45 protein-coding genes and 1 riboswitch are annotated in these 50,987 nt (G+C 46.7%); of the genes, 24 read left to right on the top strand and 21 right to left on the bottom strand.

Features of this window, described 5'->3' with window-relative positions; all coding sequences use genetic code 11:
* On the top strand, nucleotides 1-4,822 hold a 4,822-nt coding region (locus QUA54_RS21590), incomplete at its 5' end, for a CHAT domain-containing protein (protein WP_333416234.1).
* A gap of 404 nt (nucleotides 4,823-5,226) precedes the next feature.
* Here QUA54_RS21590 and QUA54_RS21585 read toward each other — a convergent pair.
* The 4 genes from QUA54_RS21585 to QUA54_RS21570 all read right to left on the bottom strand — a co-directional run bounded on the left by QUA54_RS21585 (nucleotide 5,227) and on the right by QUA54_RS21570 (nucleotide 10,447).
* A complete protein-coding gene (locus QUA54_RS21585) occupies nucleotides 5,227-5,643 on the bottom strand; it encodes a hypothetical protein (RefSeq protein ID WP_172188260.1) in 417 nt (138 codons plus the stop codon).
* 358 nt (nucleotides 5,644-6,001) lie between these two features.
* On the bottom strand, nucleotides 6,002-8,152 hold the full coding sequence (ligA, locus tag QUA54_RS21580) for an NAD-dependent DNA ligase LigA (protein WP_333416233.1): 2,151 nt from the start codon (nucleotides 8,150-8,152) through the stop codon (nucleotides 6,002-6,004).
* Nucleotides 8,153-8,264: 112 nt separating this feature from the next.
* Nucleotides 8,265-9,329 carry a vWA domain-containing protein gene (locus QUA54_RS21575; protein WP_172188264.1) on the bottom strand — a complete coding sequence of 355 codons (1,065 nt, stop codon included), beginning with the start codon at nucleotides 9,327-9,329 and terminating at the stop codon, nucleotides 8,265-8,267.
* A 137-nt stretch (nucleotides 9,330-9,466) separates the two neighbouring features.
* Nucleotides 9,467-10,447, bottom strand: coding sequence for an Npun_R2479 family HD domain-containing metalloprotein (locus QUA54_RS21570; protein ID WP_172188266.1), 981 nt, complete (start codon nucleotides 10,445-10,447; stop codon nucleotides 9,467-9,469).
* 286 nt (nucleotides 10,448-10,733) lie between these two features.
* Between QUA54_RS21570 and QUA54_RS21565 the strand changes: the two genes are divergently transcribed.
* On the top strand, nucleotides 10,734-12,479 hold the full coding sequence (locus QUA54_RS21565; RefSeq protein ID WP_333416232.1) for an alpha/beta hydrolase: 1,746 nt from the start codon (nucleotides 10,734-10,736) through the stop codon (nucleotides 12,477-12,479).
* A 205-nt stretch (nucleotides 12,480-12,684) separates the two neighbouring features.
* On the top strand, nucleotides 12,685-13,767 hold the full coding sequence (gene psbA / locus QUA54_RS21560; RefSeq protein WP_333416231.1) for a photosystem II q(b) protein: 1,083 nt from the start codon (nucleotides 12,685-12,687) through the stop codon (nucleotides 13,765-13,767).
* Between the two features lie 92 nt (nucleotides 13,768-13,859).
* Here the strand turns inward: psbA and uca are convergent, their stop codons facing one another.
* From uca to QUA54_RS21525, 7 genes are all read right to left on the bottom strand, one after another.
* The gene (gene uca, locus QUA54_RS21555) at nucleotides 13,860-17,477 is read right to left on the bottom strand and encodes an urea carboxylase (RefSeq protein WP_333416230.1); all 3,618 of its coding nucleotides are present in this window, start codon (nucleotides 17,475-17,477) and stop codon (nucleotides 13,860-13,862) included.
* Between the two features lie 188 nt (nucleotides 17,478-17,665).
* Nucleotides 17,666-18,307 carry an urea amidolyase associated protein UAAP2 gene (locus QUA54_RS21550; RefSeq protein ID WP_333416229.1) on the bottom strand — a complete coding sequence of 214 codons (642 nt, stop codon included), beginning with the start codon at nucleotides 18,305-18,307 and terminating at the stop codon, nucleotides 17,666-17,668.
* Nucleotides 18,308-18,384: 77 nt separating this feature from the next.
* The gene (locus tag QUA54_RS21545) at nucleotides 18,385-19,116 is read right to left on the bottom strand and encodes an urea amidolyase associated protein UAAP1 (protein WP_333416228.1); all 732 of its coding nucleotides are present in this window, start codon (nucleotides 19,114-19,116) and stop codon (nucleotides 18,385-18,387) included.
* Nucleotides 19,117-19,142: 26 nt separating this feature from the next.
* Nucleotides 19,143-19,343, bottom strand: coding sequence for a hypothetical protein (locus QUA54_RS21540; RefSeq protein WP_333416227.1), 201 nt, complete (start codon nucleotides 19,341-19,343; stop codon nucleotides 19,143-19,145).
* Between the two features lie 66 nt (nucleotides 19,344-19,409).
* The gene (locus tag QUA54_RS21535; RefSeq protein ID WP_333416226.1) at nucleotides 19,410-20,186 is read right to left on the bottom strand and encodes an ABC transporter ATP-binding protein; all 777 of its coding nucleotides are present in this window, start codon (nucleotides 20,184-20,186) and stop codon (nucleotides 19,410-19,412) included.
* Nucleotides 20,187-20,353: 167 nt separating this feature from the next.
* On the bottom strand, nucleotides 20,354-21,205 hold the full coding sequence (locus QUA54_RS21530) for an ABC transporter permease (protein ID WP_333416225.1): 852 nt from the start codon (nucleotides 21,203-21,205) through the stop codon (nucleotides 20,354-20,356).
* 116 nt (nucleotides 21,206-21,321) lie between these two features.
* Entirely contained in the window at nucleotides 21,322-22,389 is a 1,068-nt protein-coding gene (locus tag QUA54_RS21525; protein ID WP_333416224.1) for an ABC transporter substrate-binding protein, read from the bottom strand.
* A gap of 142 nt (nucleotides 22,390-22,531) precedes the next feature.
* A riboswitch (guanidine-I (ykkC/yxkD leader) is annotated at nucleotides 22,532-22,686 on the bottom strand.
* A gap of 531 nt (nucleotides 22,687-23,217) precedes the next feature.
* On the opposite strand from QUA54_RS21525, the gene atzF reads away from it, so the two are divergent.
* Together atzF and QUA54_RS21515 are read left to right on the top strand one after the other, a co-directional pair.
* Nucleotides 23,218-25,032, top strand: a complete 1,815-nt coding sequence (gene atzF / locus QUA54_RS21520; RefSeq protein WP_333416223.1) for an allophanate hydrolase — start codon at nucleotides 23,218-23,220, stop codon at nucleotides 25,030-25,032.
* A gap of 40 nt (nucleotides 25,033-25,072) precedes the next feature.
* Nucleotides 25,073-25,819, top strand: a complete 747-nt coding sequence (locus QUA54_RS21515) for a calcium-binding protein (RefSeq protein ID WP_333416222.1) — start codon at nucleotides 25,073-25,075, stop codon at nucleotides 25,817-25,819.
* 168 nt (nucleotides 25,820-25,987) lie between these two features.
* Here QUA54_RS21515 and QUA54_RS21510 read toward each other — a convergent pair whose 3' ends face one another.
* Nucleotides 25,988-26,170 carry a hypothetical protein gene (locus QUA54_RS21510; RefSeq protein WP_333199420.1) on the bottom strand — a complete coding sequence of 61 codons (183 nt, stop codon included), beginning with the start codon at nucleotides 26,168-26,170 and terminating at the stop codon, nucleotides 25,988-25,990.
* On the opposite strand from QUA54_RS21510, the gene truB reads away from it, so the two are divergent.
* The 4 genes from truB (at nucleotide 26,127) to QUA54_RS21490 (ending at nucleotide 30,102) form a co-directional block, all read left to right on the top strand.
* Nucleotides 26,127-27,068, top strand: coding sequence for a tRNA pseudouridine(55) synthase TruB (truB, locus tag QUA54_RS21505; protein WP_333416221.1), 942 nt, complete (start codon nucleotides 26,127-26,129; stop codon nucleotides 27,066-27,068). The genes QUA54_RS21510 and truB overlap by 44 nt on opposite strands.
* A 147-nt stretch (nucleotides 27,069-27,215) precedes the next feature.
* A complete protein-coding gene (gene yidD, locus QUA54_RS21500) occupies nucleotides 27,216-27,446 on the top strand; it encodes a membrane protein insertion efficiency factor YidD (RefSeq protein ID WP_172190019.1) in 231 nt (76 codons plus the stop codon).
* A gap of 216 nt (nucleotides 27,447-27,662) precedes the next feature.
* Entirely contained in the window at nucleotides 27,663-28,877 is a 1,215-nt protein-coding gene (locus QUA54_RS21495; RefSeq protein ID WP_333416220.1) for a response regulator, read from the top strand.
* Between the two features lie 238 nt (nucleotides 28,878-29,115).
* Nucleotides 29,116-30,102 carry a glycosyltransferase gene (locus tag QUA54_RS21490; protein ID WP_333416219.1) on the top strand — a complete coding sequence of 329 codons (987 nt, stop codon included), beginning with the start codon at nucleotides 29,116-29,118 and terminating at the stop codon, nucleotides 30,100-30,102.
* A gap of 133 nt (nucleotides 30,103-30,235) precedes the next feature.
* Here QUA54_RS21490 and QUA54_RS21485 read toward each other — a convergent pair whose 3' ends face one another.
* The 3 genes from QUA54_RS21485 to QUA54_RS21475 form a co-directional block, all read right to left on the bottom strand.
* Nucleotides 30,236-30,382, bottom strand: coding sequence for a hypothetical protein (locus QUA54_RS21485; protein ID WP_333416218.1), 147 nt, complete (start codon nucleotides 30,380-30,382; stop codon nucleotides 30,236-30,238).
* 102 nt (nucleotides 30,383-30,484) lie between these two features.
* Complete coding sequence (locus QUA54_RS21480; RefSeq protein ID WP_172190011.1) at nucleotides 30,485-30,814, bottom strand: HesB/IscA family protein; 330 nt, start codon at nucleotides 30,812-30,814, stop codon at nucleotides 30,485-30,487.
* A 148-nt stretch (nucleotides 30,815-30,962) separates the two neighbouring features.
* Entirely contained in the window at nucleotides 30,963-31,382 is a 420-nt protein-coding gene (locus QUA54_RS21475) for a phosphomannose isomerase type II C-terminal cupin domain (RefSeq protein ID WP_172190009.1), read from the bottom strand.
* A gap of 523 nt (nucleotides 31,383-31,905) precedes the next feature.
* Between QUA54_RS21475 and gltB the strand changes: the two genes are divergently transcribed.
* The 4 genes from gltB to QUA54_RS21455 all read left to right on the top strand — a co-directional run bounded on the left by gltB (nucleotide 31,906) and on the right by QUA54_RS21455 (nucleotide 37,854).
* Nucleotides 31,906-36,492 (top strand): glutamate synthase large subunit, encoded by a 4,587-nt coding sequence (gltB, locus tag QUA54_RS21470; protein WP_333416217.1) that lies wholly within the window; start codon nucleotides 31,906-31,908, stop codon nucleotides 36,490-36,492.
* 134 nt (nucleotides 36,493-36,626) lie between these two features.
* Nucleotides 36,627-36,926, top strand: coding sequence for a type II toxin-antitoxin system HigB family toxin (locus tag QUA54_RS21465; RefSeq protein WP_333193388.1), 300 nt, complete (start codon nucleotides 36,627-36,629; stop codon nucleotides 36,924-36,926).
* Nucleotides 36,910-37,314: a transcriptional regulator gene (locus QUA54_RS21460; protein WP_333416216.1), complete on the top strand. Its 405-nt coding sequence runs from the start codon at nucleotides 36,910-36,912 to the stop codon at nucleotides 37,312-37,314. Before QUA54_RS21465 ends, QUA54_RS21460 begins: the two co-directional genes overlap by 17 nt.
* Nucleotides 37,315-37,488: 174 nt before the next feature.
* A complete protein-coding gene (locus tag QUA54_RS21455) occupies nucleotides 37,489-37,854 on the top strand; it encodes a hypothetical protein (protein WP_333416215.1) in 366 nt (121 codons plus the stop codon).
* A 214-nt stretch (nucleotides 37,855-38,068) separates the two neighbouring features.
* Here the strand turns inward: QUA54_RS21455 and QUA54_RS21450 are convergent, their stop codons facing one another.
* Nucleotides 38,069-39,070: a hypothetical protein gene (locus tag QUA54_RS21450; RefSeq protein WP_333416214.1), complete on the bottom strand. Its 1,002-nt coding sequence runs from the start codon at nucleotides 39,068-39,070 to the stop codon at nucleotides 38,069-38,071.
* Between the two features lie 232 nt (nucleotides 39,071-39,302).
* On the opposite strand from QUA54_RS21450, the gene QUA54_RS21445 reads away from it, so the two are divergent.
* Both QUA54_RS21445 and QUA54_RS21440 read left to right on the top strand, forming a co-directional pair.
* Nucleotides 39,303-39,719, top strand: a complete 417-nt coding sequence (locus QUA54_RS21445; protein ID WP_333416213.1) for a XisH family protein — start codon at nucleotides 39,303-39,305, stop codon at nucleotides 39,717-39,719.
* Nucleotides 39,707-40,048, top strand: a complete 342-nt coding sequence (locus QUA54_RS21440) for a XisI protein (RefSeq protein WP_333416212.1) — start codon at nucleotides 39,707-39,709, stop codon at nucleotides 40,046-40,048. The genes QUA54_RS21445 and QUA54_RS21440 overlap by 13 nt, the downstream gene beginning before the upstream one ends.
* A gap of 25 nt (nucleotides 40,049-40,073) precedes the next feature.
* Here QUA54_RS21440 and QUA54_RS21435 read toward each other — a convergent pair whose 3' ends face one another.
* Complete coding sequence (locus QUA54_RS21435) at nucleotides 40,074-40,844, bottom strand: class II glutamine amidotransferase (protein WP_333416211.1); 771 nt, start codon at nucleotides 40,842-40,844, stop codon at nucleotides 40,074-40,076.
* Between the two features lie 188 nt (nucleotides 40,845-41,032).
* Here QUA54_RS21435 and QUA54_RS21430 point away from each other — a divergent pair, with 188 nt between their 5' ends.
* The 6 genes from QUA54_RS21430 to QUA54_RS21405 all read left to right on the top strand — a co-directional run bounded on the left by QUA54_RS21430 (nucleotide 41,033) and on the right by QUA54_RS21405 (nucleotide 44,923).
* Nucleotides 41,033-41,197: a hypothetical protein gene (locus QUA54_RS21430; protein WP_333416210.1), complete on the top strand. Its 165-nt coding sequence runs from the start codon at nucleotides 41,033-41,035 to the stop codon at nucleotides 41,195-41,197.
* Nucleotides 41,198-41,368: 171 nt separating this feature from the next.
* A complete protein-coding gene (locus QUA54_RS21425) occupies nucleotides 41,369-41,584 on the top strand; it encodes an ATP-binding protein (RefSeq protein ID WP_333303497.1) in 216 nt (71 codons plus the stop codon).
* 78 nt (nucleotides 41,585-41,662) lie between these two features.
* Nucleotides 41,663-43,582: an iron uptake porin gene (locus tag QUA54_RS21420; protein ID WP_333416209.1), complete on the top strand. Its 1,920-nt coding sequence runs from the start codon at nucleotides 41,663-41,665 to the stop codon at nucleotides 43,580-43,582.
* 394 nt (nucleotides 43,583-43,976) lie between these two features.
* On the top strand, nucleotides 43,977-44,306 hold the full coding sequence (locus tag QUA54_RS21415; RefSeq protein WP_333188757.1) for a hypothetical protein: 330 nt from the start codon (nucleotides 43,977-43,979) through the stop codon (nucleotides 44,304-44,306).
* A gap of 112 nt (nucleotides 44,307-44,418) precedes the next feature.
* Complete coding sequence (locus QUA54_RS21410; protein ID WP_333416208.1) at nucleotides 44,419-44,685, top strand: hypothetical protein; 267 nt, start codon at nucleotides 44,419-44,421, stop codon at nucleotides 44,683-44,685.
* Nucleotides 44,675-44,923, top strand: coding sequence for an ATP-binding protein (locus QUA54_RS21405; RefSeq protein WP_333416250.1), 249 nt, complete (start codon nucleotides 44,675-44,677; stop codon nucleotides 44,921-44,923). Before QUA54_RS21410 ends, QUA54_RS21405 begins: the two co-directional genes overlap by 11 nt.
* A gap of 35 nt (nucleotides 44,924-44,958) precedes the next feature.
* Here the strand turns inward: QUA54_RS21405 and QUA54_RS21400 are convergent, their stop codons facing one another.
* The 4 genes from QUA54_RS21400 to QUA54_RS21385 all read right to left on the bottom strand — a co-directional run bounded on the left by QUA54_RS21400 (nucleotide 44,959) and on the right by QUA54_RS21385 (nucleotide 49,486).
* A complete protein-coding gene (locus QUA54_RS21400) occupies nucleotides 44,959-45,846 on the bottom strand; it encodes a thermonuclease family protein (RefSeq protein ID WP_333416207.1) in 888 nt (295 codons plus the stop codon).
* Between the two features lie 96 nt (nucleotides 45,847-45,942).
* Nucleotides 45,943-46,545, bottom strand: a complete 603-nt coding sequence (locus QUA54_RS21395; protein ID WP_333416206.1) for an ACP phosphodiesterase — start codon at nucleotides 46,543-46,545, stop codon at nucleotides 45,943-45,945.
* A gap of 75 nt (nucleotides 46,546-46,620) precedes the next feature.
* Nucleotides 46,621-48,591 carry an acetate--CoA ligase gene (acs, locus tag QUA54_RS21390; RefSeq protein ID WP_333416205.1) on the bottom strand — a complete coding sequence of 657 codons (1,971 nt, stop codon included), beginning with the start codon at nucleotides 48,589-48,591 and terminating at the stop codon, nucleotides 46,621-46,623.
* Between the two features lie 144 nt (nucleotides 48,592-48,735).
* Nucleotides 48,736-49,486, bottom strand: a protein-coding gene (locus QUA54_RS21385) for an IS1 family transposase (protein ID WP_333416204.1) whose coding sequence is annotated in 2 segments (ribosomal slippage) — nucleotides 48,736-48,912 and nucleotides 48,914-49,486 — 750 coding nt in all. Because the reading frame shifts where the segments join, the coding sequence is not laid out codon by codon here.
* 123 nt (nucleotides 49,487-49,609) lie between these two features.
* On the opposite strand from QUA54_RS21385, the gene QUA54_RS21380 reads away from it, so the two are divergent.
* The 3 genes from QUA54_RS21380 to QUA54_RS21370 all read left to right on the top strand — a co-directional run bounded on the left by QUA54_RS21380 (nucleotide 49,610) and on the right by QUA54_RS21370 (nucleotide 50,775).
* Nucleotides 49,610-49,909 carry a hypothetical protein gene (locus QUA54_RS21380; RefSeq protein WP_333416203.1) on the top strand — a complete coding sequence of 100 codons (300 nt, stop codon included), beginning with the start codon at nucleotides 49,610-49,612 and terminating at the stop codon, nucleotides 49,907-49,909.
* A gap of 216 nt (nucleotides 49,910-50,125) precedes the next feature.
* Nucleotides 50,126-50,479, top strand: a complete 354-nt coding sequence (locus QUA54_RS21375) for a hypothetical protein (RefSeq protein ID WP_333416202.1) — start codon at nucleotides 50,126-50,128, stop codon at nucleotides 50,477-50,479.
* 20 nt (nucleotides 50,480-50,499) lie between these two features.
* Nucleotides 50,500-50,775, top strand: coding sequence for a hypothetical protein (locus tag QUA54_RS21370; protein ID WP_333416201.1), 276 nt, complete (start codon nucleotides 50,500-50,502; stop codon nucleotides 50,773-50,775).
* Nucleotides 50,776-50,987: the final 212 nt, after the last annotated feature.

The following is a 50,987-nucleotide window of genomic DNA, read 5'->3' as shown; positions in this document are numbered from 1 at the left end:
GACAATTGCCAACAATCCGATTCTTTCAGGTGACAGCATTACTTTAGACAATACTGTAGATGGTAGCAGCGATTTGACGGCGAAGGCGGTTAGCGGTAATGTGACATTCAACGGTGCAGTTGGTGCTGCAAGTACGATCGGCAATTTAACAGCTAACTCTACAGGCACAACTGCATTTAATCAAACAGTCAATGCCGCGAGTTTGACTACAGATATTGGCGGCACAACTCAACTTAATGGCAATGTGACAACCACTGGCGCTCAAACCTACGGAGATGCAGTGACAATTGCTAACAATCCGATTCTCTCCGGCAGCGATATTACTTTCAACGATACTGTTAAGGGCAGCAGCGATTTGACGGCGAAGGCGATTAGCGGTAATGTGACATTTAATGGTGCAGTTGGTGCTGCAAGTGCGATCGGCAATTTAACAGCTAACTCTACAGGCACAACTGCATTTAATCAAACAGTCAATGCCGCGAGTTTGACTACAGATATTGGCGGCACAACTCAACTTAATGGCAATGTGACAACCACTGGCGCTCAAACCTACGGAGATGCAGTGACAATTGCCAACAATCCGATTCTTTCAGGTGACAGCATTACTTTCAATAATACAGTTAACGGCAGCAGCGATTTGACTGTGAAGGCGGCTAGCAGTAATATTACCTTCACAAGTGCGATCGGCGAAACAACTCCTCTCACTAATTTAACTGCCAACAGCAAGATTTCTTTAGGTGGCAATGTCACTACAACCGGCAGTCAAACTTATGCAGATGCTGTCACTGTTGCCAAAAACTCGTTTCTTTCAGGCAGCGACATTACTTTCAACAAGACAGTTGACGTAGCTGGCAATCTGGGTATTGCGGCTGATAATGTTAATCTCAAAGGAACTGTAACAACCACCAATGACGGGACGCTCACAATTGCCAATAAGGTAAATCTGAATATTGAGAAAAACCTGAATTTAGACGGTGCATTTATTCAAAATGGCGGGGGAACTGTTGCGGTTAGCGGAAATATCACTACAACTAATGATAACATTAGTTTTAGCGGTCCGGTGACATTAAAAGCTCCTGTAAATTTTACACTAGGAGATGCAACTATTGCTTTCGGTTCGAGTTTATCGGCAGGTAGTAACCCGCTGACTTTAACTGCAGGTGAAATTGATTTTTCTGGGAATGTTTCGGGTAGTGGCCCGCTAACGCTGCAACCGGCAACAGCCGGACAAAATATTGTTGTTGGCGGAACTGATAACAATACTAGCGCTTTAGATTTGACGGCATCGGAACTTAATTTGATTCAAAATGGATTTAGCTCGATCGCGATCGGGCGATCGGATAGCAGCGCCAATATTAGTATTCCCTCTAATCTCACATTTTTAGATCCCGTAAATATTCAAACGGGAACAGGTGCGATCGCAGTTAATGGAACTGTCACCGGACTTGACAACAGCAGTGTTGCTCTCCAAGGTTCAACAATTAATTTGAACTATGGCATCAATACAACTAACAATATAGATTTGACTGGCAACGTTCAACTGGGAAACCAGGTCGATCTCAAAAGCAGCGTTGGTAGCATTAATATAAAAGGGGCGATCGATGGCGGTCGTTGGTTGGGCTTAGATGCCGCGAATGGTAATGTGCTGCTGCAAGGAAATATTGGAGAAACAACGCCATTATCTGTTTTGAACGTTACTGCATCGAATGCGGAATTTATCGGCAATGTTAAAAGCAATTCTGGTTTTAATGTTACGGCTTTCACTACTAAATTAGGCGGGAATGTTACGACTAATAACGGCAACATTAATATTAGCAATGCTCTGGTTTTGACAAAGGATGCGGTATTTAGTACCGCAGGGGGAAATATTGCTTTGGGTGCGATCGACAGTATTGATGGAACCCGCAACTTAACACTAGCCTCCGGTAGCGGCAGCATCACTTTCAACGGTGCGGTGGGGGCCACCAGCAAGTTAGGAAATCTTGCGATCGACAATGCTGGCAATGTGACAGGAAACTCAACAATTAACGCGCAACAATTGACAGCACCAAACACGGAAAAAGTCAATTTATCGGGAGATGTCACCGCAGGCAAAGTCGATATTACTGCCAAGGGCGACATAAGCGTTAAAAATATTACTACTAATGGCGGAGAAATTCTATTTACAAGCGGTAACAATTTCACAGCAGGCAATTTGAATACATCGGCAAACAGTGGCGGTAACATAACTGTTAAGGCGATAACTTCAATTACGGCGGGACAAATTAACTCTAGCGGTATAGTCGGAAATGCCGGCAATGTGTTCTTAGATCCGATCGGCGATATTCAAGTAGAGTTTATCAATGCCCAAGGCGGTACTGGCGGTACCGGCGGCGATGTCACAGCAATAACAGGCAATTTTTTCCGCGCTACGGGTGCTTTTTCAACACCTTTTTCGCCGACGGGATTTGCTAGCATTTCTACTGCTGGCGGCACAGGTAGCGGAAATATCGCAATTACACACGCTGGGGGAGATGGAGGGACGCCGATTCAACCGTTTGTGGTGGGGGATGCTGCTAGCAACGGTACGGCGGGTGCAATTACAACAGGACAATCTACCATTACATCGCAGTCGTTTCCGCGTTCTAATAGTGTTGGTAATATTGCGTTTTCGACTGATGACGGCATTGATCCGACGCCAACGCCAACTCCGACTCCAGTAGTAACTCCGACTCCGACTCCGAGTGTCACTCCGACTCCAGTAGTAACTCCGACTCCGACTCCGAGTGTCACTCCGACTCCAGTAGTAACTCCGACTCCGACTCCGAGTGTCACTCCCACTCCAGTAGTAACTCCGACTCCGACTCCGAGTATCACTCCGACTCCGACTCCGAGTATCACTCCGACTCCAGTAGTCACTCCAACTCCGACTCCGAGTGTCATTCCGACTCCATTAGTCACTCCGACTCCGACTCCATTAGTCACTCCGACTCCGACTCCATTAGTCACTCCGACTCCATTAGTCACTCCGACTCCGACTCCGAGTGTCACTCCAACTCCAGTAGTAACTCCGACTCCGACTCCGAGTGTCACTCCCACTCCGCTGGTAACTCCGACTCCGACTCCAAGTGTCACTCCGACTCCAGTAGTAACTCCGACTCCGACTCCAAGTGTCACTCCCACTCCAGTAGTAACTCCGACTCCGACTCCGAGTGTCACTCCGACTCCAGTAGTAACTCCGACTCCGACTCCGAGTGAAACTCCCACTCCGATCGCCAGGGAGCCAATAGAGTTAGTATCAGAATTAACTGCGATCGCTCCTACGGAAATACAAGAGCCCGCACCTGTGACAGCAGCAGCATCCCCCACAGCCGACGATACACCCACACCGCAAGGAGAATCTTCAACCCCTGATTCAGAAGACTTTCAACGCCGCAAAATTCCACCGGTAGACAATCCCGATGCAGCAGCCGATCGAGTTTTAACTATCGATCGAAGTATCACCAGTAAATTACCCCCCGGCATCGTAGAACCACCCTCACCAGGATCAAAACAACCGCAAACAGTCAACCCTACTTCTAATTTAGTTCTGGGATATGTTCCGTCTCCCGATCGACTTTTTGAAGGTAACGACATACAGGAAACACTCTGGGGAATCGAAGAAATCAGGAATCAAGAATTTGGAGAATACCTGGGGGTAAAAGCCAACCTCCCAGACCAAAAAATCATGATTGCGACCTTCCAACAAACTTTAAAAAATATCGAACAGCAAACCGGTAAGCGGTCTGGTATTATCTACATAGTCTCGCGAGAAGATCGACTGGAACTAATTTTAGTTCCTCCCGTGGGGCGGCCGATTCACTACAGCGTTCCCGAAGCCAACAGAGCTGCTCTTTTCCCCACAGTCAAGGAGTTCCGCGATGAAATCACAAATCCCGCAAAACGCGCTACTAGCACTTATCTAGCCGCCGCGCAGCAACTATATAAATGGGCGATTGCACCCCTAGAAAAAGACTTACAAAACTTAGGAATTCAGACGTTATTACTGTCAGTCGATCCGGGATTGCGGAGCCTGCCCTTTGCCGCTTTGCACGACGGTAAAGGCTTCTTAATTGAAAAATACAGTTTTAGTCTAATTCCTAGTTTCAGCTTGACTAATAGCGATTATAGAGCAGTTAGAGACGCCACAGTGCTAGCAATGGGGCGGTCAGAATTTGTTGACCAACAGCCCTTGCCCAGTGTGCCGATCGAATTGCAGGCGATTTCGGCTCAGTGGCACGGGCCATCTTTCCTCAATTCCAGTTTCACTATAGATAATCTCAACTCGGAACACGCCAAGGGAGGATTTCGCATCGTTCACCTAGCAACTCACGCTGAATTCAAACCGGGAAAACCGAGCAATTCATACATTCAACTGTGGAATTCCCAATTGCAGCTCGATCGCATGGAGAGTTTGAATTGGCGCAATCCGCAAGTAGACTTGTTAGTTTTAAGTGCTTGTAGAACTGCTTTGGGCGATGGGGAAGCAGAGTTAGGTTTTGGAGGTTTAGCAGTAAAATCCGGCGCAAAATCTGCTTTAGGGAGTTTGTGGTATGTTGACGATGGAGCCACTTTGGGGCTGATGAGCGAATTTTACCACCAGTTGCGAGGAGCCACAACTAAGGCAGAAACTCTGCAACTTGCTCAACAGGCGATGATTGCTCGTAAAGTTAGGAGCGAAAACGGGCAGTTAGTGACAACAGCGGGCAACTTGAATTTACCGACTAACATACAACAACAAAACCAAGATTTTTCTCATCCTTACTACTGGAGCAGTTTCACCCTAATCGGAAGTCCTTGGTAAGCTGCCATTTTTATTTTTCACTCTCCGCTTCTTAGGGACGAAAGTTTCTACAGTAGGGGCAATGCGCGCTTGAGGCGGTTGCGGGGTTCCCCCCTGAATCTCCCCAATTTCAACCGCCGATCGCTCCGGGGGGTTTGCAACTCTATTTCTGTTTCATCACCACCAAAGTAATATCATCAAAAACCTTCGGATCGCCAATATACTGCCGCGCATCATCTATCACAGATTACCTAATGGCAATAGCAGGTAAGTCTACTTACCTGCTAATTTACAACAAGAAAAACAAGAGTTTTCCGCTCTTTATTGCTGGACTATTTTCACGGTGAGAGTTTTTTTGTAACTCCCATATTTTAAGTAGCAAATCTGTTCCTTCAACAATCATCTCTAACCCGCAGATACTCTATCTAGGATCTAGGGCTGTTTTGTCTCGGATTTGGTGCTGCAGTTCCGTAATTGACTCGACAGCCGATATTGAACAAACTCGAACTGCACTCAAGAGGGACAATCTGCTGGTCGAGGAGGGCGCTGCAACTGACATACTCGTCGTTATTAGTATCTCTTACCATACATTCGATCGCGTTAGCTCCAGATCGCGCCGACCAACTCTTCATACCTATCACTGCAATCATATGCTGCCAGTAGAATGCAAATAGCGACACTGCAAACAGTACAGCAACTCCTAATCCTACTTTCAATTTCCAACTATTTAGGACGTTTCCCAAACTATTTTTCACGTTTTCCACCCCAGAAATTGAGCTTTCGGTAGTTGTTTCTGGAGTTGGCAAGTTTGTTTGTGTTTGTTCTGCTGGTATTTCAGACATAATGTATCTCCTCTGATTGCTGGGACTTGGCTAATCTGGCAGTTGCGATCGCTATTGCAAAGTTTATCAAATTTTAGCAAAACTAGCCTGTACCGACAACCGATCCCCGCGGCAGGGCTAGCCAAGTAGGTAGATTGACGAAGTACGATCCTCTTCGAGGGCTTCGCTAACGCGATTTCTATTCCTTTTGACGTATTGCGCAATTCGCGATCTGCTATTTTGCACCTAGGGTAATAGAATTGTTGGGGATTTTCTTTGAAAACGGCTGAAATGAATCAGCGCTTTTTTTGCGAACCGCAGAGAGCGCAGAGGGCGAACAGAAAAAGAAAAGAGAGATATATTAACTTTCACCAATTATTTATGGTGTCGATAGCAGTTCTAATAACTCAGCTTCCGAAAGTAGTTCTATCCCCAAAGATTGAGCCTTTTCCAACTTAGAACCCGCATCTTCTCCCACAACCACATAATCTGTTTTAGCACTCACAGAACTTGTGACTTTACCTCCTGCTTTTTGAATCAAATCTTTAGCTTCATCTCGTTTCAAAGTGGGCAAAGTTCCCGTCAGCACAAAAGTTTTGCCTGCAAGTTGTAAATTTGTGCTGGCTAAATTTTGATTTTTCACTTCTGACTGCAATTGCAAGCCCGCAGTTTTCAACCGTGCAATTAAACTTTGATTGGCCGGCACTTGAAACCACTGATAAACAGATTGAGCAATTTCTGGCCCAATACCGTAAACGCCTTCAATAGCTGCGGCTGATGCAGAGGCCAAATCGGTCACATTGGTAAATCTTTCTGTCAGCAATTGAGCATTGACGCTGCCGACGTGGCGAATTCCTAAAGCATACAATACCCGCGACCAAGGTTGAGTTTTGGAATTGGCGATCGCACTTACCAACTTTTCTGCTAACTTCTTACCCATGCGTTCCAAACTCATCAATCTTTCCGCAGTCAAATCGTACAAATCCGCAGCAGAATGCACCAGATTGCTATCAACCATCTGCTGCACCAACTTTTCCCCAACACCGTTAATATCGAGAGCATCTCGGCTGCAAAAATGTATCAGCGAACCCCTCAAAATCGCCGGACAAGATGTATTGATGCAGCGAGTAACGGCCTCCCCCTTTTCCCGAACCACAGGCTGCCGGCATTCGGGACAGCAACTAGGTATTTGGAAAAGTTGAGCATTTTGGGGCCGAAGTTCCGGTAAAACTCGCACAACTTCTGGTATAATTTCCCCAGCTTTTCTGACAATTACAGTATCGCCAATGTGCAGGTTCAGATCGGAAAGTCGATCGCTGTTGTGCAGCGAAGCCCGCGAAACCGTCGTCCCCGCCAACTGCACCGGTTTGAGTTCCGCTACAGGCGTCAGAGCCCCGGTTCTCCCTACTTGCACGGTGACAGCTTCTACTATTGTAGGCACTTCGGCCGCGGGATACTTAAGTGCGATCGCCCAGCGCGGAAACCTCTGAGTAAAACCCAATTGTCGTTGCAGCAAAACCGAATTAATCTTAACAACAACCCCATCCGTCATGTAAGGCAAATTTCGCCGTTCAGTATCCCAATATTCGTAATACTCCCGAACCTCATCCAAAGAATAGCAAATTTTGCGATTGGGATTCACCTTAAACCCCATTCTTCGCAACAATTCCAACGAATCCCACTGCGTCTTCTCCTCGTTACCCTCATCTAAATGCAGAGTATAAGCAAAGAAATCCAACCTGCGCTTATCCACAATTTTAGAATCCAACTGCCGCAGCGTACCCGCCGCAGCATTGCGAGGATTAGCAAACAATTGTTCCCCTGCTTTTTCCCGTTCGCGATTAATTTCTTCAAACACAGCTAAAGACAAAAAAGCCTCTCCCCGCACTTCCACAAAAGGCGGCGGATTATCTAAATTGAGCTTTAAAGGAATCGAACGAATAGTTTTGACATTTTGAGTAATTTCCTCTCCCGCAATGCCGTCTCCGCGCGTCGCACCGCGAACTAACACCCCATTTTCATAGGTTAACGCTAAAGCAGAACCGTCAATTTTTAACTCGCAAACATAGGAAACCCCCCCCAACCCCCCCTTAGCAAGGGGGGGAGTAATTTCCCTATTTTCCTGATTGCTAATGGAAGATGTTATTCCCTCTTGTCCCCCCCCTTGATAAGGGGGGGTTAGGGGGGGTGCATTTCCTTCTTGACCGGGGCTTAAGGGAGGTGCTACCCTTTGCCAGCGTTCCTGCCATTTAGCAAATTCCTCAAAATTAAAAGCATTTTCCAAACTGTAGAGAGGAATATTGTGCTTGACGCTAAAAAATTGAGTAGCAGGCTGTTCTCCCACCCGCTGAGTCGGACTTTCCGCAGTAATTAATTCCGGATAATCTGATTCTAAGTCTTGCAACTGGCGATAAAGTCGATCGTACACTTCATCTGGCATAATCGGCGCATCTAGAACATAATAAGCATAGCTAGCTTCCTGTAGCTGCTGCCTCAACTGTTGAATTTGCTGCTGGATTTCGGGTTGCATATTAATTTGAAAGTGTAGTTTTTAACCGCAGACCATAACACAAACACAGATAATAGAGATTTTACCCCGATCTGCATCGATCTGCGGTTGTAGTTTGGACATTTAAGATTGATTAACGATCCCAATCTTCAACTTCATAAAGGAAACGAGTTCCCCCCATCAGCTTGCGATTTGCCGAGGTACTTTGCACAAAAACCGCATACTTTTCTAGATTGCTCGGTTTGATGCGAACTGTCTCGCCCATTGGCAAACCCAACATTTCTCGCGCCGCTTCTCCTTCAAACAAATCCCCTGTCGAACGATCCATCAGCACAATTTCTTTCTTACCTTGGATAGTTTCGGTTTTAGTAAATTCATAAAACCCGCGCCCGGTTTTAAAAGTCAAACCATTCTCCAGAACAAAAGCTTTAATTGAAATCTCGCTGTCAACGTCTAGAATCTGAAATCTCCCCGGTTTGACGGCTCGCAATTCTGCTGATTCGTAAACAGCAACGCCTTCCCGCTTGAGCATGGTATCAAACATCTTGTTCAATCCGCGACTCATGCGACCTTCACTGACAACTTCTTGTTCGTAAGCTTGTAGTTGTTCGTTAGATGACTGTTGGTAACAAACGGCTAAAAAGAAATCTGTGATGTATGAAAATTGGTCAAGATTGAGGTGAAAACCGCCCGACTTTTCGGCTATTTCTTTGTAGAATAAAGTGGCGTGGTTACGGTTGAGAGCTTGGATGCCGTAAACGGTAATTCCCATCTGTGCTAACTTATCTACTTCCTGACGCCAGTTAAGTTTTTGAGGAGTTTGAGCGGGTGCGTGCGGGATGTCGTCGCCAATTAGTACCAATGTTTTGGAATTAGTTGGAGTCCAAGAAAGTGACTGAGCTTCGTGCAACACTAATTCATAACATTCTGGAGCATCGCCACCGCCAGTTGGCTCTACATTTTCCACAAAATTGCAAATTGTGCCGACATCGCCTGACAAATCGAGGTGTTTAGTTACGTAAGTGCTGTCAGCGTCGCAATAGTCGCCGTGAGCAATAATGCCAATGCGAATGCCAGGAATTTCATCGAGCAGTCTCGTTACCGTCTCTTTAATTTTCCGACGAACTTGCGTCAAGCAAGGGTACATACTGCCAGTTGTATCAAAGCTAAAAACGACTTCAATATTGTTGGTTGCCATGACCTAACTCTCCTTAACAAACACCGATTTCTTAGCTCTATTATAGCTCCAAAAAAGACGAGTCAGCAATTAGGTTTTAAAAAAATCTCCTAATTCTGGCTCGCTTGATTTACTTCAGCATAAGGCTGGTTAAATCATCACAGATTCAAGTCGGGAAACTCGGTAAATTTCTTGTTTTCCCCGGACATGGCAGCTTGAAGATTCTCACCATCTTTTTCGCTGTTCAAATTGCCATTAGCGCGGGATTTGATAAATTCTTGAGCGTTCGGCTTGGTGAAAGCGAGCGGTTCAGCGTGTTCTACCTGAAAGACGTTGGCGTAGAGGTTGGCAATAATCTGTTTGCCTCCCTGGGTCAATTCCAAGTAGTTCAAAGCTGCTGGAATGTATGGAAAAACACCATTCCAATAAAACTTGGCGTAATTTTGCCGCAAATCTCCCGGAGATTTGTAGCCCAAGATTTTATTAGTGCCGACTTCCTCAAATTCGTAGAACAGAGCACTTATTTTTCGCAGGTAATTGGGATCGCTCAACTGACCGATCAAATCGGCGGCCCTAGCGAGTCCAGAGTAATTGTTTCTGTCTTGATGAGTTTCGCTAGCAGGTACTGGGAAGCGCGTCAATTCAATATTGCGCTTGATTTGTTCGGCATCAATTAATGTGTGGCCGCCGAAGCGTTCGTCAATTACAAGTTTTCCTCGATCGACATGATAAGGAGTTAAACTGGCAGAAGTGGCACCTATTGGCACAGAAACCATGCCCCCGTCAATACCCGTAGCGTAGAGTCCCACAGCTTCTTGGTCTTGGCGGCAAACACCTTTCACGTAGCCGATATCGTGGCACAGCAGCGAGATCAGGTAGTGCAGCCAATCTTCCGGCGACACTCCCCCTTCGCGAATATGTTTGCCGCGGAGAATCTCTTGTCCCACCAAAGCCACGAGCATTGTGTGTTCCACATTGTGGTATAGAGCATCGCAGTTAGCGATATTTTCCAGAGCCATAGTCCCTGCCCAGGCGATAATTTCAGGGTAGTCAGGCTTGTACTTGCCGTAGGTTCGACGGTAGCCGGCCTGCAGCTCTTGAACAAAAGCGTCAATCAGGATAGCAGTTGCATTGAACATAATAAATTCTCTCACTCAGGCTGTATTTACAAACTCGATCGAAAATATCTTGCATAGCTGAAAAAATAATCAATGGGCATTCCAGCAGGTTTGACCCCTCGGCGTTGAATTGTAAATTTCAGCTAGTCTTGTCAGGTTAGAAAATTGCTGTTTTGGCTATGCTTCCCACGATAACCTAATTTCCGAAGCATCCGAACCAACAGAGTGATTTTCCGGCATTAAATACTGACGAAACAATTTACATCGTTTCACCGACTAATTATTAGAAGTCCTAGGTTTGAAACTTATGAACTGTCTGTTTTCGAGTCTCTCCACTGCTGCCCTTCGCACTCGGCGGTCGATCGCCCAAAAATACCTAGGATGGTTTGCATTCACGGCTGTTTGCACCGCCGCACCGGCAATGGGTGCCGAGAGAATTTACATAACTTACGGGCCGCTAGAAGAATCAGTTTCCATCGAATCCCTGGCACTCTTCGCCAAAGAAGGCATAATAGACTCAAACTTGGACGGCTTGGCTCAGTACGCCGACAAAGCACAGCTAGCTGAGATTCGCAGCGCCCTGCAAGCGAAATCTGAAATCAGCCACGTGACGATCGCCCAATTCCTTTACACGCCTCAAGGAGAAGTGCTGCTGAAGCGCTTGGGCCGAGTAATTCAAACCAAAGCTCGGCAGCCCGGATTTTATGCCATGCGAGCCGCCCTGATTTTAGCAGCCTCAGATCCAGAAGGCCTGACAATTCTCAACGTGCTGCGGAAATTCCCCACTTACGGCATCAGGATTGACATAGCCCGTGGCTTGGCTATCGGGAACGTGCTGACATCCCTGATCAACCGTTCCAATCAGACGATCGCCGGAGTCGCCCAGTTGTCCGAAGCACAAGCAGCCTCTGAACCCGCCATACCGCCCGCCGAAATGCTGCAGCCCCAGCTACCGGGCCCCTATACTTGGAAAAAATCATCGGTAACTGTGACGAGTCCAAATCGCGCTCGCACCTTTGATATGGACATTTACCTGCCGCAGGGCAGCCAGCAACCGGCCCCAGTAGTAGTAATTTCCCACGGTTTAGGTTCCGATCGCACTTCCTTCCAGTATCTAGCCAAACACTTAGCTTCCTACGGCTTTGCCGTCGCCGTCCCCGAACACCCCGGCAGCAACGCCCAACAAATCCAAGACTTAGTAACAGGCAGAGCTAGAGAAGTATCAGAACCAGCAGAATTTGTCAACCGCCCCCTCGACATCAAAGACCTTCTGGATTATTTAACCAAACTTTCTACAACCGATCCGACTTACCAAGGGCAGCTCGACTTGCAGCGAGTGGGCGTCATCGGCCAGTCTTTCGGCGGCTATACGGCTTTAGCATTAGCTGGGGCGGGGATTAATTTTGCACAGCTAGACCAAGATTGCCAGCTCGAAAACGAGACTTGGAACCTCTCCCTGCTGTTGCAGTGCCGCGCCCGCAGCCTAGAGCGCAGCCAGTACAATTTCGGCGACCCGCGCATCAAAGCTGCGATCGCCATCAACCCGATCGTCAGCAGCATTCTCGGCGAAACAAACCTCAGCAAAATCCAAATCCCAGTCATGGTAATCGCAGGCAGCGCCGATACCGTCGCCCCCGCTTTGCTGGAACAAATTCAACCGTTCACTTGGCTGACATCGCCCAACAAATATCTGGTACTGATGAACAACGGGACTCACTTCTCAACGATCGAGGATTCCCCTCAAAGCATATTTATACCACCAGCACAGGTCATCGGGCCCGAACCAGCTTTAGCCCGCCGCTACCTCAGCGGACTCAGCCTAGCTTTCATGGAAAGCTATTTGAACAACAAATCCAATTTCCGCCCGTATTTGGAGCCATCCTACGCTTTAAGCATCTCCCGAGACACTCTGGGACTGAGAATTTTGCGATCGCTCACCCCGCAGCAACTCCAGCAGTTCAGCAGTGCTCCACCTCCTCGCAGGCCGGTCTCTCCACCTACCCTCGCTCCTGTTACTCTACCTTCTCCACCTCCCATAGCTCCCGTTCGTTAGGGTTGAGGTGCGCCGAAGAGCAGGCTGGCATATCTTTTCGCGCGGGGGCGATCGCCTTTTTCGCCCCTGTCTCTGTTTTCATCAGCTTTCCTAATCGCAGTCATCAGTTAAACTGTCGCTCAACCCCTTTACAAACCTTAACAACACCGTTAATAATAGAAACATCATCCGAACATTGACAACCAAATAAAGCAATCATAAAACCATGACCACAACCTTACAGCAGCGCGAAAGCGCCAACCTGTGGGACCAGTTTTGCAACTGGGTCACCAGCACCGAAAACCGCATTTATGTAGGTTGGTTCGGCGTCTTGATGATTCCCACCTTGCTGGGCGCCACCATCTGCTACATCATCGCCTTCATCGCTGCCCCTCCAGTGGACATCGACGGCATCCGCGAACCAGTAGCAGGTTCCTTGATGTACGGCAACAACATCATCACAGGTGCAGTTGTTCCTTCATCCAACGCCATCGGCTTGCACTTCTACCCCATCTGGGAAGCAGCTTCCCTCGATGAGTGGTTGTACAACGGCGGCCCCTACCAATTGGTAGTTTTCCACTTCCTCATCGGCATTTTCTGCTACATGGGTCGTGAATGGGAACTGTCTTACCGCTTAGGTATGCGTCCTTGGATCTGCGTCGCTTACTCTGCACCAGTAGCAGCAGCAACCGCAGTATTCTTGATCTACCCCATCGGACAAGGTTCGTTCTCTGACGGTATGCCCTTGGGTATCTCCGGCACCTTCAACTTCATGATCGTGTTCCAAGCCGAGCACAACATCCTGATGCACCCCTTCCACATGTTGGGAGTAGCTGGTGTCTTCGGTGGTAGCTTGTTCTCTGCAATGCACGGTTCTCTCGTTACTTCTTCCTTGGTTCGCGAAACAACCGAAACCGAATCCTTGAACTACGGTTACAAATTCGGTCAAGAAGAAGAAACCTACAACATCGTCGCAGCCCATGGCTACTTCGGTCGTTTGATTTTCCAATACGCTTCCTTCAACAACAGCCGTTCCTTGCACTTCTTGTTAGGTGCATGGCCAGTAGTCGGCATCTGGTTTACCGCTTTGGGTATCTCCACGATGGCTTTCAACTTGAACGGTTTCAACTTCAACCAATCGATTATCGACTCTCAAGGTCGTGTCATCAATACTTGGGCTGATGTCATCAACCGCGCTAACTTGGGTATGGAAGTAATGCACGAGCGCAACGCTCACAACTTCCCTCTCGACTTGGCTGCTAGTGAGACAACTCCCGTAGCAATGGTTGCTCCTTCTATCAACGGCTAAGTTTTAGTCCTCGATAACAAAAAGCGCTCCTAGAAATAGGGGCGCTTTTTGTTTGGGGAAAAATATTTTTACTGCGGGGATTTGAAGTATCTTTAATGGGGTTGAACAGCCGCTAGAATTTGTCCGGCTGTCACCGTTTGCCCCTTTTCACAAAACAACTCGGCAACAGTCCCCGCAACATCAGCAGTAATAGCAATTTCCATTTTCATCGCTTCCAAAATTAACAGGCGATCGCCCTCTGCAACCGCATCTCCAACATTAACCAGCACCTGCCAAACATTGGCCGAAACGTGAGCGACAACTGCCTCACAACCGATCGGCAAAGTAACCTCCGCCGCTGTTTCAGAAGCCACATCCGCCGAGGATTCTGCTGCAGATTCAGCTTCAAATTCCCCGGATGCGGCCCAGCGATCGCGCTCTGCATTAAATGCGGCCTGCTGCTGCGCTTTAAATTCAGCCGCACTGTTAGCAATGGAATGCAAAAACTCATTGTATTCTCTCAAATTAAAAGTGATTTCCTCAACCTTTAATTTAAACTTCCCTTCGATAAATGCTTCCCGACAGCGGTGCAATTCCTCATGGGAAACCGGATAAAATCGGATTTGGTCAAAAAACCGTAAAAGCCAAGGTTTACCAGACTGGAAATCCGCCGTTTGTTTGAACCGATTCCACATTTGCACCGTGCGACCGACAAATTGATAACCTCCGGGCCCTTCCATGCCGTAAACGCACAAATACGCGCCGCCAATGCCAACTGCATTTTCAGGAGTCCAAGTGCGGGCGGGATTGTATTTAGTAGTAACCAAACGGTGGCGCGGATCGAGGGGAGTTGCAACGGGCGCGCCTAAATAAACGTCTCCCAAACCCATCACTAAATAGCTAGCATTAAATACAATTTCTCTGACTTGTTCGATGCTTTCAAGCCCGTTTATGCGGCGAATAAACTCAATATTGCTGGGACACCAAGGTGCATCCGATCGCACAGACTGCATATATTTTTCAATTGCCAACAGCGTCGATTCATCTTCCCAAGATAAAGGCAAGTGCACAATTCGCGCCGGCACTTCCAAATCCTCGATCGCCGGAAGTTCCGCCTCCGCCGCAATCAGCGCCTGCATTAGCTGCTGTTGCGAAATCTGGCGGCCCTCAAAGTGAATTTGGAGCGATCGCATTCCCGGCACTAATTCGATAACACCAGGCAACGGATTTGCTTTCAAATGTTCCATCAATGCGTGCGCCAGAAAACGCAAATTTAAATCCAGCACCAACGGGCCGTATTCAACTAGAATATATTTATCCCCAGCTTGACGGTAAGTAACAGCAACCTGTCCCGGAGATTCGGGAATTTGGTGCAAAATTGGAGAAGCGGGAACGGCGGGCAATTCCTCCGCATTTTCCCCAAAAACAGGCAAACTAAAAGTAGCAATTTGCAGATTTTGTGCTAATTCCCGCTGCAAAGCTTCAGCAAAACTCAAACAGTGAAAGCGAATGCTGTCCCCCGGTTTTAGTTGCCCGATTTTCCACAATTCCGACTGCACAATAGTAGCAGGACAGACAAAACCTCCCAAACTCGGGCCGTCAAGACCGAGAATTACAGGCATATCGCCCGTAAAATCGATCGTGCCGATCGCATAAGCATTATCGTGAATGTTAGACGGGTGCAAACCCGCTTCCCCGCCGTCTTGACGCGCCCAGGTGGGCTTCGGGCCGATCAGCCGAATGCCCGTCCGCGTCGAGTTGTAATGCACTTGCCATTCTGTGGAGAAAAACATTTCGATGTCTGACTCAGTAAAGAAATCCGGCGCGCCGTGAGGCCCGTACAAAACGCCGATTTCCCAATTATTGCTGTAGGTGGGAATTAGTTCCGGAGGCAAAGATAATTCCGCTTCCAGAGTTGCAGTTTGGTTGAGTTTTAACACATCTCCCGGACGCAGCGTGCGGCCCGCGTGTCCGCCAAATTTGCCCAGTACAAAAGTTGATTTGCTGCCCAAATAATCGGGGACATTAAAGCCGTGTTTGACTGCTAAATAAGTGCGGTAGCCGCCGCCTTGAATGGCTTTTAACTTGAGAATGCTGCCAGCTTTTACGGGAATTGCCGTCCAAAACGGCACCGATTCGCCGTTTAGCGTTCCCTTCATAGTTGCACCAGTCAAACTAATAACTGTATCGGCATTAAACCGCAGAGTAGGGCCTGTCGCTGTGAATTCCAATCCTGCTGTTGATTCGGGATTTCCTACTAAACGATTTGCCGATCGAAATGCCAGATGATCCATCGGCCCAGAAGGCGGCACGCCAACATCCCAATAGCCAATCCGCCCCGGATAATCTTGAATGCTGCTGTAGGTTCCCCCATCCAATACATCGATCGTTAAAGGTGCGTATTCAAAAGAGTTTAAAAAGCGCGTACTCAGTTCGCCCCGGCTGAATCGGGAATCGTCCAAAATCTGGCGGAGGTAATCTAAATTAGTTTCAATTCCCGCTATTTCACTGGCATCTAAAGCAGCTTTGAGTTGAGCGATCGCCTGGGTTCGATTATCCCCGCAAACGATTACTTTGGCTAGCAGCGGATCGTAAAAAGGAGTAACCTCCGTGCCGGTTTCTATCCAACTGTCGCAGCGGACGTTTTCGGGAAACGCAACTTGATTCAGCAACCCGGAACTCGGCTGAAAATTCTTGCCGGCATCTTCGGCATAAATTCGCACCTCAATGGAGTGTCCCTGCGGCCGATAGCGGTACTCTTCCAGGGGGAACAAATCTCCAGAAGCCTGTTTAACCATCCACTCAACGAGGTCGATATTGTTGACAGCTTCAGTAACGCCGTGTTCAACTTGCAAGCGCGTGTTGACTTCCAAAAAATAAAACTGTTTCGCATCGACATCAAATACAAATTCAACAGTACCGGCTGACTGGTAATTTACGGCTTTTCCCAACCGGACTGCTGCACCGTACAACTGATTTCGCTGTTCGTCGCTAATAGCAGGGGCGGGGGTTTCTTCAATTACTTTTTGATTGCGCCGCTGCACCGAACAATCTCGCTCGCCCAAGGCTATGACATTTCCTTTGCCATCTCCAAAGATTTGGACTTCAATGTGTCTGGCTGTTTGAATGTATTTCTCTAAAAAAACGCCGCTTTGTTTAAAATTGCTTTGACTCAAACGCTGTACTTTTTCAAATGCTTCTGCCAAATCTCGATCGCCAAAACAAGCCTGCAAACCGATGCCGCCGCCGCCTGCGGTACTTTTCAGCATCACCGGATAGCCGATCGCCCCAGCCGCTTTTTCCGCATCCTCTAAACTTGCTAAAAGTTCGCTTCCGGGAGTTAGCGGCACTTGATTTGCAGCGGCTATTTCCCGCGCGGTATGCTTCAATCCGAAGCAGCGCAACTGACTCGGAGTCGGGCCGATAAATGCAATATTTTCGCTTGCACAAGCTTCGGCAAATTCAGCATTTTCGCTCAAAAAGCCGTAACCCGGATGGATAGCTTGAGCTTTAGTTTGGCGCGCAACTTCGAGAATGCGATCGAACCGCAAATAACTCTCGGCTGCGGCGGCTGCACCGATACAAACGGCTTCGCTGGCGGCGAAAACGTGCTTGGCGCGGGCGTCGGCTTCAGAATATACTGCTACCGAAGCAATTCCGAGGCGATCGAGCGTGCGGATAATTCGGCAGGCAATTTCACCGCGATTTGCAATCAAAACTTTGTCAAACATTTAGGTAATTTGTAATTTGTAATTTGTAATTGATAACTGGTAATTGGTAATTCTTAATGGGTATCTCTTTACACCTTGTACTATCCTGAAGAACAGGCAAGATGCCTGTTCCACCAAGAGTGAATTTTCTTGTGGGGTGAGCTTCTAGCCCGCCCTAAAAAGATTGCGGAGGCAGTACCCACGCTATTTTACACCGCATCCCAAACAATCAACTGAATCGGCGTAGGATTGTAAGCATTGCAAGGATTGTTCATTTGCGGGCAGTTAGAAATAGCAACCAGCGCGTTCATTTCGGCTCGCAAATCAACTGTACTTCCCGGATCGGAGATGCCGTCAACAATTTCAAGCGTGCCATCTTCGCTAACCGGAACATTCATAAAGAAGTTGATATTGCTGACTAAATCTCGCTTACCCAAACCGTGGGGAAGAATTGCGGCGAGGAAATTTTCAACACAGGCGTGCTGGTATTTTTTATCGAGTCCAAACCGCACCGAATTGCTCTCGCAGCTACAGGCGCCGCCGGAGGTATCGTGCCGCCCGCAGGAGTCAGCAATTATGGTCATCAGGACTCGCCCTTCGTTGGAAATGAGTTGGCTGTTGGTAGTGACAAAGATGTTGCCTTGATTGACGATCGTATCGGGGGCGCTGTAGCGTTCGGACGGGTCATCGGCATTGTAAACCAAAAAGTCTACTGCTTGATTTCCGCCTAAATCTACAATGCGGAGAATCTGTCCTTTTTTGATGACACGAGACCAGGGATGTCTGGCGGGTAAAACTTCGTTGTAAATTGCTGTTTCTGGAGCGAGGATTTGTTGGGTAGTTGCAGTCATGATTCACTTTTTGTGAGGGAAGTGCAGAATTTTTCACCGCAGATTGCTGCGGATAAGATTGAGTTGTGGAATCGGGTCTATTGCACGAACAAAGCATCGGTGTTGATGAAGCCGCGCACTGCTTCCGGGTTGGCGGTGCGGCACAAGTCGTCTGGTGCGGGTGCGGGGGTTTTCACAATCTGAATTTGGATGGGTTTTGGATCGTAAGTTGAACCCGGATGCAGGATGTGGGGGCAGTTAGAGATAATGGTCAATACGTTCATTTCGGCTCGCAAATCGATAAAACTCCCCGGTTTTTCGCAGCCTTCGCGAAACTCCATCGTGCCGTCTGGTTTGACGGCAATGCGAGTAAATAAGTTGAGGTTGGGCATGATATCTTTTTTGCCTAAACCCCACCGAGTTAGGGCTTTGAGGAAGTTGTCGCGGGAGTTTTTCCAGTCTCCTTCGCCGTATTTTTTGGCATTGCTAATGGCGTTGCTGCATCCTGCTAGCAAATCGTGACAGCCGGAGGTGTCTTGGGTGATAGAAAATAGGATGCGTCCCATGTCTGTGTAGATCACCATGCCTTGTTTGAGAAAGGCGTTGAATTGAATTTTGGCGGTGTCTGCTGCGTTGAAACGTTCGATCGCATTGTCGGCGTTGTAGCACAGCATGGAAACGCCGCGAGAGCCTTCTAAATCGGTGATTCGCAGGGTGTTTCCCCGCTTGATGACCCCCGACCAGTAAGCGCCGCCCGGTACGGTTTCTTGCATTAATACGAGGTCGGAATTGAGTTGAGATTTTGTGTCGATCGATGATAGTTGCACCATGAGTTCCTCCTGATGTATTTGGGTAGTTAGCAAAACAAAACAATAGTATTTTGTAGCTGCAAAACGCGCACTTTCCGAATGTAAAATTTATCTCCACTGATATCTTGAACCATTCTCAAGAACGGGCATCTTGCCCGTTCCACAAAACTCAACTTTATTGTGGAACGGGCTGGAGAACCCGTTCCTAAATAGGTAATTGACAATGGTGCAAGATGTTGAGTTTCCACTTACTTAGGTTTGTAGTTGAACTCTTGGCGCAGGCCCAAAATGTGCAACTACAAACCTATTTTTATTTAAGCAGCCATTGCAACTGCTTCCTGTCCGTGTTTCCGCATCAAATCCATGAGTTCGTCGCGATAATCGTGGAATTTGGCGTGCCGTTTAACGCTGGGAGTGCGATCGGGCAAATTAATCGACATTTCCTTTCTCACTGTACCGGGACGAGCACCCAAAGCATAAATTCGATTGGAAAGAAACACCGCTTCTTCGACATCGTGGGTAATCATAAAGATTGTAATCTGAGTGCGGCGCCACAAATCGAGCATGAATTCGTGCATCGATTCTTTAGTGTGGATATCCAAGGCGCCGAAAGGTTCATCCATTAATAACACTTTAGGTTCAGAAGCGAGGGCGCGGGCGATCGCCACCCGCTGTTTCATCCCGCCCGACAATTCCTTCGGCAGCGACGAAGCAAACTGCGTCAATCCTACCACACTCAAATAATAGCTCGCTTGTTCGCGCCGCTCCTTCTTGGCAACGCCTTGAAGTTTGAGGCCAAACTCGGCATTTTCCTGCACGTTCATCCAAGGATAAAGAGTGTAATGCTGAAATACCATACCTCGATCGGGCCCAGGCGAAATAACTTCCTTGCCGTCAATTTTCACTTCTCCGGTTGTCGGCTTGTCCAATCCCGCAATCTGCCTCAAAAGAGTAGATTTGCCCGAACCGGATGCGCCTACCGCGCAGATAAATTCGCCTTGCTTGATGCTCATATTGATGTCCTTGAGGACAACTAATTTACCGTTTTTCGTTTCAAAGTTTTTGTGCAGATTGTTGATTTCCAGAAACATGAGTTTATCCTCTGTATTGTAAGTAAAAATTTGATTTTTTGATACCCAAAATCGGTAAATTTTAGGACTAAAAACGATATCTCGCCTGGGTTTTAATCTTAGTTTACACCACTGCCTTCTTCCCCCTTCCTTCTTCCTTCTTCCTTCCCCCTTCCTTCAACATCTGCTTACTGTTTCTGACTTGACCATTTACAAGAAACCCGCAGCACATATTGAAAAAGCAAGTCAAAAGTCAGTCCGATCGCCCCAATGACAATCAGCCCCACAAAAATTTCATCGGTTCGGAGAAATCGACCTGCGACGCTGATCCGGCGGCCCAAGCCTTCGGTGGCAGCAATCAATTCCGAGACGATTACCAATTGCCAAGCCGCAGCTAAGTTGATGCGGCTAGCATCAAGAATTCCCGGCAAAACGTGGGGAAAAATAACTTGAGTGAGAATTTCCCAGCGATTGCCGCCCAACATATAAGTAGCTTCGATCAAGTCTTTTGGAACAAACTTGACTGTATCCATCACCATCAGCGAATTGAAGAAAAAGACACCGATAAATATCAGGGTAATTTTGGGCTCTTCGCCGATTCCCAAGTAAAGAATTAGCAGGGGAATGAATGCTGGTGCGGGCATATATCGCATCAAGCCGAACATGGGTTCTAGCAAGGCGCGAATGCTGGGAAAACTGCCCATCAGCACGCCAATTGGTATGGAAAAAAGCAAGGCGAACAGAAAGCCCACTCCCACCCGCCACAAACTCGCTACCGTGTCTTTCAAAAGTTCGCGAGTGTTCCACAGCCGGCCAAATGCCTCTACAACTTTGCCGGGTGAAGGCAAAAATTTGGGGTCTACGTTGGCGAAGGTTGTTACTAGCCACCACAGCAGCAGCGGCAGTGCGATCGATGTTACCGTTAACCCAATATTCAGGGGTTGTGGTATCTCTTCCGCAATCCGCCAGAAAACGGTGGGATTTAGGCTTTTTTGCTTGAGTTGAGATGGGAGGGCTCCGGGATCGGGATTTGGTGGCATGATTTAATTGCAGAAGGGTTTATCGAGGAATTTGATTAGTTTTTGGTAATTTAAAAAAGCAATATTTGTGAGAGTTTATTGTGTCTGTAATTTATGAAATTTTGGTTTTTTGCCTTCTAGCTTCTACCTTCAGAATAAGCTTTGATAAAGCGATCGTCAAATAATTTGCTGATATCTGGTTGGGTTTTGGCTAAATTTACATCTACGAGAAATTTGGTCATTTCTGCCGCCGCAAACTGCAATGATGTCATGTCGTTTCCCGGTTGAAAGGCTTTCAAGTTTTCCTCGACCGTAAATATCTTAGTGCCGTTTTCATATTCTTTGTATTCCTCTACGCTGACTCCGGCGCGGTTTGCTAAAATTTGGTAAGATTTCTCTTTATTTGATTTTATGTATTCCAATGTGGCAAACCATGAATTGACCAGGGATTGCACTCGATCGGGGTGTTCGCCGATAAACTTTCGCGTGAATACCAAATGATCGGAAATCGCCCCCGGAAAGTCTTTTGAACTAAACAGTTCCTTGCTGTTCGAGCGTTTTAATGCCTGCGTGGTAAACGGCGCAAATACTGCCACCGCATCGACTTGTCCTCCGACGAAAGCCGCCGCAGCTTTGCCAGTTTCTAGGGGTACAAATTGAATATCTCGCACTGATAAACCTGCTTTCCTCAGCCCTAACAGTAATAGAAAGTGATCGACTGTACCTTCTTCTGCTGCCACTTTTTTACCTTTCAAATCTGCAACGGAATTGATGCCTTCGGCGACAATAACTTTGTCATTACCCGTCGAATTGTCGTTAACTAAAACAATTACTTGATCTGCACCGCCTGATATAGAGTTTACTGTATCGCCGAGGGTTTGGCTGTTAGCATCTATCTGTCCTGCTGTGAGGGTGCCGATCGATTCTAAGTAGCCGTCAAACCATTTTAAGTCTACACCAACATTGTTGGCTTCAAATATCTTTTGTTCTTTGGAAATTTGCCAAGGAAACCAGCCGGGCCACGCGCTGAATCCGAGGCGAACTGCGTCAGCACTTACTGAAGAGGCTGCTTCTGTTTCGGTCGTGGTTTTGATATAAATTGCCGGGTTGACGCAGCCGATCGCGAAAAACAAGGTAATGAAAAATATGGCGCAGTAGGATAGGGGCGATCGCATTATTTTTGGGGAGCAATATCGGATATTCATAGCATATTCTGGTTGCTGGTTAAAAGTGAATATGTCGATCGAGCTTTTGCACCTTCGTTGGCTTCCTTAGCTCCCGCAAACCCTTGATATACAAGGATAAAGCCCGAGAGCTAACGAACCGAGTCTTGCTGACCGATCGCGTTTCTCCCGGGCTTTTATCCCGCCGTGTAACTGGCTAGTGTTCCCCTCAAATTAATAAAATATTGGGATGACCAGTCTGCTTCTCTCGGACCAGCACTTGAACTGTCTAAGCTGAGTTAGAAACTGATTCAAATCGGAACCCTAGAAGCTATTAAATTTTTTTGTTTTTGTCTGTATAAGTCCTGTTTGCAACCCAAGGAGTTATTCGAGACTGTTCGTAACAGCAATGCACTTAGCTTTGTGAAAGGTAAGCATACTGTAGGGTGCAATCCTACTAGATTGATACGTTTCAAACGGTAACAGCAAATTTGATAATAAAATGTGTAAAATGTTACAAAAAATGGTTTTTCTCTAATTTGTCAAATTAAGGTTTTTAGAAGATTAAACCGGGCGGTTGGAAATCGCGAAGTTTACGGACACACAGATTCAACCCGCAAGGCCAGGGTTGAAGATTTTTTGAGAAATACTTCGATCGCCCTAGACTGGATGCGGAGGCGATCGACAATGCGGTAAACTAACATTCTATTTGTAATAACGATCGCCAAACGCAGCCTGTGAAGTCATTTCTTCAATCTAAAATCGCAAATCGCAAATCGCAAATCGAACGATCGCCAAACACAGCCTGTGAAGTCAACTCTTCAATCTAAAATCTAAAATCTAAAATCTAAAATCGATTGACGGTGAATCATGGAAAAATTTAACTACAGCAACAGTCTAGACATTCATTCGCTGCTCGATCGCTACCGCACCGGCTCGCTCGCGCCCGCAGATGCGATCGCGAGCGTGTACGATCGGATCGAACGCTATGCAGATCCGGCGGTATGGATTTATTTAGCACCGCTGGCGGAAACCCTCGAACGCGCCAAAGCCTTGCAAAACCTAGACCCGCAGCAGTTGCCGCTCTACGGAATACCTTTTGCGATCAAAGATAATCTCGATTGGGCGGGCGTTCCCACTACAGCGGGATGTCCGCAGTTTGCTCGCACTCCAGCGCGATCGTCCGCAGTCGTAGAGCGCCTGTGCGCGGCAGGTGCGATCGCGATCGGCAAAACTAACATGGATCAATTTGCCACGGGATTGGTGGGAACCCGCACGCCTTATGGAGTTTGCCGCAATCCGTTCGATCGGCGCTACATCCCAGGAGGATCGAGTTCCGGTTCCGCCGCAGCAGTCTCGGCCGGATTGGTAAGTTTTGCTCTGGGTAGCGATACCGCAGGATCGGGGCGGGTTCCCGCTGCTTTTACCAACATAGTCGGGCTGAAGCCAAGTTGCGGGCTGGTAAGCACTCGCGGCCTGCTGCCGGCAGTGCGATCGCTCGATTGCGTTTCAGTGTTCGCTCTCACCTGTGCGGATGCGGCCTCGGTGCTGCAAGTAGCCAGCGGTTTTGACGCTGAGGATGCGTTTTCTCGCCGCCCTGAAACGAAAGTTTTGCCGGATTTATCCAGGTTACGGGTGGGAGTTCCCGGAGACGGCGAACTGGAATTTTTCGGGAATGCAGAAGCCGAACAGCGCTACCGGGAGGCGATCGCGCGCTTGCAATCATTGGGCTGCACGATCGCACCTATTGACTTCAAACCCTTTGCGGAGGCTGCCGAACTGCTCTACGGCGGGCCTTGGGTAGCAGAAAGGTTGGCGGCGATCGGCGATTTCCTCGACGCGCACCCAGATGCGATCGATCCGATAGTGTACGAAATTATCAGCGGCGGCAAACGCTACGATGCCGTCTCAGCCTACCGCGCGTCGTATCGATTGGCCGAACTCCGCCAGCAAGCAGAAATTCAGTGGCAGTCAATGGATGTGTTGGCGGTACCGACGACAGGCACGATTTATACTGTCGCAGAAGTTGCAGCCGAGCCGATCGCGCTCAACACCAATCTCGGGCGCTACACGAACTTTGCAAATTTGCTCGATTTGTGCGCGATCGCAGTTCCCAGCGGGTTTCAAAGCAGCGGATTGCCCGCAGGATTGACACTGATGGCTCCTGCGTGGCACGATTTATCGCTCTGCCGCCTGGGAGCTGCTTTCCACGCCAGCTTGGGGGGAACTTTGGGCGCAACCGACCTACCGCTGCCAACCCTCCCGGAACCCGCCATCGCAGCCGAATCTTCCTCAGAAGAACAAGTCAAAATAGCCGTGGTTGGCGCTCATTTGATGGGTGAGCCGCTGAATTATCAACTAATCGAGGGGGGAGGCATTTTGGTTCGCGCCTGCCGTACCAGCCCGATTTACAGGCTGTACGCTTTGACGGGTACTGCGATTCCCAAGCCGGGATTGGTGCGCCAGAACGAGGGCGGTAGTGCGATCGAGGTGGAAGTTTGGGAGTTGTCGATCGCGGCTTTCGGCCGATTTGTCACTAAAATTCCCCCGCCCCTGGGAATTGGTACGCTGGTGTTGGAGGACGGCTCTATGGTGCAGGGCTTTTTGTGCGAATCTTATGCTGTGGCGGATGCGATCGATATTTCCGATCTGGGGGGTTGGCGAGCTTATAGCTTCCGGTTTTAAGCTAAGTTAGAATGGCAAATTTCTACCCATCTTCAGAATCATGCCATCAGCAGGACTATCTCAACCAATTCCCAGAGTCACAACCCCAACCCCCACCACCGGTACGAGTCCCGGAGGGGCAGCTAGCGGCAGGAGTGGCACCAGCGGCCCCGACTCCCTCAGAGGTACTGGGGGCGCTGACTTGATATTTGGTTTGGGTGGCCCTGACACCATTTTCGGCTTAGGGGGAAACGATTCCCTCTACGGCGGCGACGGCGATGACTCAATTCTGGGCGACGCTGGCAATGACATACTGTTCGGCGGTGCCGGCCGCGACAGCGTTTTGGGCGGCGTGGGCGACGAGACTTTCTACGGTGGCAAAGGTTCTGACTCGGTAAGCGGCGAGGACGGCAATGATTTGCTGTTTGGCAACCAAGACAACGATATTTTGTTGGGCGGCGCGGGTAATGACACGTTTTTTGGGGGTGCCGGCGATGACTCGCTGGTTGGTGGCATCGGCGATGACTGTTTATCGGGCGATCGCGGCAATGATACTTTAACTGGCGGCGCCGGAAACGATACTTTTGCGATCGGGCGTTTGACAGAGGGGGACGTGATTACAGATTTTACTAATGGTACCGATCAAATTCGCTTGACTGCCGGCCTCACCTTTAGCCAACTCACCATTTCCGCTGGGGCAGGAACTTCGCCGAGTACAATTATTCAGCTTACAAGCACCAAGCAAACTCTGGCTACTTTATTCGGAGTTGCCCGCGCTTCTATCAGTCAGGCCGACTTTATTCTTTAATTGGGAAGAGGTAATTGGGAATTGGGAATTGATCATTGGGCTGGGGGGGACTTTTTAGTTTTAAGTTTTTAATGTTGAACTTTTTAACTAAAAACCACTTTCCCTTGTGAGTAACGTTAGCTTTATCGAGCAAAAAGAAAGCAATTTTAAAACTTTTAATATTCTTTTTTATTGCTTGTTTCTATCAGTTAAATTCCATACATTGCCCGTTGCATTCTTCCTTCTTCCTTCTTCCTTCTTCCTTCTTCCTTCTTCCCTGTTCCTTCTTCTTTCTTCCTTCTTCCTTCTTCCTTCTTCCTTCTTCCTAATGACTACTGACGGTTTTCTCAATCTCAACAAACCTGCGGGCATGACATCTCACGACTGCGTGGGGCGAGTGCGCCGGCTATTGAAACTCAAGCGAGTTGGACACGGAGGAACCCTCGATCCTGCTGTGACTGGCGTTTTACCGATCGCCCTGGGCAAAGCAACCAGACTGCTGCAATTTCTCCAACACAATAAAGCTTACCGAGGCACGATTCGGTTTGGCTTAACTACTGCTACTGACGATTTAGAAGGAGAAGTTATCCATTCTCGACCGGTGCCAGAGTTGAGTTTGGAAAAAGTGCAAGCTGCACTGCCAAAGTTTATAGGAAAAATTGAGCAGTTTCCACCGAGTTTTAGTGCTGTTCAGGTGGGAGGAAAACGCCTTTATGAGTTAGCAAGAAAAGGCGAAACTGTGGAGGTTGCTGCTAGGAATGTTGAGGTTTTTCGCCTGGAAATTTTGGATTGGCGATCGGGGGATTTTCCTGAATTGGATTTGTCGATCGCCTGCGGGGCCGGTACTTACGTTCGGGCGATCGCGCGGGATTTGGGCGCTGTGTTGAATGCAGGCGGTACTTTAGCCCGTTTGACTCGCACTGAAAGTAGCGGTTTTTCGATCGACCAAAGTCTAAGTTTTGAAGAATTAGAACTGCAATTGCAGGAGGATAAATTCTGCCCGATTTTGCCATCGGCGGTTTTAGGACATTTAGGCGCGATCGTTCTTTCCCCTGAATATACCACACGCTGGTTTCAAGGACAACGCCTCCCAATTCCCGAAACGCCGATCGGGGGAGATGAGGAAACTAGCAACAATCCCCTCCACAACCCAATACTCCAACCTCCCTATCCCTTGCAGGTTTACGATCGAGACGGTAAATTCTTAGGTATCGGTCAAGTAGCGAACTCAGAGACAAGTACCATATTATCTCCTCAAATTGTGCTTTAGTTATCTAAAAAAAATGAAAATAGGTATAATTGGTACTGGAAAAGTTGGCGGAATTCTAGCTGCTGGGAATGCCCTCGATTCACCTAGTTTACAGCGGTACAGAACGAGATTTTGCTATTAATCTAATCAATCGCTGAGGTAAAAATTGTGAAAATATTGCTGATCGGATTAATCCGAGGCTACAAAATGGGGATTTCTCCTTACCTACCTAACGCTTGTAGATTTCAACCGAGTTGTTCGCAATACGCGATCGAAGCAATAGAAAGATTTGGGGCGGGCCGCGGCGGCTCGATGGCGGTTAAGCGGATTTTGCGCTGTCATCCTTTTCATCCAGGGGGTTACGATCCAGTACCTCCGAAAGATAGCGAGGGGAATTAGTTATTAGTCAGAAGCAGTATTTTTTTTGTTAGTTAATAGTGCAAATAGGCGTTGCATCTTCATAGCTAAAACTCCTGAGGGGAATCACTCCCTGAGGGGGGTAAATTGGCAGGATTAGTTGTTTTTATTGACCCAAATTCAGTAATATTACTGTTATATTTCACAACTGAGCAGCGATATAATGGTACAAACAGAGTACAGGGGATGCGAGTTGATATGTCTGCTACCGCAATCGGATACAAAATGTTGTCCCATACTCTGGCTGTACTCAGCCAGAAACAAGCAACGGGGAAATTGTTGTTAGAACAAGGGGAACAACAGTGGCAACTTTACTTTTTTCAGGGTTGTTTGGTTTATGCCACAGGAGGAACACACAGATCGAGGCGCTGGTACAGGGCGATCGGGCAACACTGTCGAAACTTTCAAGTGGATCTCAGAGACCTCGATGCTGGAGAACTCTGGGAATATCAACTGCTTCAGCGAGGGGTAGCAGCCAGCGAAATGAGTTTAGAACAAGCTAGGGCGATCGTCCACACCAGCCTTTCCGAAGTGTTTTTTGCTCTGATGGGTCAATCGGGTTTGCGCCGCGAGTGGCGTCCGTCCCAAAAATATTTTTCTACAATTACCTCTTCTTTACTGCTGTCTTTGACGGAAGTAGAGAAGATTATGTGCTCTACACAACAAATTTGGCAGAAGTGGAAAGAAATGGGTTTGTGGCTGGTAGATCCAGAACAAGCACCGCTTTTAAAAGCGTCGGCCCAGTTGCAGGAAAATCGATTTAGTTCTAATTCTTTGATCGCTTTGGCTAACGTATTTAACGGCGAGAATACTCTTTGGGATATTGCATTTAAGAAAAAGCAGTGCGTGACAGTGGCAACTCGCGCTTTAATTAATTACATGAAGCAAGGTTTAGTAAATTTCCGAACAGTACCAGACTTGCCGTCACCTATAGAACAGTGGCGCCTTGCCGCGGCGATCGCCCAACCGGGTCGCCCTTTGATTGCCTGTGTCGATGACAGTCCGACAGTATGCGAATTTTTAGAGCAAATTTTATTGCCGGAGGGGTATCGAGTCCTAAAAATTCAAGACCCGATGCAGGGAGTGGGCATTCTGGCCAAACACAAGCCTGCTTTAATTTTTATGGACGTGGTGATGCCCAAGACAAGCGGCTTTGCTTTGTGCAATTTTTTGCGGAAGACACCGGCTTTTCGGGAAACTCCGATCGTGTTTTTGACCGGTAAAGACAGTATAATTGACCGCACGCGAGCGAAATTTACAGGTGCTTCCGATTTTTTGAGCAAGCCGGCCGATCCAGAACAGGTTTTGCAAATAGCTGACAAGTATTTGAAGGTAAAAGGCGATCGCCACCCTTTAGCAATTCGCCGCCCTGATATATTGAACTCGCACCAATTTACCTTGGCAAATTCTTGAACCCAAATTATACTCACAAAGCATCGCTTATTGGCTGCGTCAGCCTTCGGGGCATCCTACTAAAATATAAAATTTAAAATGGTATAATCCATCAATACTTCGGACAGTTTTTGATTGCAAACCGTAGAATAAGGGTTTCAAGGCTCCAAGGCAATTGAGCTACCAACGAAAAATCGAAGGTTTCAGACTACGAACTAAAACAGTCCGGACTATTGCTCCATCAAACTAGATATTAATTATGAGCGACCGAAACCCACAGGTAAGCGTGGTGATTCCGGCTTACAACTGCGCTGCTTACGTCGGCCAAGCAGTAGATAGCGTGCTGCACCAAACAATTGCTGACTGGGAAATTATTGTAGTAGACGACGGCTCCCGAGACGACACCAATTTAGTTTTAGATAAATATGGCGATCGAATTCGCTACATTTACCAACAAAATCAAGGAGTTTCGATGGCCCGAAATCGCGGCATCGAACTAGCGCGAGGAGAATTCATCGCATTTCTAGATGCAGATGACTACTTTTTTCCCGACAAATTAGCCGCACAAATGGCTGTATTTGCAGCGAAACCACATCTAGGAATAGTCCACAGCGGCTGGCGTCTAGTCAACAGTAAAGGCGAACCGCTAAAAGATGTCAAGCCCTGGCAAAACGTCCCTAAATTAGACTTAGAAATGTGGCTCAGATGGAAACCAGTATTACCCAGCGCGATGGTATTTCGCCGGCATTGGTTAGAGCGCGCCGGGGGATTTGACCCTCGATTTCCCCCGGCAGAAGATACAGATTTAGTGCTGCGTTTAGCCTTAATGGGATGCGAAGCAGAGTGGCTGCAGCAAGTAACTGTTTGCTACCGCCAGCACGAACAAAGCGCCATGTACAAAGGTTTACCCCAGGCTAAATCCCTCGCTGCAGTCATGGAAAATTTTTTTTCTCGCCCCGAATTGCCGGATAAAATACGTTTGTTGGAAAAGCAAATCAAGTACAGTACCTTAGTTTGGATTGCTTGGTATTTGCACCGCACCGGTCATTCTGTTGAGATGGTAGAGTTTTTGCAGCGTTCTTGGAATTATACGCCTTATTTGCCTGTGGAAACAGTAATTAATTGGGTGGAATGTTTCGCCGAATTTTCGCAGGATGCGGGCAATGAATTGGATGCAGATTTATTAGCTCAATCTCCCGAGTGGCAGCAGTTAATGCAGTGGACTATTCTCGGTACGCCAGCTTGATTAAAAGCTTTAAAACAGGACTTTAGTCCTCAATACAAACCAGCTTTTGGTGAGGTCTGTTCGCGAATTAAATAGGATTGCTATATCACCCGCTTCAGTTTCGCTGCCATAGCCGCGATAGTTCTTGGATAATTTATTGATGCTTATTGACGGCTTCTTCTGCTGTAAACTCGTACCCATGTTTTGCTCCCACCCGCACCCAGGCGTTTCCTTCTGCTTCCAGCATTCTTAACTCATCGAGTTGTGTAAGTGCTCTGCCTTCAATGGTGTATATCTCCATTGCCGTCAATTCCTAATTCTGAACTGGCGTCGATATTGATAGTCTCGGCTTATTTGAAGGTTTTTTGGACTTTTTCTAAGTCTTTGAGTGCGATCGTATTGATTATTCCTTGGCCGAAAAGGAGTTCCCGCAGCTACAGCTTTGGGCGGCATTGGGATTGTGAAATCGAAAACCTCCGCCCATCAAGTCTTCTGAATAATCCAAGGTGAGGTCATTGAGATATTTTAAGTGCTGGGGGTCGATCGCAACGGAAATTCCCTCCGACTCGCATACAGCGTCTTCTGGGGCTGGCGCATCGTCAAATGCCATTGTATAAGACAAACCCGAGCAGCCGCTCGATTCCACGCCCACACGAAATAAAGCATTGGGGTTCGGATGCTTCGACTTGAGGCGCGTTACTTCTGTTGCTGCTGTTTTGCTCAGATGAATCATTATGAGTAATTGGTAATTGGTAATTGGTAATAATTTGGGAGTAGTGTTGAGTTTTGAGAAATTTAGAGTGCGCCTAGCCCTGCACCTTACCCGGAGAATGTAGGGTGCGCCACAGCGCACCTTACCGCTATATCTTTAGCAACTTGAGTTACTTAGCCTTTTCATTACGAGCATAATCGTCTTGAAAGCGGATAATATCATCTTCTCCGAGATATTCGCCATTCTGCACCTCAATTAAAATCAGGGGGATAACTCCCGGATTTTCCAGGCGGTGAGAAGTGCACTGAGGAACGTAGGTAGACTGATTGGTAAACAGAACAATTTCTGTTTCGCCGCAAGTAACTTTTGCAGTACCAGAAACCACGATCCAGTGTTCGCTCCGGTGGTGGTGCATTTGCAGGCTGAGGCGGTGTCCGGACTTAACTTCGATCCGCTTAATTTTATATCCTGGGCCTTCTTCTAAAGTTGTAAATGAACCCCAAGGCCGCAATTCTGTAGCGGCTATTCCGTTGGGTGCAGCAGGTGCGTGCAGAGTAGATACTTGAGAAATTTCTTGAATCTGTACCATGATTTTCACTCCTTGAGGATTGCTTGTTGAATCCTGTGGTAAACAACGTTGGATTGTGATATTAGCTAATTTATCCTTAAAACCGAAGTCCGATCGCGCGAACCGGTTAGCGGACTGTAGAGTTTTGCACTTTTGTATGCTCTGCCCGATCGACCCACCTTGACCACCATAGCAAAATCATCACAGCAGTTGTAACCCCGTATTTGCGATCGCCCAAATCTACATCAAATCTTCATTCTCAAAGGCCTGTGCTTTAAAGAAGCTTAACGGGGGAAGAGGAGAGGGGGGAGTGGGAGACGGGAAGAGAGGGAGAGAGGGGGACAGGGAGGGACAGGGAGAGAATTTTTCTTCTGACTAATGACTAATGACTCATGGCTAATGAATCATGACTGCTGAGATATAACAATTTTCTTAAGCTTAAAAGTTACAAGCAGACATAATTAGAAAATACAGATTAGGTACAATAAAAAGCTCGGTACTCTGCCGATCGCAATTTTTTCGTCACTTTTAGGAAAACATCAAAATGAACAGCAACGAACTGCCAGCAAAACAAGGCCTATACGATCCGCAGTTCGAGCACGACGCTTGCGGAGTCGGATTTATCGTACACATGAAGGGTAACAAATCCCACGAAATTGTCGAGCAGGCACTGACAATCCTCTTGAACCTCGACCACCGGGGCGCGTGCGGCTGCGAACCCAACACCGGAGACGGGGCGGGCATTTTGATGCAGGTGCCCCACAAGTTTCTCAAGAAAGTAACCGCGGCCCTAAACATCGAACTTCCAGAAGCCGGCGAGTACGGCGTTGGCGCGATTTACTCGTCGCCAAATCGAACTGAACGGGAAAACGGTCAACGCATTTTTGAGGAAATCGCGGCAGAAGAAGGCCAGGAAGTGCTCGGCTGGCGAGATGTTCCCACGGACAACTCGTCCCTCGGCGAAACCGCCAAATCTAGCGAACCCTTCATGCAGCAAGTGTTCCTGCGGCGCGCCGCCGGTATCGACGAGGCGGCCTTCGAGCGGAAACTGTACGTCATCCGCAAGCGCGCTCACAATGCCATCCGCAGGACTAACACAGACCCCTACTGGTACAATTCCACTCTCTCGTGCCGGACGATCGTCTACAAGGGTATGTTAATGCCCGTGCAAGTGGGGGATTACTATCCCGAACTGCACGACCCCGATATGGAAAGCGCTCTAGCCCTGGTTCACTCGCGTTTCAGCACGAATACTTTTCCGAGCTGGGAACGATCGCACCCTTACCGCTACATCGCCCACAACGGCGAAATTAACACGATGCGCGGCAACATTAACTGGATGCACGCGCGGCAATCGCTGTTCGAGTCGGAACTGTTCGGAGACGATTTGAAGAAAATCCCGAATTTAATCAACATCGAAGGCAGCGACTCGACGATTTTTGACAATGCTTTGGAATTGCTGAATTTGGCCGGGCGTTCTTTGCCGCACGCTGTAATGATGATGATTCCCGAACCTTGGACAGCCCACGAGTCGATGAGTGACGAGAAAAAGGCTTTCTACGAATACCATTCTTGCTTGATGGAACCTTGGGACGGCCCAGCTTCGATCGCCTTTACTGACGGTACTTCGATCGGGGCAGTGCTCGATCGCAACGGTTTGCGCCCTTCCCGCTACTGCGTTACCAAAGACGACTTGGTAATTATGGCATCGGAAGCCGGAGTTTTGCCGATCGCCCCAGAACGAATTGTCTCAAAAGGCCGCTTGCAACCGGGGCGGATGTTCCTGGTAAATACAGCAGAAGGCCGCATCGTTTCTGACGAAGAAATCAAACATCAAATCGCCTCCGAACACCCGTACCGCCAGTGGATCGACCAGCACATGGTCGAAATCGCCAAACTGAAAGATGCGCCGGCATTGCCAGAATCCCACCCCGAAACATTGATCCAGCGCCAAATGGCTTTCGGCTACACCTTTGAAGAACTGCGGTTGCTGTTAGCGCCGATGGCAAAAGATGGCGTGGAAGCTGTCGGTGCGATGGGTGCGGATACGCCGCTGGCGGTGCTTTCCAACCGCCCAAAACTGCTTTACGAATACTTCCAGCAGTTGTTTGCTCAAGTTACCAATCCGCCAATTGATTCTATCCGCGAAGAAATTGTAACTTCTGCCGAAACTACGATCGGCGCTGAACGCAATTTGCTCAAACCAGAACCGGAAAGCTGCCATTTGATTGAACTGAAAACGCCAATTCTCAGCAATGAAGAATTAGCTAAGCTCAAACACGTAAATGAGGGCAATTTCCGGTCGATTACACTGCCGATTTTGTTCGATCCCAAAAGCGGCGTGAAAGGTCTAGAACAAGCGTTAGAAGAGGTTTTTGCAGCAGCAGACAGCGCGATCGCCTCCGGGGTGAATATCATCATTTTGAGCGATCGGGGGATCAGTCCAGACAAAGCCCCAATTCCGGCGCTGCTGGCAGTTGCGGGCCTGCACCACCACTTGATCCGTAAAGGTACGCGCACGCGGGCGGGACTCGTGCTCGAATCCGGCGAACCGAGGGAAGTTCATCACTTTGCGACTTTAATCGGCTACGGCTGCGGCGCGATCAATCCGTATTTGGCCTTCGAGACGATCGCCGATTCGATCCGCGAAGGATTGCTGCTAAATGTCGAGTACAAAACAGCTTGCAAAAACTACGTCAAAGCGGCAACTAAAGGTGTGACGAAAGTTGCCTCGAAAATTGGGATTTCCACAATTCAAAGCTATCGCGGCGCGCAGATTTTTGAGGCGATCGGCTTAAACAAATCCGTAGTCGATAAATACTTTGCTTGGACAGCCTCGCGGATTGAAGGGGTAGACCTCGAAGTCCTCGCCCAAGAAGCAATTTTGCGCCATACTCACGCTTTCCCAGACCGCCCATCCAGCGGACATACTCTCGATGTCGGCGGCGAATATCAGTGGCGGAAAGAAGGCGAGGCGCATTTGTTTAGTCCGCAGACAATTCACGCGCTGCAAAAGTCGGTGCGCGAGGGCAGTTATACGCTTTTCAAACAGTATTCTGGGCTGGTTAACGAACAAAACCAGCAGCATTTTACCCTGCGCGGTTTGTTGCAATTCAAGCAGCGGGAATCGATACCGATTGAGGAAGTTGAGCCGATCGAATCTATTCTCAAACGCTTTAAAACTGGGGCGATGAGTTACGGTTCGATTTCTAAAGAAGCCCACGAATCTCTGGCGATCGCGATGAACCGCATTGGTGGCAAATCGAACACCGGTGAAGGCGGGGAAGACTCGGAACGCTACACTTGGACGAACGATCGCGGCGACTCGAAAAACAGCGCGATCAAACAAGTTGCTTCCGGGCGTTTCGGCGTTACCAGCTTGTACCTTTCCCAAGCGCGGGAACTGCAAATCAAGATGGCGCAAGGCGCGAAACCAGGTGAAGGCGGACAGTTGCCCGGTAAAAAAGTATACCCGTGGATTGCCAAGGTGCGGAACTCGACTCCGGGTGTGGGATTGATTTCGCCTCCTCCTCACCACGACATTTATTCGATCGAAGATTTGGCCGAATTGATTCACGACTTGAAAAATTCCAACCGGGAAGCGCGGATTAGCGTGAAACTGGTGTCGGAAGTTGGAGTCGGGACGATCGCGGCCGGGGTTGCGAAAGCCCACGCCGATGTCGTGTTGATTTCCGGCTACGACGGCGGAACCGGCGCTTCGCCGCAAACTTCGATCAAACACGCGGGATTACCTTGGGAATTGGGACTGGCGGAAACTCACCAGACTTTGGTACTCAACAATCTCCGCAGCCGGATTGTCGTGGAAACTGACGGTCAAATGAAAACCGGCCGCGATGTAGTAATTGCTGCCTTGCTTGGTGCGGAGGAATTCGGTTTTGCGACCGCGCCGCTGGTAACATTGGGCTGCATCATGATGCGCGTGTGCCACCAAAACACTTGCCCGGTGGGCGTGGCGACGCAAGACCCGCTGCTGCGGAAAAACTTTACCGGCGACCCCGATCACACGGTAAACTTTATGACTTTCATCGCGCAGGAAGTCCGGGAAATTATGGCGCAGTTGGGCTTCCGCACGCTGAATGAAATGGTTGGCCGCACTGATGTTTTGGAACCTCAGCAAGCTGTGGAACACTGGAAGGCTAAGGGTTTGGATTTCTCCAAAATCCTTTATCAGCCGGAGGTTGGGGCGGATGTCGGCCGTTACTGTCAGATGGCGCAGGATCACGGGTTGGAAAAGTCGATCGACATGACTGTGTTATTGGATTTGTGCAAAGGTGCGATCGAAAATGGCGAAAAAGTCCACGCCAAACTGCCGATTACCAATGTCAACCGGGTTGTCGGCACAATTCTCGGCAACGAAATCACCAAACGCAACTGGGAAGGTTTGCCGGATGACACGGTGCACCTGCACTTCCAAGGCAGCGCCGGGCAAAGCTTTGGGGCTTTTGTACCCAAGGGAGTCACCCTGGAGCTCGAAGGCGAAGCTAACGACTATTTGGGCAAGGGGCTCAGCGGCGGCAAGATTATCCTGTATCCGTCGCCAGCTTCTACCTTTGTCGCGGAAGAAAACGTGATTGTCGGTAACGTAGTGCTTTACGGCGCGACTGCTGGTGAGGTTTTCATCCGAGGGATGGCGGGCGAACGTTTTGGGGTGCGTAACTCCGGCGTGAATGCGGTAGTTGAAGGTGTGGGCGATCACGGTTGCGAGTACATGACAGGCGGCAAAGTTGTAGTTTTGGGCGAAACCGGGCGCAATTTTGCAGCGGGTATGAGTGGCGGTGTTGCTTACATTTTGGATGAAGCGGGGGATTTTGCTACTCGCTGCAATATGTCGATGGTGGATTTGGAAAAACTGGAGGATGTTGAGGAAATTAGCGATTTGCGGCAGATGCTTCAGACTCACGTTGATTTGACTGGAAGTGCGAAAGCATCCAAGGTTTTGGCTGCGTGGGATGAGATGGTGCCGGTGTTTGTGAAGGTGATGCCGAGGGATTATAAGCGGGTGTTGCAGGCTATTGAAAGGGCGATCGCATCGGGTTTAAGCGGTGATGATGCGCTGACGGCTGCATTTGAAGAAAATGCTCGCGATGTGGCCCGGATTGGCGGTAGCTAGGGTTTCTGTGGGGTGCGCACTGCGCACCTCTCTCGTTCCCAGGCAAAGCCTGGGAATCAATTTCAAGAGGCTGTGCCTCTATTTCTCTCGTGTTCTTTGTTGAGATATCTAGAAAACATCAGAACGATCGCTAAATGCACGTTATCAGTCGGAAAAAATTAAGAGAATACTGTCAAAGTCACGCTGATTCGTGCGAAGCCCTCGATGACTGGTATAAAATTGCTAGTAAAGCCGTTTGGGCTAACCTCGTGGAAGTTCAAGCTGTTTATCCCAAAGCTGAGGCAGTTGGAAATTTTACAGTTTTTAATATTAAAGGAAATAAATATCGCTTAATCCTGAGTATTAATTATGAACAGCAAATCATTTATATAAAATACGTTTTAACTCACGCCGAGTATGATAAGGAAAACTGGAAAAATGACGATTACTTTTGATAGAGATATTTACAGCAAATTGCTCTCTAAGTATCAGCCTCGGATTATCAAAACCGAAGAAGAAAACGAGTTTTTTCTTGAGATAGTAGAAGAATTAATCTCTACTAAAAATTTGAAGTCCGAAGAAGAAGCGCTGCTACAACTGCTGGTAAAACTGATTGAGGATTTTGAAGACAAGCACTATCAAATTAATGCCTCAACACCACAGTCAAGGCTGCTGCATTTGATGGAGGCTCGGAGTCTAGACGCAACCGATTTATTAGAAATTATGGGTTCGCGCGAGGCTGTAGTTGAGGTAATTAACGATCGGCTAGAAATCACCAAGGAACAAGCTGAGGCTTTGGGAAGGTTTTTCCACGTCGATCCAGGGTTGTTTCTGTTTAATTAGGCGATCGCAACCGCTCCACAATCGATATAAAGTTTTTACTAGACTGTAGGATAGCAATCTGACTCCAGGAGAAATTACAGACAAAGCAAAGAAACTGTTTGATGAAAATGACATTGCCTATGCAGAAAATATTCCCGATCGCGAATTTATGAGTTGTGAATCTGAGGAGGACTAATGTTAGATATTGCATTTTACTCGCAGGATCGAGAAGAAGCCGAAGCGATTGAGGTTTCAAACGATTTTTACGAATGGCTAGCTCGCTCCGAGTTTGCTATAATTGGGAAATCTGAACTAAAGGAGATGAAAGTTGATGGAGAAACTGTAAAAGTTCCTGTGATCGAATTAGCAGGAATCAATCGCCGCCAGCTTAGCGACTTCTTTCGCAATGCAATTGTTGAGGAAAGTGATGCAATGTTGGAGCAATTAAGTAGTTCTCTATCTAAGGAAGAATATCAAGAAGTTACCCACAGATTATTTCTGCTGCAACAGTTGCGAAAGCAAATAGAAAACGAGCAGTACAAATATCTACAACGTTTTTGAAGTAGCAAAAATTAAGATTATTGAACAGACTCCAACCTGTTTTTAACTAGAGGCTAAACTATTCTTAATTATCGATCGATTTACCAAATTGTTCACCGACTAGCTTGGTCGTCTAAAAATTGAGCTAACTAGACGGAGATTACCTCTCTCTTGAACTCAATCAATAACATTGATACGGTGGTTGCAAGCTGGTTTTTATGCTGCGACAACCGTTCTAGATTTCGTTTGTATTGGTGGATGAGTTCACTGAAAAACTGTCTACATTCACCGAACCTCCCATAACTACCATTCCTATCTTTTCACTTTGTAGATCGGATTGTTTCTTTGACATTAGATTGACAACAGATTTTATAAAGCTTTCAAGATTTGGAAGAATTAAAAGCCCAAAAACTACCAAACTGCCTAAAGAGAGTAGTACAGAAAATAATTCACGTAAAAAAGATAATAGAAAAATTTCTTTCATCAAAGGCAACAAGACAAAAGCAATGAAACAGTTCATTAAAAAAGATCTTACCTGCTCAATATCATCGGCAACTTTCTTGTCTTCGATCTTTAGAAAATGTACATCCTCATCATTTTTAGGGTGATGTTTGAAATCTAGAGATTCTTTTTTAGAGCCTTGGACAATGAATCTAAAACCAAGTTTTTCTTTGGGCTTGATAACACCGATTCTAAATCTTTTCTGATGCTTGCCAAGGTTAGACTCAGGTAACTCCTTAAGCTCCATTTCAGGTTCAATTTTTTGAGGAGAATGGAATACATCAAGAATTTCGCTATCATCTGTAAACTCAAACCTTATCTCTTGATTCTTAACTTGTTTGTTTCCTGTATTCTCAATATCAAAGAGAGCATAAAACATATTTTTTGCTGGTATTCCGTTGTACAGAATCCCTATCTTATCCTCAATATCTTTTTCAATTTCTCCTACAATTCCACTTTTAATTACTTTGCTATATGATATTTGTTTTCTAGGTTCACCTTTCTTTTTTACTCGTTCAATGACAAAATTTGCAAGAAAACCAATGATGCCAGAAACCACTGCAAGAATTACTCCATTTAGTAATTCCTTTGAAGCAGAAGGAGACGGCTTTATTGAACTACTTGCCTGACTAATTAGCTGTGCCTTAGAGGGAAGAAGTAAAAGTTGATAACTGAGACACAAAGTAACAGCAGTTACCGAAAAAATGATTAAGAACTTAAAAAACTTATTATTCATAAGCGACAACCCATAGATTTCAATAAAAAAATACAATATTTAACTTAAAAGATACCACGTCTTTTATTTGCTGTCAATATCAACTAAAAAAATAGCTGAAAGATGAGATATCATTTCTATGAACATCAACAAGATCGCCTATCTGGGCGAATAGCCATCTGAAAAAAGGTAGCTCGATCTAAACTTCCCCGACCAAACCTACAGCATACTGCCTTTCGTCTATAATTAACCTATGCCAAAGCTAGACACGATCCACAACGCCGTCAAAAATGCACTGATCAAAGACGGCTGGACGATTACTGACGATCCGTATGTAATTCAGTATCGCAGAACAACGCTGTACGCCGATCTCGGTGCGGAACAACCCATTGCTGCTGAACGGCCGGGACAGAAACTTGTAGTTGAAGTGAAAAGCTTTATCGGTGCCTCAAAAATCCAAGATTTAAAAGAAGCTCTCGGTCAGTATGACATTTATCGTTACCTTTTAGAAGAAACAGCGCCCGAACGCAAACTTTACGTCGCAGTTAGTGCGATCGCATATAAAAGTTTCTTCACTCAAGATGTAATTCAATTAATTGTAAACAGACATCAACTTCCGCTAATTATCGTAAATACAGAAGTAGAGGAAATTGTGCAATGGATAAACTAATCGAGTATCCCCAATTAATCAAACGTATTTTGACCGAGTATGTAGAATTGTGCCGCCATCCTCAACCAGACATCGAGACATTCTTGATTACCGACGAACAAAACGGTCATTACATCTGGATGAATCTTGGCTGGGAAAAGGGTGATCGCATTACCGGTATCACTGTTTACGTTCGGATTCGCGATCGCAAATTCTGGATCGAGGAAGACTGGACAGAAGATGGGATTGCAACGGATTTGGTGCGTGCAGGGGTTCCCAAAGAAGATATTGTGTTGGCATTTCACGAGCCGGGAATGCGGCAATACACAGATTTTGCAGCCGCTTCGTAGCGGTCATTTAACTTAACTCCAGCGGTTAAAAATTGACCGAGCCACCATCCTGAAATACCAGCAATTCTCCCGGTTGAATTTGCGTCCACACTTCGTCATCAGTCAGCGGCAAAGTGGCAATAACAGCCACGCGATCGTCCTCCTTTGTCAGTTCCCGGAAATCGACTGTCACATCTTCATCGATCGAGTGCGCGCTAGCAAAAGGTGCTTGTCGCACAATATAATGCAGATTAGTAGAACAATGTGCAAACAAGTGTTCTCCATCAGAAAGTAAATAATTAAAAATTCCGTACTCTGCCAAAGTTTTAGTGATTTCGTTCAGTACCGGGTAAATATCCGTCACACTAGGCTTATTTAGAGGGAAACTTTTTCGCAGCTTTTCTAATATCAAACAGAAAGCTTTTTCGCTGTCAGTTTTGCCAACAGGTTTGTAAACTCCGGCACATTCGGGATTAAAATTTTCGAGATTTCCATTGTGAGCGAACACCCAATAGCGCCCCCAAAGTTCCCGAATAAAAGGGTGGCAGTTTTCCAGAGCAATTTCGCCTTGGGTAGCTTTGCGGATGTGAGCAATGACGTTAGTTGAATGAATGGGATAGCGACGCACTACTTCAGCAACCGGAGAAGCAATCGCAGGTTTAGAGTCTATAAAAAGGCGGCATCCCAAACCTTCAAAGAAAGCAATTCCCCAACCGTCTTGATGAACGTCTGTTCTGCCACCTCTTGCAGAAAAACCCTCAAAAGAAAAGCAAATATCTGTCGGAACATTGCAGTTCATTCCCAGTAATTGGCACATAGCTTTTAAGTCTCGGGAGTGTGGATCGATCGCGCAGCTATTGGCAGCTACAGATTTGCGGTGATAATATTATAGTATTAACGGGTTAAATAAGTTAAAGACTCTTAATATTTTTGCTTGGTCAACCGTAATGATACTGAAGTTAAGAAGTTGGCGATCGCTAAAAAAATCGTGTTTCCCTGCGAACTATGTTAACCGATAACTCGCTCCGCACTTTTTCCCGTGCAAACAGCGAGTATCAAATGTTAGCCGATATCCGGGAAGGAATTGATAGCACTTTGATGATTTTGCAGCACCGTTTGAATATCAATAATAACCGTCCGGCTATTCAACTTATCAAAAATTATGGCTAGATTAGTTTGCTTAAATGCTATGATAACTGAATCAGGTGTTGATGAATGGTAATGGAAAAGGCGATCGATGCTTTATCACAAGCTAAGCAACGGTGTATTTTTGCAGCGATTACATCCGCACCCAACATCATTACTATTACTACTTAATTCTGTGAGCGAGAGCGAGATATTTTGATTAAAATCAAAGACAATGGCACAGGAATGTCTGAGGAAATAATATCGCAGATTGTTGACTCTTCATTCACTACCAAATCAGTTGGGAAAGGAACGGGAACCGGATTGTCAATCAGCCGTCACATAGTGGAAGAAACCGAGGGCGGCAGTTTGACTTGTTCGTCGGTTTTGGGAGGAGGAACGGAATTTACGATCGCCCTTCATCTAGAATAGTGCGTGAAGGGTAGCTATCCCGTAGTAAATCGCCTTTTTTCTCACTTTTTTGGACAAATCTTAACAAAGTATAATAAAATGAAAAATCAAAAGTGCGCTCGACAAATTTGGAAAATCCTTAGCAGCTTAATAGTAGGATTCGGATTGCAGGGATTATTGAGCGTTCCAGCATTAGCAGAAACGACAGATCCTGAAACAACAGCAAATAGTGCAAATTCCGAAGATCCAGTTAATGAATGGTATCAATTACCCGCACCGACAAATAATCTACCGGATAATTTCGATCGTAATCCAGATCGACAATCAGTCGAAAATTCTCACAATGTAGATGTAACTTCAGCGATAAACCCCACATCGAAGCCGCCCGTACCTATGGCGAGTGAGATAGAAACTCACATATCCGAAGCCAGCGAAACGCAGCCCGCAGAAATACCTCCGTTAGTTGAAGAAAATAAATTAGCAAATCCCCCATTAATTTACCCTACTGAAAACTCAATAGAACAAGTTACATCAGTTTCCCAACTTAGCGACGTACAGCCCACAGACTGGGCATTTCAAGCACTGCAATCCTTAGTAGAAAGATACGGCTGCATAGCTGGATACCCCGACGGAACCTATCGCGGAAACCGCGCCCTCACCCGCTATGAATTTGCAGCCGGAGTCAATGCTTGTTTAGATAAAATACGCGAGTCGATCGCCAAACAAACCCAAAACCAAGTCAACCGAAATGACTTGATAAAAGTGCAAAAATTGCAAGAAGAATTTGCAGCAGAAATTGCCACACTGCGAGGTCGGACTGACCTTTTAGAAGCGCGAGCTACCGAACTAGAAGCCAATCAATTTTCAACAACAACTAAGCTGTCGGGATTCACCATTTTTGGGATACAAGGGCGCACGCCTAACCGTGCAGACCGCGCTCCCAGAGACGGCAAAAGAGATACCAAAGACCCCGGTACAAATGTCAACATTATCAACCTAAATCAATTCTACTTAACAACTCAATTTAGTCCTCGCAGTAACTTATTAATCGGTTTTTACAACCAGAACGGAGGCACTTCACCACAATTAACCGAAGACGTAAATCTTGCTTATAATTTAGGCGAAACTTCTGGATTAACGGTCAGCGACCTCAACTACCGCTTTCTGGTCGGCGACAAATTGGCAGTGTTTGCAGGGACAGCAGGAGTTAACATGGTTACCGGTTTTCGAGGGCCGAATCGGGTCGAAAGTGCAGCTTCCGGCCCCCTTTCTGCCTTCGCTCAAAGAAACCCTATTTTGAACACTGGTTTGGGTTTAGGTGGCATCGGCATTGACTGGCAATTTGCGAATCGAGCCAGTTTGCAAGCAGTTTATTCTACTAACATTCCCGGATTCTTTGTTAGTTCTAACGGGTCTGAAGGACACAATACATTGGGTGTACAACTAACTCTGACACCAGCCGATCCTGTCGATCTTACTGTGTATTATGTTAACGATTATTCGCCTAACGGTAATTTAATTAATTTGGCTGGCGATGGCCAGTTAACTGCTATCAATCCTAGCACAAATAAGTCAGCATCTCTGCAAACAAATGCAGTGGGAGCCAGTTTAAATTGGCGCCTTTCATCGCGAGTTTCTGTGGGAGGTTGGGCTGGTTATACTAATTCTCGCATTCCGGGTAAATCTGGTACAGTGGCAACTACAAATTATATGGTTTTTGTAAATTTTCCCGATTTGTTTAAATCAGGAAGTTTAGGAGGAATTTATATCGGGCAACCGCCTAAAATTGTCAGCAGCAATTTACCTACAGGCAATAACGTTCCTGATTTTTTAGATACGGGTTTAGGGCGATCGGGCGGGCAACCCGGAACGACTACTCATGTAGAGGTATTCTACCGCTGGCAGGTGAATGATAATATCAGCGTCACCCCTGGATTGATCTTGATTTTTCAACCCGGTCACACTCCCGATAGCGACCCGATCTCAGTTGGTGTATTGAGAACTTCATTTTCTTTTTAAGAGTGTAATGCTGTGGGGGGTTTTACTAGATCGATCGCGAATTGCAAACAATTTTGGTGAACCCGCCCCGGAGGAACTGCCCCCAATAAAATTTAATTTTGTGCAACCGAAACCCTGCCTGTTAAGCGAGAAAGGTGCTTTTCGGTCACCAGACAGTGATTAAAACCCCAGCGGGATGTCCTAAGATTTTTTATCAGTAAAAACCCGCTACTTTTACTGAAACTTTACATTTGGTAGTAATTTACCCGTTTATATCTTTCTTTCTTACATACAAGTACGTAATTTTTAAGTTAAAAAAAATACGCATAAACACGCTTGAAATATAAGTTTTGCTCATTTAATCTATTATTAAGACGCAGTAATAACAGTTCTTTAGGTTTAGGTTTAGATCGATATGATTAAATCAACGGGCTATTTTAGGTTCCTGGGCTTTGCTGTAATTTATGCTATGACTGCCTATCCGTGTCAGGCACAAACGACTGTCAAATCGCAGATAAATGTAACTGAAACACAAAATATCACAAGTACCGAGTCAGCAGATGTTGCTAAAACTTCTGCGAGCGATATCGGGAAAAATCCTAATATTTCTAAATCGTTTACCGTTTCAGAATTGAATAGCACACTTCCTAACTCTCGTCCTCCTATAACAACTCCTCAAAATAAATCTGTACGCACAAATCCCTTAGGATGTCGATTTTTTGATACTCCTTCAATGCAGCAATAAATGTTTCTGCATCTCTTGATAAATAGAATATCATGGCTGAATAGAGGTCGATCGCTTCCTAGCATCATCCTCTATTTATTTGCGCGATCGCGAAACTTGCCAGGTACAGCCAATGCTAAAACAGACCGCAATTTTCAGACAACTTCCTTTATCAAATAAAGTAATTCCAAAATTATCCCTGCAAACCATCCCGATCGTTCCATTTGTCCTACAAATTTTCGCAGCCCTAGGTTTAACTGGATGTTTATCATTCCCCAACGGACAAAAAGCTATTAACGATTTGGCAAATCGACTCAGTAACGAAGTTAGCGGAAGAATTACATATCCATCGCACCAACAACCAGCCAACTATTTGAGTTTCCACAGAGATTACCGCTGAAAATTGTGCGATCGTCTGCATTCAAGATAATGGGCGCGGTATAGCCGGAAATGTACTATCCAAGATATTCGATCCTTTTTTCACCACAAAACCTGTAGGCAAAGGAACAGGCTTAGGATTGTCTATAGCCGATCGGATGGTGCGAGATCAACATCAAAGATCTCTGATTTGCACGTCTAAATTAGGAGAAGGGGCAGAATTTGCGATCGTATTTTCTAAGAAAGTTAGATGCAGTTAAAAAAATTGATGAAATTAAGTCTAGTTTAAATATTATCAGGGAAAATCTGAAAGTTGTTTGATATTCTTCAAAACTATTTGAGGCTTCCCTTTGTATTGTTCTACCTTCCCGCTGACATACACATATCCCCGTCCCAGACCAGCATAGCGCTTCTCGATCAGCCGCTTCAACGGAGCCATTTCATCAGTTTCAGCATCCGGTATCCACAAATGTAATTTATGATAAACCGAACCTGCATAAATCAGAGCATTACCGTCGATCCATTTATTAATTCCCGCCTGCAAATCGCAGAAAATAGTAATAGATTTAGCTGTCTCAGAAGCCGCTAAGATTTTCGGGTAGTGCAACCTCACAGAAAGCGCTCCTGCGTTTGCTTCGGCCAACCGAAACTCTTCAACAATCGAGCTTCGCATCGACCACCAAGGCAGTAAATAACCATAGTTGCGAGAGGGAATTTTGGCATTGGTAATCGGATTCCAAATCATCAGATTGTAAGCTTTTGCCGCCGATTCTGCCTCAGTCATTTGTCGGTGATACAATCTGGACCGCCCGTATTTGACAAAGTAGGGGCTCCAGCCTTCTGCAATCAGTTTGAGATTGTAATTTTCTCCATCTTTATGCACGTAACAGAGGAGACGCCCGTAGTTGTCGCGGTGTTTTTGTAGAGCCACTTCAACCGAATCGGCTGTATCAAATTCTATGTCAATTTTAGCAAGTCCACCATCTGCTGTCGCGAAGTATTTTTTAGCCATTTCCGAAGCTGCTTTGCCCGCTGCAGTTATAGGTTTGGAGCCTCCCGAATGACTTTCTTCTGTATCGACGCCAATCAGTCGCAGAGACTCGGTTTGGCCGTTGAGAGAAATTTTGATGCTGTCGCCATCAACTACTTTAGTTACTTGCAGGTTCGGAATTCTGGTTGCCATATTTTCAACCCTGTTGCACTTGAGATTTCATGCAGGTATCGGTTGAATTATACACGAGTTCGCTATCAATAGCAACTGTAATTTTTGTTGTTTGTATTAATATTTGTCAACTGTGGCGTATTTTATCAAGTCGGGGAAAAAATCCCGAAAATCAGATTCTAAGCGCTGATAGTTAGCTGTCAAATCTTCTATGCCGCTTGCCAAGTTATTTGTCCGCTTGATTCTGGCAGACATTCTTGTAAGAGTGATGCCGATTTCGGCAATTTCCTTATAAGATGAAAGCAAGTCGCGGGCAATTATTGTTGGCAGCAGGCGCTGGAGAGATTCAGGCAATATATCGCGATTGTCTTGCAGGACTTTATAGACATGGCGAGAAAAATCGGGAAGCGGAATTTCTGAATATTCCAGCCAATTTTTAGCCAAGAAGTGGTCGTAAAACACGTCAATCAAAACTCCAGCAAACCTGCGTCTATCGGCGCAAACAAGGCTTTTACTCGATCGCACTATTGCGTGAGAGTCAGTGTAGCTATCTACTTTGCGGTGCAAATCGATGCCCTTTCTAATTTCCTCGGGATAAAGGTTGACGGCCGTTCCTTTAACAAAATCTCCTAAGAGGTTGCCAATCAGGGATTCTGGCGTGCCTTCTGATAAGAATAGATGAGCCAAATAATTCATTTCTACAGTAAAAATATCTAACATAGCATAAGGAGAAAGAGTAAGGTGCGCCCGGTCGTGCACCCTACTGCTATTAAGAACCTGCCCTTAAAGAAATCCCTACGAACCTCCCCGCAACTTATCCAAAACCGTCCGGTCTTCCAAGGTCGAAGTATCCCCAGAAACCTCTTCTCCCGCAGCTAAAGAACGCAGCAATCGGCGCATGATTTTGCCGCTTCGCGTTTTCGGCAAAGCATCAGTAAATCGAATTTCGCCGGGACGGGCGATCGCCCCAATTTCCTTAACAACGTGCTGCTTCAATTCCTTGGCCAATTCTTCGCTAGGTTGCTGCCAGTTGTCCAGCGTGACAAAAGCCACAATTTCCTCACCTTTAATCTCGTCGGGTTTGCCAACAACCGCAGCTTCCGCCACCGCTGGATGCGATACCAAAGCTGACTCAACTTCCATCGTGCCGAGTCGGTGTCCGGCCACATTAATTACATCGTCAACGCGGCCCATTACCCAGAAATAACCGTCTTTGTCCTTGTGCGCGCCGTCTCCTGCAAAGTACACAAATTCCCCATCTTTCGGGTGCAAATATTCCCAATAAGTGCGGCGAAAACGATCGGCATCGTTGTAAAGCGTCCGCATCATTCCCGGCCAAGGATGTTTCACCACTAAATAACCGCCGCTTTCGTTAGTTACTGGTTCGCCATCTTGGTCAACAACATCGGCCACAATTCCGGGGAACGGTAGGGTTGCAGAACCGGGTTTTGTAGGAATTGCACCGGGCAAAGCGGTAATCATAATTCCCCCGGTTTCTGTTTGCCACCAAGTATCGACGATCGGACAATTCGAGTTGCCAATTACGCGCTGATACCACATCCAAGCTTCAGGATTGATCGGTTCGCCGACGGTTCCTAACAATCGTAAAGAGGACAAATTGCGCGCATTCGGCAAGTCTTCGCCCATTTTCATGAATGTTCTGATCGCAGTGGGTGCGGTGTAGAAAACGGTGACGCCGTATTTTTCGATCACATCCCAAAAACAGCCTGGGTTGGACGCGCGGGGCGCACCTTCGTACATGATTGTGGTAGCGCCGTTGGAAAGCGGGCCGTAGATTATGTAACTGTGGCCTGTAATCCAGCCTACGTCTGCGGTGCACCAGTAGACATCGGTATCTTGGAGGTCGAAGATCCACTTGGTTGTCATGTGGGTGTAAAGGTTGTAGCCACCTGTGGTGTGGACGACTCCTTTTGGTTTGCCGGTACTGCCCGAAGTGTAGAGTACGAACAGCATATCTTCGCTGTCCATCGGTTCGGCGGGGCAGTCGGCGGAGGCGTCTTTTTGCAAGTCGTGCCACCAAAGATCGCGCCCGGGTTCCATGTGGACTTGCTGTTTGGTACGCTGGACGACGATAACGTTGGTAACGCTTGGTGTGACGTTGTTGGCGAGGGCTTTGTCTACTTGTTCTTTGAGGCCGACGGCAGCATCTTTGCGGAAGCCACCGTCAGCGGTGATCACGAGTTTTGCTTCGCCGTCGTTTAGCCGATCGCGCAATGCTTCTGCACTAAAACCGCCAAAAACAACGCTGTGTACTGCACCGATTCTGGCGCAGGCTAGCATGGCGATCGCAGCTTCGGGAATCATCGGCATATAAATGCCAACGGGATCGCCCTTTTGGACTCCCAATTGTTTGATGACGTTCGCCATTTGGCAGACTTCGCGGTGGAGTTGCGCGTAGGTGAGGGTGCGCGAGTCTCCGGGTTCGCCTTCCCAAATCAGGGCGGCTTTATTTTTGCGCCAAGTGGTTAAGTGGCGATCGAGACAATTGTAAGAAATGTTAATTTTGCCGTTGACAAACCATTTGGCAAAAGGCGGTTGCCATTCGAGCACGGTATCCCAGTTTTGGAACCAGTGCAATTCTTGGGCGGCAAGTTCTGCCCAGAATGCTTGGGGGTCAGCTTTGGCTTTGTCGTAGAGGGCTTGGTATTCTTCTAGGCTTTTGATGTGAGCTTTTTGGGAGAATTCAGCAGGCGGCTGAAATAGCCGTTTTTCTTGCAGAATTGATTCGATGGTATCTTGTGACATTGCTTTTTCTGTAATTGCATCTACTTGTTTAAACTATTTTGTACGAAATTGAGCGCAAAAATATCTTTAGTTTCGTTAAGAATTTTGGTAATTGTGTAAATGACCGGGTAGTTAAGTTTTAATATTGTTTTTGGCGTTGCTGAATTAGGGTATGATACGGGCAAAAATACGAGAGGGGATACGAAAATGATTTCTGGGATTTTGATGGGGAATTGGCACATCTCCAAATTTTAGATAATGAATTAGTAATTTAATTGAATCCCCTAGCATTTGTTCACATTTAGAATAACAAAGAGTTTTTCTTTTTAAGCGAGCTATCCGGGTGTCTTAGTCTTGTATTTTCACCCTCAACTCTTGTCATATAGGTTTTGCTAAAAATTTGATCTTCAGCTGCAATAAAGTTAGGGTAAACTTTCCAGCCATCTGTCACATAAAAATAGCATTTCCATTGACTAATAAGATTCCATAGTGGTTCAAAATTTTTTGCGCTATGGTCGCCTAAAGTCCATCCTAAAATACCTGGCTTAAAGTGGTCTACTGCTGTCCAGATCCAGGTCTTGTTTTTTTTTGAACCGACAAATGTTTGTAATTCATCTAATTCTCCCACTTGTGGATTTATTTGTGGCTCATAAAAATCTGGCAAGAGTTTCCCTGCTTGTTTTACCCAATTAATAATTGTAGTATGATGCACATTCTTGACTCTTTCAATTGCTCGAAAACCCATGCCATTAACATACATTTTTAGGCATTCACGTTTCACTTCTTCCGAGTAGCCTTTTTGAACTCGCTCCTCAGCTATAAATTGTCTCTTACATCTCACACAAATATAATTTTGTTTGCCTTTATTATGACCATTTTTATTAAAATTAGTTGACTGACATTCAGGGGATTGCATAAGAGTGTATTTTTATGAGTGTTATTTTTTGGTACTCGCACGACCACTTCATCATATCCTAATTCAGCAACGCCTTGTTTTTTTATGGACACATATTGACAAGCGCTGCAAATTAGAGGAGGATTGACTGCTATTAATACAAACAACAACAAAAAAAAAATAATTATGCTAAGATATTTTAAAGAAAAGTTTTTATTCAAATCCGAAGCTTTGCTAGAAAAATTTACTTGGTTGCATCTAAAACCATTGCTAAACTTAGAACCTATCAAAAGACAGCTCTCGATCGATAAGGGAAACCGCTCGGATATTTTAGGTGTAACAAATTTAGGTCAATTAGCCCTTGTAGAATTAAAGAAAGGAGGCGGCAAAGACAGTATCGACCAATTGATACGATACAGAAATAGCCTAATGACTGGAGTTTAGACTAAAGAGTACGATCGCCCTCAAGCAAAAGTGATCTCGCCACAGCACAATCGAAGGGATGAGAGAACCAACAACAGGCAAAAAAATACCGGGTCAACTCTGCTTGAGTTGACCCGGATGGCGGAAGATAGGGAAGTCTCACCAACCCGATCGACCGCTATGAATAATGTTGTGACGATGGTTGCAAGAGTTTCGTCAAGCCATCTACAACAATCTATGTGTATTGCGCAAGATGCTACCTTTGAGTTAATGGATGCACTCTTGTTGACGAGAACAGCTCAAAGTTTAGCCGACTTATCATTATCTTGCGTGTTTCGCCGTCAATGGCCAAGCGTTTACGAAGCATTACAAGACACTCGACCCGATCGACAACAATTAATGAAACTTTACATCCAACAACTCCCGCGCTCGGAACGAATTGTCCTCGCGGGCGACCCGACCATACGAGGAAAGTCGAGACCGTTCGCCAAAACACTCAAAGAACGTACCTACGAACATTCCCCATCACAACCGGGAGGTCGCGGGCGTGACTGTAGGATACGGTTACAGTACATTGGCGTGGATACCTGAAGCACTCTTGAAGTTGGGCCTTGCCACTGTTGCACGAGAGAATTACCAGTTGGGACAGTCCAATTTCTCAGGCTGTTCAACAATTATCGAGTGTCAGTTCTCACTTGCCGTCAAGAGCGCTATCGTTGTGGGACAGCGAATACGGCTGTGCGCCGTTTGTCAATCAAACCGCAGAATTGCCGGTCGATAAACTGATGCGCCTGCGGTCGAATTTATGTTTGTCGGGGCCACCGCCTGCTTATGGAGGCCGAGGTAGACCTACAGCAATTTGCGAACAACCCCGCCACAACAAGTAGCTCTCTCTCATAGGCTCAAAAAACAAACCACAATGATTAAACCAATTGAGAGCATTTTCATCAGTAATAAGATTAACAGCCATAGTGATGGCTTCATCAAGAGCATCGGATGGGGAGCGTGTCACTTTTGTGATGAGTAAAAATACTTAAGCAGCTTTTTGTGATTTACCAATTAAGCCGTTTAAGTAAGCACATCGATGAGCTAATACCTG

This window comes from Microcoleus sp. MOSTC5, assembly GCF_036701825.1.
Lineage (GTDB): Bacteria > Cyanobacteriota > Cyanobacteriia > Cyanobacteriales > Microcoleaceae > Microcoleus > Microcoleus asticus.
Note: the sequence above shows the minus strand (reverse complement) of the source record. Positions and strands in the feature narration are given on the sequence as shown.

Bases quoted from the DNA above. Each gene is read 5' to 3' on its own strand.
- QUA54_RS21410 (WP_333416208.1), top strand. From the start codon at position 44,419: ATGCTAAAACAGACCGCAATTTTCAGACAACTTCCTTTATCAAATAAA.
- QUA54_RS21445 (WP_333416213.1), top strand. From the start codon at position 39,303: ATGCCAAAGCTAGACACGATCCACAACGCCGTCAAAAATGCACTGATC.
- QUA54_RS21570 (WP_172188266.1), bottom strand. From the start codon at position 10,447: ATGTTCAATGCAACTGCTATCCTGATTGACGCTTTTGTTCAAGAGCTG.
- QUA54_RS21400 (WP_333416207.1), bottom strand. From the start codon at position 45,846: ATGGCAACCAGAATTCCGAACCTGCAAGTAACTAAAGTAGTTGATGGC.
- QUA54_RS21585 (WP_172188260.1), bottom strand. From the start codon at position 5,643: ATGTCTGAAATACCAGCAGAACAAACACAAACAAACTTGCCAACTCCA.
- QUA54_RS21490 (WP_333416219.1), top strand. From the start codon at position 29,116: ATGAGCGACCGAAACCCACAGGTAAGCGTGGTGATTCCGGCTTACAAC.
- QUA54_RS21465 (WP_333193388.1), top strand. From the start codon at position 36,627: ATGCACGTTATCAGTCGGAAAAAATTAAGAGAATACTGTCAAAGTCAC.
- QUA54_RS21515 (WP_333416222.1), top strand. From the start codon at position 25,073: ATGCCATCAGCAGGACTATCTCAACCAATTCCCAGAGTCACAACCCCA.
- atzF (WP_333416223.1), top strand. From the start codon at position 23,218: ATGGAAAAATTTAACTACAGCAACAGTCTAGACATTCATTCGCTGCTC.
- QUA54_RS21545 (WP_333416228.1), bottom strand. From the start codon at position 19,116: ATGGTGCAACTATCATCGATCGACACAAAATCTCAACTCAATTCCGAC.
- QUA54_RS21565 (WP_333416232.1), top strand. From the start codon at position 10,734: ATGAACTGTCTGTTTTCGAGTCTCTCCACTGCTGCCCTTCGCACTCGG.
- QUA54_RS21415 (WP_333188757.1), top strand. From the start codon at position 43,977: ATGATTAAATCAACGGGCTATTTTAGGTTCCTGGGCTTTGCTGTAATT.
- QUA54_RS21455 (WP_333416215.1), top strand. From the start codon at position 37,489: ATGTTAGATATTGCATTTTACTCGCAGGATCGAGAAGAAGCCGAAGCG.
- truB (WP_333416221.1), top strand. From the start codon at position 26,127: ATGACTACTGACGGTTTTCTCAATCTCAACAAACCTGCGGGCATGACA.
- acs (WP_333416205.1), bottom strand. From the start codon at position 48,591: ATGTCACAAGATACCATCGAATCAATTCTGCAAGAAAAACGGCTATTT.
- QUA54_RS21420 (WP_333416209.1), top strand. From the start codon at position 41,663: ATGAAAAATCAAAAGTGCGCTCGACAAATTTGGAAAATCCTTAGCAGC.
- QUA54_RS21435 (WP_333416211.1), bottom strand. From the start codon at position 40,844: ATGTGCCAATTACTGGGAATGAACTGCAATGTTCCGACAGATATTTGC.
- QUA54_RS21440 (WP_333416212.1), top strand. From the start codon at position 39,707: ATGGATAAACTAATCGAGTATCCCCAATTAATCAAACGTATTTTGACC.
- QUA54_RS21495 (WP_333416220.1), top strand. From the start codon at position 27,663: ATGTCTGCTACCGCAATCGGATACAAAATGTTGTCCCATACTCTGGCT.
- gltB (WP_333416217.1), top strand. From the start codon at position 31,906: ATGAACAGCAACGAACTGCCAGCAAAACAAGGCCTATACGATCCGCAG.
- psbA (WP_333416231.1), top strand. From the start codon at position 12,685: ATGACCACAACCTTACAGCAGCGCGAAAGCGCCAACCTGTGGGACCAG.
- QUA54_RS21450 (WP_333416214.1), bottom strand. From the start codon at position 39,070: ATGAATAATAAGTTTTTTAAGTTCTTAATCATTTTTTCGGTAACTGCT.
- QUA54_RS21510 (WP_333199420.1), bottom strand. From the start codon at position 26,170: ATGCCCGCAGGTTTGTTGAGATTGAGAAAACCGTCAGTAGTCATTAGG.
- QUA54_RS21460 (WP_333416216.1), top strand. From the start codon at position 36,910: ATGACGATTACTTTTGATAGAGATATTTACAGCAAATTGCTCTCTAAG.
- uca (WP_333416230.1), bottom strand. From the start codon at position 17,477: ATGTTTGACAAAGTTTTGATTGCAAATCGCGGTGAAATTGCCTGCCGA.
- QUA54_RS21395 (WP_333416206.1), bottom strand. From the start codon at position 46,545: ATGTTAGATATTTTTACTGTAGAAATGAATTATTTGGCTCATCTATTC.
- QUA54_RS21485 (WP_333416218.1), bottom strand. From the start codon at position 30,382: ATGGAGATATACACCATTGAAGGCAGAGCACTTACACAACTCGATGAG.
- QUA54_RS21375 (WP_333416202.1), top strand. From the start codon at position 50,126: ATGTGTATTGCGCAAGATGCTACCTTTGAGTTAATGGATGCACTCTTG.
- QUA54_RS21575 (WP_172188264.1), bottom strand. From the start codon at position 9,329: ATGGCAACCAACAATATTGAAGTCGTTTTTAGCTTTGATACAACTGGC.
- QUA54_RS21430 (WP_333416210.1), top strand. From the start codon at position 41,033: ATGTTAACCGATAACTCGCTCCGCACTTTTTCCCGTGCAAACAGCGAG.
- QUA54_RS21550 (WP_333416229.1), bottom strand. From the start codon at position 18,307: ATGACTGCAACTACCCAACAAATCCTCGCTCCAGAAACAGCAATTTAC.
- ligA (WP_333416233.1), bottom strand. From the start codon at position 8,152: ATGCAACCCGAAATCCAGCAGCAAATTCAACAGTTGAGGCAGCAGCTA.
- QUA54_RS21525 (WP_333416224.1), bottom strand. From the start codon at position 22,389: ATGAATATCCGATATTGCTCCCCAAAAATAATGCGATCGCCCCTATCC.
- QUA54_RS21480 (WP_172190011.1), bottom strand. From the start codon at position 30,814: ATGATTCATCTGAGCAAAACAGCAGCAACAGAAGTAACGCGCCTCAAG.
- QUA54_RS21475 (WP_172190009.1), bottom strand. From the start codon at position 31,382: ATGGTACAGATTCAAGAAATTTCTCAAGTATCTACTCTGCACGCACCT.
- QUA54_RS21535 (WP_333416226.1), bottom strand. From the start codon at position 20,186: ATGTTTCTGGAAATCAACAATCTGCACAAAAACTTTGAAACGAAAAAC.
- QUA54_RS21530 (WP_333416225.1), bottom strand. From the start codon at position 21,205: ATGCCACCAAATCCCGATCCCGGAGCCCTCCCATCTCAACTCAAGCAA.